Origin of the sequence: Brevundimonas sp. Root608 (assembly GCF_001427825.1) — a bacterium.
In the GTDB taxonomy this organism is placed as follows: domain Bacteria; phylum Pseudomonadota; class Alphaproteobacteria; order Caulobacterales; family Caulobacteraceae; genus Brevundimonas.
On sequence record NZ_LMGT01000004.1, the window covers coordinates 271,743 to 323,990 of the forward strand.

General features: G+C 68.4%; 65 protein-coding genes, 2 tRNA genes and 1 other RNA gene (2 of these 68 running past the window's edge). 39 read left to right on the forward strand and 29 right to left on the reverse strand.

Annotated features, from left to right (window positions below):
- Positions 1 to 523, forward strand: partial view of a GTPase Era gene (era, locus tag ASD59_RS07670; RefSeq protein WP_055830463.1) — the 3' portion only. It extends 425 nt beyond the left edge of the window; 523 of the gene's 948 nt are visible here — the last part of the coding sequence; its start codon lies beyond the left edge, outside the window; its stop codon occupies positions 521 to 523.
- 47 nt (positions 524 to 570) lie between these two features.
- Complete coding sequence (locus ASD59_RS07675; protein WP_235561753.1) at positions 571 to 1,758, forward strand: serine hydrolase domain-containing protein; 1,188 nt, start codon at positions 571 to 573, stop codon at positions 1,756 to 1,758.
- A 4-nt stretch (positions 1,759 to 1,762) separates the two neighbouring features.
- Here ASD59_RS07675 and ASD59_RS07680 read toward each other — a convergent pair whose 3' ends face one another.
- From ASD59_RS07680 to ASD59_RS07705, 6 genes are read right to left on the reverse strand one after another with little or no spacing between them, the layout of a single operon-like run.
- Positions 1,763 to 3,277, reverse strand: a complete 1,515-nt coding sequence (locus tag ASD59_RS07680; RefSeq protein WP_055830467.1) for an acetyl-CoA hydrolase/transferase family protein — start codon at positions 3,275 to 3,277, stop codon at positions 1,763 to 1,765.
- Positions 3,278 to 3,337: 60 nt separating this feature from the next.
- Positions 3,338 to 4,000: a dihydrofolate reductase family protein gene (locus ASD59_RS07685; protein ID WP_055830706.1), complete on the reverse strand. Its 663-nt coding sequence runs from the start codon at positions 3,998 to 4,000 to the stop codon at positions 3,338 to 3,340.
- Positions 4,001 to 4,005: 5 nt separating this feature from the next.
- On the reverse strand, positions 4,006 to 4,449 hold the full coding sequence (locus ASD59_RS07690; RefSeq protein WP_055830469.1) for a VOC family protein: 444 nt from the start codon (positions 4,447 to 4,449) through the stop codon (positions 4,006 to 4,008).
- A gap of 39 nt (positions 4,450 to 4,488) precedes the next feature.
- Positions 4,489 to 4,968 carry an SRPBCC family protein gene (locus ASD59_RS07695; protein WP_055830471.1) on the reverse strand — a complete coding sequence of 160 codons (480 nt, stop codon included), beginning with the start codon at positions 4,966 to 4,968 and terminating at the stop codon, positions 4,489 to 4,491.
- Between the two features lie 40 nt (positions 4,969 to 5,008).
- Complete coding sequence (locus tag ASD59_RS07700) at positions 5,009 to 5,512, reverse strand: SRPBCC family protein (protein ID WP_055830474.1); 504 nt, start codon at positions 5,510 to 5,512, stop codon at positions 5,009 to 5,011.
- Entirely contained in the window at positions 5,496 to 5,843 is a 348-nt protein-coding gene (locus tag ASD59_RS07705; protein WP_055830476.1) for an ArsR/SmtB family transcription factor, read from the reverse strand. The genes ASD59_RS07700 and ASD59_RS07705 overlap by 17 nt, the downstream gene beginning before the upstream one ends.
- 129 nt (positions 5,844 to 5,972) lie before the next feature.
- Between ASD59_RS07705 and ASD59_RS07710 the strand changes: the two genes are divergently transcribed.
- The 4 genes from ASD59_RS07710 (at position 5,973) to parC (ending at position 10,986) form a co-directional block, all read left to right on the forward strand.
- Positions 5,973 to 6,590 carry a flavodoxin family protein gene (locus ASD59_RS07710; RefSeq protein WP_055830478.1) on the forward strand — a complete coding sequence of 206 codons (618 nt, stop codon included), beginning with the start codon at positions 5,973 to 5,975 and terminating at the stop codon, positions 6,588 to 6,590.
- A 29-nt stretch (positions 6,591 to 6,619) separates the two neighbouring features.
- Positions 6,620 to 7,540 carry a nuclear transport factor 2 family protein gene (locus tag ASD59_RS13905; protein ID WP_082560111.1) on the forward strand — a complete coding sequence of 307 codons (921 nt, stop codon included), beginning with the start codon at positions 6,620 to 6,622 and terminating at the stop codon, positions 7,538 to 7,540.
- Between the two features lie 473 nt (positions 7,541 to 8,013).
- Positions 8,014 to 8,745: a DNA repair protein RecO gene (recO, locus tag ASD59_RS07720; RefSeq protein WP_055830480.1), complete on the forward strand. Its 732-nt coding sequence runs from the start codon at positions 8,014 to 8,016 to the stop codon at positions 8,743 to 8,745.
- A 39-nt stretch (positions 8,746 to 8,784) separates the two neighbouring features.
- Positions 8,785 to 10,986 carry a DNA topoisomerase IV subunit A gene (gene parC / locus ASD59_RS07725; RefSeq protein WP_055830482.1) on the forward strand — a complete coding sequence of 734 codons (2,202 nt, stop codon included), beginning with the start codon at positions 8,785 to 8,787 and terminating at the stop codon, positions 10,984 to 10,986.
- On the opposite strand, the gene ASD59_RS07730 is transcribed toward parC, so the two are convergent.
- Positions 10,983 to 11,429 (reverse strand): hypothetical protein, encoded by a 447-nt coding sequence (locus ASD59_RS07730; RefSeq protein ID WP_055830483.1) that lies wholly within the window; start codon positions 11,427 to 11,429, stop codon positions 10,983 to 10,985. The two genes, parC and ASD59_RS07730, sit on opposite strands and share 4 nt — an antisense overlap.
- 143 nt (positions 11,430 to 11,572) lie before the next feature.
- Here ASD59_RS07730 and ASD59_RS07735 point away from each other — a divergent pair, with 143 nt between their 5' ends.
- Positions 11,573 to 12,151 carry a LemA family protein gene (locus ASD59_RS07735; RefSeq protein ID WP_055830486.1) on the forward strand — a complete coding sequence of 193 codons (579 nt, stop codon included), beginning with the start codon at positions 11,573 to 11,575 and terminating at the stop codon, positions 12,149 to 12,151.
- A 12-nt stretch (positions 12,152 to 12,163) separates the two neighbouring features.
- Positions 12,164 to 13,192, forward strand: a complete 1,029-nt coding sequence (locus ASD59_RS07740; protein ID WP_235561754.1) for a M48 family metallopeptidase — start codon at positions 12,164 to 12,166, stop codon at positions 13,190 to 13,192.
- On the opposite strand, the gene ASD59_RS07745 is transcribed toward ASD59_RS07740, so the two are convergent.
- Complete coding sequence (locus tag ASD59_RS07745; RefSeq protein WP_369816548.1) at positions 13,162 to 13,923, reverse strand: arginyltransferase; 762 nt, start codon at positions 13,921 to 13,923, stop codon at positions 13,162 to 13,164. The two genes, ASD59_RS07740 and ASD59_RS07745, sit on opposite strands and share 31 nt — an antisense overlap.
- 123 nt (positions 13,924 to 14,046) lie before the next feature.
- The gene (locus ASD59_RS07750) at positions 14,047 to 14,949 is read right to left on the reverse strand and encodes a flagellar motor protein MotB (protein WP_055830490.1); all 903 of its coding nucleotides are present in this window, start codon (positions 14,947 to 14,949) and stop codon (positions 14,047 to 14,049) included.
- 116 nt (positions 14,950 to 15,065) lie between these two features.
- Here ASD59_RS07750 and ASD59_RS07755 point away from each other — a divergent pair, with 116 nt between their 5' ends.
- Positions 15,066 to 15,563, forward strand: coding sequence for a flavin reductase family protein (locus ASD59_RS07755; protein ID WP_055830492.1), 498 nt, complete (start codon positions 15,066 to 15,068; stop codon positions 15,561 to 15,563).
- Positions 15,560 to 16,429: an NAD(P)-dependent oxidoreductase gene (locus tag ASD59_RS07760; protein WP_055830494.1), complete on the forward strand. Its 870-nt coding sequence runs from the start codon at positions 15,560 to 15,562 to the stop codon at positions 16,427 to 16,429. The genes ASD59_RS07755 and ASD59_RS07760 overlap by 4 nt, the downstream gene beginning before the upstream one ends.
- Before the next feature lie 64 nt (positions 16,430 to 16,493).
- Here the strand turns inward: ASD59_RS07760 and ASD59_RS07765 are convergent, their stop codons facing one another.
- Positions 16,494 to 17,324: a trypsin-like serine peptidase gene (locus ASD59_RS07765; RefSeq protein WP_055830711.1), complete on the reverse strand. Its 831-nt coding sequence runs from the start codon at positions 17,322 to 17,324 to the stop codon at positions 16,494 to 16,496.
- A gap of 86 nt (positions 17,325 to 17,410) precedes the next feature.
- On the opposite strand from ASD59_RS07765, the gene ASD59_RS07770 reads away from it, so the two are divergent.
- Both ASD59_RS07770 and ASD59_RS07775 read left to right on the forward strand, forming a co-directional pair.
- Positions 17,411 to 19,588, forward strand: a complete 2,178-nt coding sequence (locus ASD59_RS07770; RefSeq protein WP_055830496.1) for a S9 family peptidase — start codon at positions 17,411 to 17,413, stop codon at positions 19,586 to 19,588.
- Between the two features lie 19 nt (positions 19,589 to 19,607).
- Entirely contained in the window at positions 19,608 to 20,165 is a 558-nt protein-coding gene (locus ASD59_RS07775; RefSeq protein WP_055830498.1) for a GNAT family N-acetyltransferase, read from the forward strand.
- A 6-nt stretch (positions 20,166 to 20,171) separates the two neighbouring features.
- Here the strand turns inward: ASD59_RS07775 and ASD59_RS14370 are convergent, their stop codons facing one another.
- On the reverse strand, positions 20,172 to 20,627 hold the full coding sequence (locus ASD59_RS14370) for a response regulator (RefSeq protein WP_235561755.1): 456 nt from the start codon (positions 20,625 to 20,627) through the stop codon (positions 20,172 to 20,174).
- 126 nt (positions 20,628 to 20,753) lie between these two features.
- On the opposite strand from ASD59_RS14370, the gene ASD59_RS14375 reads away from it, so the two are divergent.
- Positions 20,754 to 21,356, forward strand: a complete 603-nt coding sequence (locus ASD59_RS14375; RefSeq protein WP_055830501.1) for a sensor histidine kinase — start codon at positions 20,754 to 20,756, stop codon at positions 21,354 to 21,356.
- Positions 21,357 to 21,481: 125 nt separating this feature from the next.
- Here the strand turns inward: ASD59_RS14375 and ASD59_RS07790 are convergent.
- Positions 21,482 to 21,555 (reverse strand) — tRNA-Gln (locus tag ASD59_RS07790).
- Positions 21,556 to 21,711: 156 nt separating this feature from the next.
- Between ASD59_RS07790 and ASD59_RS07795 the strand changes: the two genes are divergently transcribed.
- Positions 21,712 to 21,788, forward strand: a tRNA-Pro gene (locus tag ASD59_RS07795).
- Positions 21,789 to 21,841: 53 nt separating this feature from the next.
- Here the strand turns inward: ASD59_RS07795 and ilvC are convergent.
- Positions 21,842 to 22,858, reverse strand: a complete 1,017-nt coding sequence (gene ilvC / locus ASD59_RS07800; protein WP_055830503.1) for a ketol-acid reductoisomerase — start codon at positions 22,856 to 22,858, stop codon at positions 21,842 to 21,844.
- Here ilvC and ASD59_RS07805 point away from each other — a divergent pair.
- Positions 22,857 to 23,408, forward strand: a complete 552-nt coding sequence (locus ASD59_RS07805; RefSeq protein WP_055830505.1) for a DUF924 family protein — start codon at positions 22,857 to 22,859, stop codon at positions 23,406 to 23,408. The genes ilvC and ASD59_RS07805 overlap by 2 nt on opposite strands.
- Here the strand turns inward: ASD59_RS07805 and ASD59_RS14225 are convergent.
- Entirely contained in the window at positions 23,305 to 23,868 is a 564-nt protein-coding gene (locus ASD59_RS14225; RefSeq protein ID WP_056615043.1) for a hypothetical protein, read from the reverse strand. The two genes, ASD59_RS07805 and ASD59_RS14225, sit on opposite strands and share 104 nt — an antisense overlap.
- A 401-nt stretch (positions 23,869 to 24,269) precedes the next feature.
- On the opposite strand from ASD59_RS14225, the gene ASD59_RS07810 reads away from it, so the two are divergent.
- The 5 genes from ASD59_RS07810 (at position 24,270) to ASD59_RS07830 (ending at position 26,670) form a co-directional block, all read left to right on the forward strand.
- Positions 24,270 to 25,127, forward strand: a complete 858-nt coding sequence (locus tag ASD59_RS07810) for a thymidylate synthase (protein ID WP_055830507.1) — start codon at positions 24,270 to 24,272, stop codon at positions 25,125 to 25,127.
- The gene (locus ASD59_RS07815) at positions 25,127 to 25,426 is read left to right on the forward strand and encodes a hypothetical protein (RefSeq protein ID WP_055830510.1); all 300 of its coding nucleotides are present in this window, start codon (positions 25,127 to 25,129) and stop codon (positions 25,424 to 25,426) included. Before ASD59_RS07810 ends, ASD59_RS07815 begins: the two co-directional genes overlap by 1 nt.
- On the forward strand, positions 25,411 to 25,689 hold the full coding sequence (locus ASD59_RS07820) for a hypothetical protein (RefSeq protein WP_055830511.1): 279 nt from the start codon (positions 25,411 to 25,413) through the stop codon (positions 25,687 to 25,689). Before ASD59_RS07815 ends, ASD59_RS07820 begins: the two co-directional genes overlap by 16 nt.
- A gap of 125 nt (positions 25,690 to 25,814) precedes the next feature.
- Positions 25,815 to 26,330, forward strand: a complete 516-nt coding sequence (locus ASD59_RS07825) for a dihydrofolate reductase (protein ID WP_055830513.1) — start codon at positions 25,815 to 25,817, stop codon at positions 26,328 to 26,330.
- A 16-nt stretch (positions 26,331 to 26,346) separates the two neighbouring features.
- Complete coding sequence (locus tag ASD59_RS07830; protein WP_055830516.1) at positions 26,347 to 26,670, forward strand: YbjQ family protein; 324 nt, start codon at positions 26,347 to 26,349, stop codon at positions 26,668 to 26,670.
- Here the strand turns inward: ASD59_RS07830 and ASD59_RS07835 are convergent.
- The 4 genes from ASD59_RS07835 to ASD59_RS07845 form a co-directional block, all read right to left on the reverse strand.
- On the reverse strand, positions 26,634 to 27,392 hold the full coding sequence (locus ASD59_RS07835) for a sterol desaturase family protein (protein WP_055830518.1): 759 nt from the start codon (positions 27,390 to 27,392) through the stop codon (positions 26,634 to 26,636). The two genes, ASD59_RS07830 and ASD59_RS07835, sit on opposite strands and share 37 nt — an antisense overlap.
- A 19-nt stretch (positions 27,393 to 27,411) precedes the next feature.
- Positions 27,412 to 28,509, reverse strand: coding sequence for an NADH:flavin oxidoreductase (locus ASD59_RS07840; protein ID WP_055830520.1), 1,098 nt, complete (start codon positions 28,507 to 28,509; stop codon positions 27,412 to 27,414).
- Between the two features lie 182 nt (positions 28,510 to 28,691).
- Entirely contained in the window at positions 28,692 to 28,862 is a 171-nt protein-coding gene (locus ASD59_RS14230) for a hypothetical protein (protein ID WP_156376972.1), read from the reverse strand.
- Between the two features lie 144 nt (positions 28,863 to 29,006).
- A complete protein-coding gene (locus tag ASD59_RS07845) occupies positions 29,007 to 30,074 on the reverse strand; it encodes an Mrp/NBP35 family ATP-binding protein (protein WP_055830522.1) in 1,068 nt (355 codons plus the stop codon).
- 73 nt (positions 30,075 to 30,147) lie between these two features.
- Between ASD59_RS07845 and miaA the strand changes: the two genes are divergently transcribed.
- The 5 genes from miaA to ASD59_RS07865 all read left to right on the forward strand — a co-directional run bounded on the left by miaA (position 30,148) and on the right by ASD59_RS07865 (position 33,544).
- A complete protein-coding gene (gene miaA, locus ASD59_RS07850) occupies positions 30,148 to 31,050 on the forward strand; it encodes a tRNA (adenosine(37)-N6)-dimethylallyltransferase MiaA (protein ID WP_055830524.1) in 903 nt (300 codons plus the stop codon).
- Between the two features lie 107 nt (positions 31,051 to 31,157).
- Positions 31,158 to 31,751, forward strand: coding sequence for a hypothetical protein (locus ASD59_RS07855; protein ID WP_055830526.1), 594 nt, complete (start codon positions 31,158 to 31,160; stop codon positions 31,749 to 31,751).
- A 23-nt stretch (positions 31,752 to 31,774) separates the two neighbouring features.
- Positions 31,775 to 32,140: a transfer-messenger RNA gene (gene ssrA, locus ASD59_RS13915) on the forward strand.
- A 70-nt stretch (positions 32,141 to 32,210) separates the two neighbouring features.
- Positions 32,211 to 32,702, forward strand: a complete 492-nt coding sequence (locus ASD59_RS07860) for an SspB family protein (RefSeq protein ID WP_055830528.1) — start codon at positions 32,211 to 32,213, stop codon at positions 32,700 to 32,702.
- A 59-nt stretch (positions 32,703 to 32,761) separates the two neighbouring features.
- Positions 32,762 to 33,544: a C13 family peptidase gene (locus tag ASD59_RS07865; RefSeq protein WP_055830530.1), complete on the forward strand. Its 783-nt coding sequence runs from the start codon at positions 32,762 to 32,764 to the stop codon at positions 33,542 to 33,544.
- Here the strand turns inward: ASD59_RS07865 and ASD59_RS07870 are convergent.
- On the reverse strand, positions 33,507 to 33,869 hold the full coding sequence (locus ASD59_RS07870) for a RusA family crossover junction endodeoxyribonuclease (protein WP_055830532.1): 363 nt from the start codon (positions 33,867 to 33,869) through the stop codon (positions 33,507 to 33,509). The two genes, ASD59_RS07865 and ASD59_RS07870, sit on opposite strands and share 38 nt — an antisense overlap.
- Positions 33,870 to 33,961: 92 nt before the next feature.
- Between ASD59_RS07870 and fumC the strand changes: the two genes are divergently transcribed.
- The 4 genes from fumC to ASD59_RS07890 are packed head-to-tail and all read left to right on the forward strand — an operon-like array spanning position 33,962 to position 36,692.
- Complete coding sequence (gene fumC, locus ASD59_RS07875) at positions 33,962 to 35,350, forward strand: class II fumarate hydratase (protein WP_055830534.1); 1,389 nt, start codon at positions 33,962 to 33,964, stop codon at positions 35,348 to 35,350.
- Between the two features lie 57 nt (positions 35,351 to 35,407).
- Positions 35,408 to 35,650, forward strand: coding sequence for a type II toxin-antitoxin system CcdA family antitoxin (locus tag ASD59_RS07880; protein WP_055830537.1), 243 nt, complete (start codon positions 35,408 to 35,410; stop codon positions 35,648 to 35,650).
- On the forward strand, positions 35,650 to 35,958 hold the full coding sequence (locus tag ASD59_RS07885) for a CcdB family protein (protein ID WP_055830539.1): 309 nt from the start codon (positions 35,650 to 35,652) through the stop codon (positions 35,956 to 35,958). Before ASD59_RS07880 ends, ASD59_RS07885 begins: the two co-directional genes overlap by 1 nt.
- A 2-nt stretch (positions 35,959 to 35,960) precedes the next feature.
- Complete coding sequence (locus tag ASD59_RS07890) at positions 35,961 to 36,692, forward strand: AAA family ATPase (RefSeq protein ID WP_055830541.1); 732 nt, start codon at positions 35,961 to 35,963, stop codon at positions 36,690 to 36,692.
- A 2-nt stretch (positions 36,693 to 36,694) separates the two neighbouring features.
- On the opposite strand, the gene ASD59_RS07895 is transcribed toward ASD59_RS07890, so the two are convergent.
- Together ASD59_RS07895 and ASD59_RS07900 are read right to left on the reverse strand one after the other, a co-directional pair.
- Positions 36,695 to 37,096, reverse strand: a complete 402-nt coding sequence (locus ASD59_RS07895; protein ID WP_055830713.1) for a YccF domain-containing protein — start codon at positions 37,094 to 37,096, stop codon at positions 36,695 to 36,697.
- Positions 37,097 to 37,200: 104 nt separating this feature from the next.
- A complete protein-coding gene (locus ASD59_RS07900; protein WP_055830544.1) occupies positions 37,201 to 37,434 on the reverse strand; it encodes a DUF2171 domain-containing protein in 234 nt (77 codons plus the stop codon).
- A 74-nt stretch (positions 37,435 to 37,508) separates the two neighbouring features.
- Here ASD59_RS07900 and ASD59_RS13920 point away from each other — a divergent pair, with 74 nt between their 5' ends.
- Both ASD59_RS13920 and ASD59_RS14235 read left to right on the forward strand, forming a co-directional pair.
- Positions 37,509 to 37,685 (forward strand): DUF4169 family protein, encoded by a 177-nt coding sequence (locus tag ASD59_RS13920; protein WP_082560113.1) that lies wholly within the window; start codon positions 37,509 to 37,511, stop codon positions 37,683 to 37,685.
- A gap of 3 nt (positions 37,686 to 37,688) precedes the next feature.
- Positions 37,689 to 37,841, forward strand: coding sequence for a hypothetical protein (locus tag ASD59_RS14235; RefSeq protein WP_156376973.1), 153 nt, complete (start codon positions 37,689 to 37,691; stop codon positions 37,839 to 37,841).
- Here ASD59_RS14235 and ASD59_RS07905 read toward each other — a convergent pair.
- Together ASD59_RS07905 and ASD59_RS07910 are read right to left on the reverse strand one after the other, a co-directional pair.
- The gene (locus ASD59_RS07905; protein ID WP_235561756.1) at positions 37,838 to 38,701 is read right to left on the reverse strand and encodes an EamA family transporter; all 864 of its coding nucleotides are present in this window, start codon (positions 38,699 to 38,701) and stop codon (positions 37,838 to 37,840) included. The genes ASD59_RS14235 and ASD59_RS07905 overlap by 4 nt on opposite strands.
- Positions 38,702 to 38,864: 163 nt before the next feature.
- Positions 38,865 to 39,623, reverse strand: coding sequence for a Coq4 family protein (locus ASD59_RS07910; protein WP_055830545.1), 759 nt, complete (start codon positions 39,621 to 39,623; stop codon positions 38,865 to 38,867).
- Positions 39,624 to 39,727: 104 nt separating this feature from the next.
- Between ASD59_RS07910 and ASD59_RS07915 the strand changes: the two genes are divergently transcribed.
- Genes ASD59_RS07915 through ASD59_RS07930 form a run of 4 tightly spaced genes read left to right on the forward strand, consistent with a single transcriptional unit; the run spans position 39,728 to position 42,285 of the window.
- Entirely contained in the window at positions 39,728 to 40,795 is a 1,068-nt protein-coding gene (locus tag ASD59_RS07915; RefSeq protein WP_055830547.1) for a type III polyketide synthase, read from the forward strand.
- Positions 40,795 to 41,295 (forward strand): isoprenylcysteine carboxyl methyltransferase family protein, encoded by a 501-nt coding sequence (locus ASD59_RS07920; protein WP_055830549.1) that lies wholly within the window; start codon positions 40,795 to 40,797, stop codon positions 41,293 to 41,295. Before ASD59_RS07915 ends, ASD59_RS07920 begins: the two co-directional genes overlap by 1 nt.
- The gene (locus ASD59_RS07925) at positions 41,289 to 41,525 is read left to right on the forward strand and encodes a ribbon-helix-helix domain-containing protein (protein WP_055830551.1); all 237 of its coding nucleotides are present in this window, start codon (positions 41,289 to 41,291) and stop codon (positions 41,523 to 41,525) included. Before ASD59_RS07920 ends, ASD59_RS07925 begins: the two co-directional genes overlap by 7 nt.
- A 43-nt stretch (positions 41,526 to 41,568) precedes the next feature.
- Positions 41,569 to 42,285 carry an SIMPL domain-containing protein gene (locus ASD59_RS07930; protein ID WP_055830553.1) on the forward strand — a complete coding sequence of 239 codons (717 nt, stop codon included), beginning with the start codon at positions 41,569 to 41,571 and terminating at the stop codon, positions 42,283 to 42,285.
- Positions 42,286 to 42,289: 4 nt separating this feature from the next.
- Here the strand turns inward: ASD59_RS07930 and ASD59_RS07935 are convergent, their stop codons facing one another.
- Positions 42,290 to 42,619 carry a hypothetical protein gene (locus ASD59_RS07935; protein ID WP_235561757.1) on the reverse strand — a complete coding sequence of 110 codons (330 nt, stop codon included), beginning with the start codon at positions 42,617 to 42,619 and terminating at the stop codon, positions 42,290 to 42,292.
- Positions 42,620 to 42,622: 3 nt separating this feature from the next.
- Positions 42,623 to 42,820, reverse strand: coding sequence for a hypothetical protein (locus ASD59_RS07940; RefSeq protein WP_055830555.1), 198 nt, complete (start codon positions 42,818 to 42,820; stop codon positions 42,623 to 42,625).
- 117 nt (positions 42,821 to 42,937) lie between these two features.
- On the opposite strand from ASD59_RS07940, the gene ASD59_RS07945 reads away from it, so the two are divergent.
- The 3 genes from ASD59_RS07945 to parE all read left to right on the forward strand — a co-directional run bounded on the left by ASD59_RS07945 (position 42,938) and on the right by parE (position 48,787).
- A complete protein-coding gene (locus tag ASD59_RS07945) occupies positions 42,938 to 45,274 on the forward strand; it encodes an ATP-dependent helicase (RefSeq protein ID WP_055830557.1) in 2,337 nt (778 codons plus the stop codon).
- An 80-nt stretch (positions 45,275 to 45,354) separates the two neighbouring features.
- The gene (locus ASD59_RS07950) at positions 45,355 to 46,710 is read left to right on the forward strand and encodes an O-antigen ligase family protein (RefSeq protein ID WP_055830558.1); all 1,356 of its coding nucleotides are present in this window, start codon (positions 45,355 to 45,357) and stop codon (positions 46,708 to 46,710) included.
- Positions 46,673 to 48,787 (forward strand): DNA topoisomerase IV subunit B, encoded by a 2,115-nt coding sequence (gene parE / locus ASD59_RS07955; protein WP_082560114.1) that lies wholly within the window; start codon positions 46,673 to 46,675, stop codon positions 48,785 to 48,787. Before ASD59_RS07950 ends, parE begins: the two co-directional genes overlap by 38 nt.
- A 1-nt stretch (position 48,788) precedes the next feature.
- Here the strand turns inward: parE and ASD59_RS07960 are convergent, their stop codons facing one another.
- The 4 genes from ASD59_RS07960 to ASD59_RS07975 form a co-directional block, all read right to left on the reverse strand.
- Positions 48,789 to 49,304 carry a histidine phosphatase family protein gene (locus ASD59_RS07960; protein ID WP_055830562.1) on the reverse strand — a complete coding sequence of 172 codons (516 nt, stop codon included), beginning with the start codon at positions 49,302 to 49,304 and terminating at the stop codon, positions 48,789 to 48,791.
- 83 nt (positions 49,305 to 49,387) lie between these two features.
- Positions 49,388 to 50,635: a glycosyltransferase gene (locus ASD59_RS07965; RefSeq protein ID WP_082560126.1), complete on the reverse strand. Its 1,248-nt coding sequence runs from the start codon at positions 50,633 to 50,635 to the stop codon at positions 49,388 to 49,390.
- Between the two features lie 133 nt (positions 50,636 to 50,768).
- On the reverse strand, positions 50,769 to 50,924 hold the full coding sequence (locus ASD59_RS07970) for a hypothetical protein (protein WP_235561758.1): 156 nt from the start codon (positions 50,922 to 50,924) through the stop codon (positions 50,769 to 50,771).
- A gap of 30 nt (positions 50,925 to 50,954) precedes the next feature.
- Positions 50,955 to 51,848, reverse strand: a complete 894-nt coding sequence (locus tag ASD59_RS07975) for an SPFH domain-containing protein (protein ID WP_055830566.1) — start codon at positions 51,846 to 51,848, stop codon at positions 50,955 to 50,957.
- Positions 51,849 to 52,047: 199 nt separating this feature from the next.
- Here ASD59_RS07975 and ASD59_RS07980 point away from each other — a divergent pair, with 199 nt between their 5' ends.
- On the forward strand, positions 52,048 to 52,248 hold the start of the coding sequence (locus ASD59_RS07980) for an autotransporter outer membrane beta-barrel domain-containing protein (protein ID WP_055830569.1). Its footprint extends 2,985 nt past the window's final position; 201 of the gene's 3,186 nt are visible here — the first part of the coding sequence; the start codon lies at positions 52,048 to 52,050; its stop codon lies beyond the right edge, outside the window.

Below are 52,248 nucleotides of genomic sequence, written 5' to 3' on the forward strand. Positions count from 1 at the left end.
CGGCATGCGCCGCGACACCCTGCTGGCCCTGTCCCAGCGACTGTTCGAAACCGGCGTCTATTCCGAGGTCTATATGATCTCTGCGCTCAGCGGCGACGGCGTCGACGACCTGAAACAGCGTCTGGCCCGCGCCATGCCCAAGGGGCCGTGGCTCTATCCGGAGGATCAGTCGGCCGACGTGCCGATGCGCGTCCTGGCGGCCGAGATCACCCGCGAGAAGGTCTATCTGCGCGTCCATGAGGAACTGCCCTATTCGGCGGCCGTCGAGACCACCGCCTTTGAGGACAAGGCCGACGGTTCGGCCCGGATCGAACAGACCATCTATGTCGAGCGCGAGAGCCAGCGGCCCATCGTCCTGGGCAAGGGCGGCCAGACGCTGAAATGGATCGGCCAGAAGTCGCGTGAGGAACTCACCGAGCTGCTGGACCGTCCCGTCCACCTGTTCCTGACGGTCAAGGTCGACCCGAAATGGCAGGATTCCCGCGCTCTTTATGCCCAGTTCGGGCTGGATTTCGACGTCTAGCGACCGTGTTCAACGTACCCAGACACGCCGGGGGCCATCCCCGGCTCATGATCGCAATTTTCGCGGTCCTGCTGATCACCATCGCGGCCCTGGCCGCCTGGGCCAGCGCCCGGCCCGCGTCCGTCGCAGCGGCGGCTGAACCGCTGCCTCCGCGACCGCCGGTCGAGGTGGTCGAAACCCTGCCGGCCCTGAAGGCCCAGCTCGACCGCTGGGGCGCATCCGGGCAGTTCACCGGCGGCGTCCTCGTCGCCCGCGGCGATCAGGTGCTGTTCCGTCAGGTTCACGGCATGGCCGACCGCCGCGCGGGCGAGCCGCTGCAGCTGAACTCGCGCTTCCGCCTGGCCTCGGTCAGCAAGCAGTTCACCGCCGCCGCCATCCTCAGGCTGCAGGACGAGGGCGTGCTGTCGACCCATGACCCGGTGTGCCGGTGGATCCAGCCCTGCCGCCCGGCCTGGGAGCCTGTCCGCCTCTACCACCTGCTTGGGCACAGTTCCGGCATTCCGGATCTGATGGCGCGGCCGGCCTGGGGCGTGCGCCGTGTGACGCCCGCCACCATGGCGGAATTGACCGCCGAATCCATGCAGTACGGCCTTCAGTTCCCGCCCGGTACGAAGATTCGCTACAACAACGCCGCCTACAATCTGCTGGGCGCCGTGGTCGAGAAGGCCAGCGGGCAGCCGCTGCACGATTATCTCCGCACCGCCTTCTTCAAGCCGCTGGGCATGACCGACACGGGGTATGACGACGGCGCCTCGGACGTGGTCATGGGTTACGCCAACCTCGGCGGCGGCGGTCCGTCCGAACAGCCCGACGCCAATGTCAGCATCATCGTCGGGGCAGGGGCCCTGTATTCGACCCTCGACGACCTGCTGGTCTGGCAGCGGGCCCTGCATGGCGGCCATCTGCTGAGCCCCCGCAGCTATGCGATGATGATCGCCGACCACGCGCCGGACTCGACGCCGGCGGAACGCGGGCGGCCGCGCCGCGACTGGGGCTTCGGCCTGTTCACCAACAGCCTCGGGCGCCGCGTCAGCCCCGACTTCCTCGACCGTCAGATCTATCACACCGGCAGCTGGTCGGGATTCCGCAACCTGGTGACGTACCAGCCCGACGCGGAGGTGACGGTGATCGTCCTGTCCAACAACTATCACCAGCGCGACGCTGTCTTCCTGCTGTCGCAGCAAGGCGTGGCCGAGGCCCTGGGGCGGCCGGTCCCGACCTCCATGGCGCGCTGACCGGTCAGAACCGCATCGTTCCCGTCTCGACGAACCGCTGGTGCCAGGCCAGCGCCTCGTCCAGCAGGGTCGGCGACTGCAGGCCGTACGAACCCTTGAGGGCGCGGTCGTAATAGTCCTGCAGCTGGTCGCGGTAGTCGGGGTGGGCGCAGTTGGGGATGATCACCCGGGCCCGCTGCTTGGGCGACAGGCCGCGCAGGTCGGCCAGGCCCTGTTCGGTGACCAGCACCTGGACGTCCTGGGTGATGTGGTCGACGTGGCTGGCGTGGGGCACGATCGCCGAAATCCGGCCGCCCTTCGCCGTCGACGGCGTCATGAACACCGAGATGAAGGCGTTGCGGGCGAAGTCGCCCGAGCCGCCGATGCCGTTCTGGATGCGCGAGCCCATGATGTGGGTCGAGTTGACGTTGCCGTAGATGTCGGCCTCGATCAGGCCGTTCATGGCGATGCACCCCAGCCGGCGGATCAGTTCGGGGTGGTTCGATATCTCCTGCGGCCGCAGGATGATCCGGTCGTGGAACTCGGTCATCCGCGCGTTCAGGTCCGCCGCCGCGTCGGGGCTCAGCGAGAAGGCGGTGGCCGAGGCGACGCGCAGTTTTCCGCTGTCCAGCAGGTCGAGCATGCCGTCCTGGATGACCTCGGTGAAGGCCGTCAGGTTTTCGAACGGGGCGTCCACCAGCCCGGTCAGGACCGCATTGGCGATATTGCCCACCCCCGACTGCAACGGCAGCAGCGAAGCGGGCAGGCGGCCGACCTTCACCTCATGGGTGAGGAATTCCAGCAGGTGGCCGGCGATCGCTCTTGCCGCGTCGTTCGGCGGATCGAACGGCGCGTTGCGGTCGGGCGAATGGGTCTCGACCACGGCCACGACCTTGGCCGGATCGCAGCGGAAGGTCGGCTGTCCGATCCGGTCGTCGGACCGTATCAGCGGGATCGGCACCCGGTCGGGCGGCAGGGCGGTGCCGTAGTAGATGTCGTGCATCCCCTCCAGCGCCTCGTTCTGCCAGGAGTTGACCTCGAGGATCACCTGATCGGCCCGGTCGAGCCAGGTCTTGTTGTTGCCGACCGAGGATGAGGGAATCAGCGAACCGTCCTCCCGGATGCCCGACACCTCGATCACCGCCGTCTCCAGCGGCCCGAGGAAGCCCTGCCAGGCCATCGGCGCCACCTGGCTCAGGTGCATGTCGAGATATTCCATCTCGCCCCTGTTGATCTTCTCCCGCGCGATCGGATCGGAATTGTAGGGCAGGCGGAATTCGATGCCGTCCGCCTTGGCCAGGGCGCCGTCGAGCTCCGGCCCGGTCGAGGCGCCGGTCCAGACCCTGAGCCGGAACGGGTTACCCCGGGCGTGCTCGGCCTCGATGCGGGCGGCCAGCGCCGGAGCGATGACCTTGGGATAGCCCGAGCCGGTGAAGCCGCTCATCCCCACCGTGCTGTTGGGCGGGATCAGGGCGGCGGCGTCCTCCGCGCTCATGATCTTCGACTGCAGGGCGGCGGAGCGGATGCGTGAGGGGGCCATGGATCCGATCTAGGCGCCCGGACCCGCCGCGGCCAGCCCGGAAGACTGCGTAGGCCGCTGTCAGCCCTCCCGGGCCCAGCGCGCGCGGCGCTCCAGCTCGGCCGCGCTGGGATCGTCGTCGCCGAACGTACCCGTCCGCGGCGGCTGGTCGGTCCTCACCCAGGTGTTGGCGACGACCCCCGACCCCGACTGTCGCGTCTTCGTCAGCGTCCAGGCGCGGGGGCGGGCGCCGTCGTCGAACAGCCGCTTTCCCGCGCCCAGGATGACCGGGAAGGTCAGCAGGGTCAGCTGGTCGATCAGGTCGTGCGCCAGCAGGGTGTGGATGACCTCGCTCGACCCCTGGATCAGCAGGTCGCGCCCCCCGGTCGCCTTCAGCGCGCGCACCGCGGCGGCGAGGTCGCCGTCCAGTCGCTGACTGTGGGCCCAGTCCAGCGGCGTCTCCGGGCCGGCCGCGACGTATTTGTTCACGGCGTTGAACGTGCGGCCGATCTCGTCGTTCTGGTGCGGCCAGTAGGCGGCGAAGATCTCATAGGTCCGGCGGCCCAGCAGCAGGTCGTAGTCCTCGCCCATGGCCTCCTGCATCAGTCCGCCGGCCGTCTCGTCGAAGAACGGCCAGACCCAGCCGCCGAAGGCGAAGCCCCCGGTCGTGTCCTCGTCGGGTCCGCCGGGGCCCTGAATGACGCCGTCGAGGCTGACGAAGGTGGCGGTTCTGATCCTTCGCATGACGGTCATGCTCCCTGGGGCTTCCAGCCTTCCGCCGGCATGGTGTTGACCATCCACGGCACGCCGAACCGGTCGATCAGCCCGCCGTAGCCGGGCGACCAGAAGGTCTCTCCGAACGGCATGGTCGTCTTGCCGCCTTCGGCCAGGGCGTCATACCAGCGCCGGGCCTCGGCCACGTCCCCGGTGTGCAGGGTGACGTCGAAGCCGTTCTTCGGCTTGTCGACGTTCGGAGCCCAGTCGACATCCATGTCGGCGCCCATGATCGCCTGATCGCCGACCTCCAGCCAGCAATGCATCAGCCAGTCCCGGTACTGCGGTCCCACGGGCATGTCGGGCGGGCCTTCGCCATAGGGGTAGGCGGCGGTGATCCTGCCGCCCAGAACCCGGGCGTAGAACTCGAAGGCTTCCCGGCACTGGCCGCGGAAGCTGAGGCTGGTCACGATCTTCATGGTCGGTCCTCCCTTGAACGGTTGAAACAAACGCCGAGGCTACGAATCCTTGTCGCGGGCGAGGAAGGCCTCCAGCCGCTCGAAGGTGCTGGTCCAGCCGTGTCTGTGGCCGGTCAGGCTGGCCTCCGACTTCAGTCCCTCGTGGGTGAAGTCCATCAGCGTGCCGCCGCCCGGGGCGTCGCTGAGCCGGACCGTCACCAGGGTGTCGACCGGTGGGCCGTCCTCGTGCGACTCGTCCCACTTGAAGGTGAAGACCAGCCGCTCGTCGGGTACGATCTCGCGATAGATCCCGCCCTGCCACAGGTCCTGGCCGGTGTCCGGCGAACGCAGGCAGGCCCGCCATTCGCCGCCGACCCGAAGGTCCTGGGTGGCGCTGACCGCCGGCCACTCGACCGGACCCAGCCACAGCACCATGACCTCGGGGTTCGTCCACGCCCGCCACACCAGCGGCCGCGGCGCATCGAAGAAGCGCTGCATCTGCAGGGTCGGACGGGTCGCGGGGGCTTCGACAAAGGTCATCGGGCGGCTCTTCGGCGTGTCCGGTCGAGGGTCGGGCAGGTCAGTGGGTCTTCAGCAACTCGGCCAACTGGTCGGCGCAGGTCCCCCAGCCTTCGTGGAAGCCCATGGCCTCGTGCTGCTTCATCGTCTCGGCGTTCCAGTGGCGCGCCGTGGCGACATAGTCGGTCCGGCCGTCGTCCCGCGGCGTCAGTTCGACCGTGGCGACCATGAACGGCTGCCCGGCGGGCCGCCAGTCCGGCGTCAGGGCGTCGGTCGTGATCCAGCGCCGGTTCGGAATCGCCTCGAGGAAGACGCCGCTGTTGGGAAAGCGCTCGCCGTCGGGGCCGTGCATGATGAAGTTGAACACCCCGCCGGGCCGCGGGTCGAGTTGTACGTCCGAGATCGTCCAGGGCTTGGGCGCGAACCACTGCTGCAGCAGCTCGGGCGTCATCCACGCCTTCCAGATCTGCTCCGGCGTCGCGTCCAGCACCCGGCGCAGCACGAGGGCGTGCTCGTGGGCGACGCCGTCAGTGTGGCAGGGGTTGTCGTCAATTTCTTGGGCCATCGGGGTCTCCCTTCTGGATCTTCTTCAGATAGGCGTCGAGACGGTCGAAGCTGGCGTCCCAGTAGCGGCGGTAGTGTTCCAGCCACTCGGCGATGCCCTTCATTCCCATGGGTTCGAGGCGGGCGGGTCGCCACTGGGCCTCGCGACCGCGGCTGATCAGCCCCGCCTTCTCCAGCACCTTCAGGTGTTTCGACACCGCGGGCAGGCTCATGTCGAACGGCGCGGCCAGGTCGTTGACGCTGGCCTCGCCCTCGCACAGCCGCGCCAGGATGGCCCGACGGGTCGGGTCGGCCAGGGCAGCGAATTTGGCTGAGAGGGGATCGGTCTGCATCAGGGAACTTCGTGTGTAACTCACAGGTTAAATGCGCGCCGGTTCGGAGCTTGTCAACCCTTCAGTTAAATAAAGCGCCGGAACGTCCGGCCCGCCCGAGCGATTGGATCAGTCAGCCGGAGCAAGACCATGAAAGCCCTGATCCTGAACTGCACGCTGAAGCCGTCGCCCCAAACCTCCAGCACCGAGGCCCTGGCGAAGGTCGTCCTCGCCGAACTCGAAAAGGGCGGCGCCCAGGTCGAGATGATCCGCCTCGTCGACCTGAACCTCAAGCCCGGCGTGAAAACCGACGAAGGGGAGGGCGACGACTGGCCCGCCGTTCACGCGAAGATCATGGCCGCCAACATCGTCGTCTTCGCCACCCCGACCTGGCTGGGCCAGATGTCCAGCGTCTGCCTGCGCGCGCTCGAGCGGCTGGACGCCCTGTTCGGCGAGACCGACGACAGCGGTCGCCCGGTCGCCTTCGGCAAGGTCGCCGGCGTCGTCATCACGGGCAACGAGGACGGGGCCCACCACATCGTCGCCACCGTCTGCCAGGGCCTGATCGATATGGGCTTCACCATTCCGGCCCAGAGCTGGACTTACTGGCACCTGGGACCGGGGCCCGGACCGGACTATGTCGACACCGATCAGGGCCACGACTGGTCGGACCGCGTCGGCCGCAACGCCGCGCGCAATCTGCTGGCCCTGGCGAAAGTGCTGAAGCCCTCGACCTATCCGGTTCCCGAAAGCGGCGAGGACGCCTAGCGTAGGCGAAAGGCCGTCGGGAGGATTCCATGTCGCTGTTGCTCGCCGCCGTTGCGGCTCTGTCGCTGCAGTCCGCGCAGCAAGCGCAGGCCGCCGCCGCCCTGAGTGAGATGCACGCCGCCGCGGCGCGCTCCGACGGCCCGGCCTGGGCCGGCCGCCTCGCCCCCGGCCTCGTCTGGGTCGGCAACGAGACCTCGGAGCGCTGGGACCGCGACGCCTTCCTCGGCTTCGCCGCGCCGACGTTCGCGCGCGGCGAGGGCTGGGTCTATTCGGCGCGCGAGCGCCACGTGACCCTGGCCCCCGACCCCTGCGCCTGCGTCGCCTGGTTCGACGAGGTGCTGGACAGCGTCACCTACGGCACGGCGCGCGGTGAGGGCCTGCTGGTGCGCGAGGGCGACGACTGGCGGGTGCTTCGATACGCCCTCAGCTATCCGATCCCCAATGACCTCGCCAATGCGATGACGACCGAGATCAAGGCCTTCGAGGCCGCGACGCCCATCGTCGACGCCCCGGGCGAGGCCGCCGACACCCCTGAGGAACGGGCTGCGGCCCTGGTGCTTGACACCCTGCATCGCGAGGCCTCCGAAGCCGACGGGGCGGCCTATTTCGACCTGTTCACAGCCGACGCGACCTACATCGGCACCGACCTGACCGAGCGCTGGTCGATCGCCGAGTTCCGCGCCTACGCCGAACCCTATTTCAACCGCGGCCAGGGCTGGACCTATACGCCCCGGTCCCGGTCGCTGACCCTGGCCCCGCTGGATTGCCGCTGCGTGGTCTGGTTCGACGAAGCGCTCGACAGCGCCTCCTACGGCACCAGCCGGGGCACGGGTGTGCTCGTACGCGGCGACGACGGCCGCTGGCGCGTCGCCCTCTACGCCCTGACCTTCCCCATCCCGAACGCCCTGGCGCGGGATATGACGGCGCGCATTCGGGCGGCGGCCGAATAGGCATTTCCCTCCAAGACCGCGCGCCTGCCGGCGCCGAACCGTCCCTCCACCGGGTTCCGTCGAAAGGCAGTGGGAGAACGGTCTGGACCGGGTCGAGAGTCTCGTATGCTTCTCGAAAAAATGTACGCGGATCTCGGGCGGCCTGTCGGCCTGGCCGGCCCCGCGCGAAACCGGGCGCGCGAGGCGCGCGAGGCGCGCGAGGCGTGGAATAAATAATGTCAAAGACCCCGCCCTGTGGGCTTTGGAGGACTAGAACACAGGCCTGCGTCAGAGGCGGTCGCAGGGCTCCGGACGGGCCTCGAACGCGGTCCTTGCAGGGGCGAAAGTCGCCAATTCAGGGGCGAGAGTAGCGGGTTGGGAGGGGCGGGAGTCTCCATCCCGGCGGAGAGCGCAACGCCGCAGTCTGGTGGTGGGCGTCGCCCCTGAAACGGAACGTATGGCCAACTCCAGCCCGGACCTCTAACACCTGCGGCATGGATTTCACCGACCACGCCTTCGTCCTGTCCGCCCGCGCCCATGGCGACACCGGGGTGGTGGTGGAACTGCTGACCGAGGAACACGGCCGCCGCGCCGCCTACGTCGCCGGCGGGGCCTCCCGGCGGATGAAGCCCTTCCTGCAGGCGGGGGCGCGGGTGACCGTCGACTACAAGGCGCGGACCTCGGACCACCTCGGCTCGGCCCGGCTGGAGCCGGTGGGGGAGGGGCCCAGCGCCCTGTTCGACGATCCGCTGGCCCTGACCGGCCTCGCCGCCGCTGCGGCGGTGGCGCAAGGGTCATTGCCGGAGCGGGAGCCGCATCCGGGCGCCTTCCTGGCCTTCGAGGCGCTGATGTCGGCCTTCGCCCTGCCGGACGTCTGGCCCGCCATCTTCGTGCGCTTCGAGGCGGGGCTGCTGGAGGACCTCGGCTTCGGCCTGGACCTGAGCCGTTGCGCCGTCACCGGGACCATGGACGACCTGGTCTGGGTCAGCCCGCGCACCGGCCGCGCCGTCAGCGCCGACGCCGGCGCGCCCTATGCCGACAAGCTGCTGAGCCTGCCGCCCTTCATGTTGGGGGCCCAGGCGGGGCTGGGGGAGGGGGATGTCGGGGCCGGCCTCGATCTGACCGGCCATTTCCTCGAACAGTTTGTCTTCCACCCCCAGAACAGGCCCATTCCGTCCGCGCGGGTGTGGATGATCGACAAGCTGCGCGAGGCGGGCCGGCTTTAGGCGCTAGACTCGAGCCTCCAGACCGCCGATTCGGACCCCATGACCGTTCACACCCCGCCGCCGGAAGGCGGACGCATCGTAGACGAGCCGATGAGCGAGGCGCTGTCGCGCCGCTACCTGGCCTATGCGCTGTCGACCATCACCAACCGCGCCCTGCCGGACGTGCGCGACGGCTTCAAGCCGGTGCACCGGCGCATCATGTACGCCATGCACCAGATGCGACTGAACCCGCAGGCGGCGGCGCGCAAATGCGCCAAGGTCGTCGGCGAGGTCATGGGCGGCTATCACCCGCACGGCGACGCCTCGATCTATGACGCCCTGGTGCGCCTCGCCCAGGACTTCTCGCAGCGCTATCCGCTGGTCGACGGCCAGGGCAACTTCGGCAACATCGACGGCGATAACGCCGCGGCCATGCGCTACACCGAGTGCAAGCTGACGGCGGCAGCCGTCCTCCTCATGGAGGGCATCGACCAGGACTCGGTGGACTTCAAGGCCACCTATGACGATCAGGACGAAGAGCCGATCGTCCTGCCCGCCGGCTTCCCCAACCTGCTGGCCAACGGCTCGTCCGGCATCGCCGTGGGCATGGCCACCTCGATTCCGCCGCACAACGTCGGCGAATTGATCGACGCCTGCCACGTCCTGCTGGACCGTCCCGACGCCACGACCGAGGAACTGGCGACCATCGTTCCCGGTCCCGACTTCCCGACCGGCGGCGTCGCCGTCGAGGGCCACGCCTCCATCCTCGACGCCTATGAGACCGGCCGGGGCGGCGTTCGCCTGCGCGCCCGGTGGGAGACCGAGGACCTCGGCCGCGGCGTCTGGCGCATCATCGTCACCGAGATGCCCTACCAGGTGCAGAAGTCGAAGCTGATCGCCGACCTCGCCGATCTGATCGAGCACAAGAAGGCCCCGCTGCTCGGCGACGTGCGCGACGAGTCGGCCGAGGACATCCGGCTGGTCATCGAGCCGAAGAGCCGTACGGTCGAACCAGAAGTCCTCATGGAGAGCCTGTTCAAGCTCTCCGATCTCGAGGTCCGTTTCCCGATCAACATGAACGTGCTGGACGCCACCGGCACCCCGCGCGTCATGGGCCTGAAGGCCTGCCTCCAGGCCTTCCTCGATCACCGCCGCGACGTGCTGGTCCGGCGCGCCCACTGGCGCATCGAGCGGGTCGAGAAGCGGCTGCATCTGCTGGAAGGCCTGCGGATCGTCTTCCTCAACCTCGACGAGGTCATCCGCATCGTCCGCGAGGAGGAACAACCCAAGGCCGTCCTGATCGCCCGCTTCGGCCTGTCGGAACTCCAGGCCGACTTCATCCTCGACACCCGCCTGCGCCAGCTGGCGCGGATCGAGGAAATGACGATCGAGAACGAATACAAGGCGCTCGCCGACGAACTTGCCGCGCTGCAGTCGCTCTCGTCCTCGCCGGCCAAACAGTGGAAGCAGGTCGGCAAGGATCTGGAGGCCGTGCGCAAGGCTCTCGTGTCGCCGCGCCGCACCACCATCGCCGAAGCCGTGGACTCGTCCGCCTACGCCTCGGTGGAGGCCTTCATCCCGCGCGAGGCCATCACCGTCATCCTCTCCGAACGCGGCTGGATTCGCGCCGCCAAGGGCAAGGTCGAGGATCCGTCCGAGCTGAAGTTCAAGGAGGGGGACAGCCTCGCCTTCCTCGTCGCCGGCCATACGACCGACAAGCTGCTGGTGGCCGCCTCGGACGGCCGCATCTTCACCGTCGGCGCCGACAAGCTGGCCTCGGGCCGCGGCCACGGCGAGCCGCTGCGCCTGATGATCGACCTCGACGAGAAGGCCGAGATCGTGAACCTGCTGATGCACCAGCCCGGCGGGAAACTGCTGATCGCGTCCAAGGCCGGCTACGGCTTCATCGCCCCCGAGGACGAGCTGCTGGCCCAGAAGCGCGGCGGCAAACAGGTGCTGAACGGCGAGATGCGCGCCGCCCTGCGCGTCACGGGCGACCACGTCGCCGCCATCGGCGACAACATCAAGGCCCTGATCTTCCCCGTCGCCGAACTGCCCGAAATGGGCCGCGGCAAGGGGGTGAAGCTGCAGTCCTACAAACAGGGCGGCCTCGCCGACGTGGCGGTGTTCGACAGCGCCCTCGGCCCTGAATGGGTCGACGGCGGCGCCCGCCGCCGCAACTGGCCCGACTGGAAGGACTGGCTGGGCAAGCGGGCCGGGGCCGGGCGGCAGGGACCGCGCGGGCTCAGGAAATTCCGTTAGTCGAGCGGGGCCGGGATTCCGAATGCCCGGCTCAGCCTCACGCGCTGTTCCTCGCAGGCCGGGACCAGGGCGTACAAGGCCTGGAGCCCGGCGTTGAACCCGTTGATATCCTGCGCGAACAGCGCCTCGCGGGCCGGCCGGAAGGCCTCGCCCCGCACATCGCTGATTGCTTCTTCGGTCACCGGATCGGGGATCCGCAGCTGGGGGCCGAAGCGCTGGCTGTAGCGAACGAACTGCATCTCATGGCCCCGGTAGGTCGCGACGTCGGGATGGTGCTCGAACAGCTCCATCGACTTGCCCGTCGCGGCGGCGCCGTACACGCCGGCGCAGCGCACCGAGACATCGTAGTCCGCCTGGATCTCTTCGAGGAACCGCTCCTGACCCGCGGCGGCGCCCGGCAGGGCCAATGCCGTCAGGACGCCGGCCAGAACCAATATGCGCATGGGAGCCTCCAATCCGCCGCGACGATGAACGAACGCCGTTCTTCGTGCAAGGAGCCAATGGTGTCGGCGATTTCACTATCCGACCCCCGGTTGTCGCGCGATACTCGCGCCCTGGCCGACGCTCGGCCGTCCTGGAGACCGCAATGCTGACCACCCTGATCGTCATCGCCGTCATCGTCGCAGTGGTGCTGTTCGTCATCGTCGGCGCCTACAACAAGCTTGTCGCCCTGGACCAGCGGGCCGACCAGTCGTTCGCCGACATCGACGTGCAGCTCAAGCAGCGCCACGACCTGATCCCGAACCTCGTCGAGACCGTGAAGGGCTACGCCACCCACGAACGCGGCACCCTGGACGCCATCACCGCCGCCCGCGCGGCCGCCGCCGGCGCGACCTCGGTCAACGACAAGGTCGAGGCCGAGAACATGCTGACCGCCACGCTGGGCCGTCTGTTCGCCGTCGCCGAGGCCTATCCCGACCTCAAGGCCAACACCAACTTCCTCGAGCTCCAGCGCGAGCTGTCGGACATCGAGAACAAGCTGGCCGCCGCGCGCCGCTTCTTCAACAACGCCGTCAGCGAGTTCAACGCGGTGCGCCGCCAGTTCCCCACCGTGCTGTTCGCCGGCATGGTCGGCTTCGGCCACGACAAGCCCTTCTTCGACGTCGGCGAGGGCGACCGAGCGACGATGAACGCCGCGCCGCCCAAGGTCAGCTTCACGGCGTAGGGGATCGCATTGATGGCCGCCGTCGGGCTCCAGACCCACATCTGGGCGAACAACACCCGTTCGGTCCTCCTGCTGGCAGGCTTCCCGGTCCTGATGGTGGGCATCATCTACGGGGTGCAGCTCATCCTCATGGGCATGGGCTTCCTGCCCGGGACGGGCCGGGGACTGGGCGAGGACATGGCGCTCGCCGCGTCCTGGCTGGGCGGCACCATTCCCCTGGCCCTCACCGTGGCGGCCATCTGGTTCGCCATCGCCTATTTCGGCAACCAGGCCATGGTCGACGCCATGACCGGGGCTCGAAAGGTTGAGAGGCGGACTGAACCGGACCTCTACAACCTGCTGGAAAACCTCGCGATCTCGCGGGGCCTGCGCACCCCGACGCTGCGGCTCATCGAGACCGGCACCCTGAACGCCTTCGCCACCGGCCTGCACGAGGGCCGGTACAGCATCACGGTCACCCGGGGTCTCGTCGACACCCTGACCCGCGACGAGCTGGAGGCGGTGCTGGCCCATGAGCTGACCCACGTCATCAACAAGGACGTGCGGACCATGGTGATCGCCTCGATCTTCGCGGGCATCATCAGCGTCATCGCCGAACTGGTGTTCCGGGGTCTGATCCATTCACGCGGCGGCGGACGCCGGGACAACAAGAACGCCATGCCGCTGGTCCTGATCGGCCTGGCCTTCGCCGCCGTCGGCTTCGTTCTGGCCATCGTCATCCGGATGATGCTGTCGCGCTCGCGGGAGTATGTGGCTGACGCGGGTGCGGTCGAACTGACCAAGAATCCCGACGCCATGATCTCGGCGCTGCGCAAGGTCGAGGGCCGGTCGACGCTCAAGGGGCCGGACGAGCTCCAGCAGCTGTTTCTCGACAACCAGCCGAATGGCGTCGGCCTGGAAGGCCTGTTCGCCAGCCATCCCCCGATCCAGAAGCGGGTCGACGCCCTGGTCCAGTTCGGGGGAGGGGTGGATCCCGGTCCCTGGAGCGGCTTCGCGCCGGAGCCGCCCGACTACGAAACCTCGGTGCCCGCGGCGGGCTGATCTTCCATCCGCTCCCAGCCCAGCCGGGTCAGCTGTTCCATGGGCCGGAAGTCGGCCTTGTAGTCCATCTTGCGCGAGCCCCGGACCCAGTAGCCCAGGTAGACGAACGGCAGATTCACCGCCGTCGCCTGACGGACGTGGTCCAGGATGGCGAACCGGCCGAGACTGCGGGCCTCCATCGCCGGCTCGAAGAAGCTGTAGACCATCGACAGCCCGTCCCCGAGCAGGTCCGTCAGGCAGACCCCCACCAGATCGCCGGGTCCGCCGTCGGGCGACGGCAGGCGGTACTCGATCAGATGCGTCCGGACAGCCGTGTCCTCGACCATGGCCACATAGTCGAGCCAGCTCATGGCGCTCATGCCGCCGCCGGGATGGCGGCCGTTCAGGTACCGGCGCAGCAGATCGAACTGCTCGGTCGTGGCCTCCGCCTCGACCAGGTCGCGCGACAGGTCGGCGTTCCGCTTCAGCACCTTGCGCTGCGAGCGCGAGAAGGCGAACTCGGGCACCGGCAGCCGCACCGAGACACAGGCGTCGCAGGCCTCGCAGGCCGGGCGGTAGGCGATGTTCTGGCTGCGGCGGAACCCGGCCTGGGTCAGCTCGTCGTTGACGTGAGCCCCTTCGCTGAACGGCAGGTTGGCGAACACCTTCCGCTCGGTCTGCCCTGGCAGATAGGGGCAGGGGGCCACCGAGGTCATGTAGAAACGAAGCTGGCGCTGGGGAACAAAGGTCACGGCGCTACATCCGCATCCGATTTCGCCGACAGTGGGGCAGCCGTCTCGTCATCGGACGATTTGCGCCCGCGTCGCCCCGCGGGGCAAGCCCGTTCACCCCACACGCGCGTGCGGGGCGGCCCGTCACAGGCTGGTGTCCGTGGGCAGCACCGGCGCCTCGCGCAGCAGGACGATGGCGATGCGGCGGTTGCCGGCCAGGGTCGGATCGTCGGGATAGAGCGGGTCCGAACCCGCCTTGCCCGACACCTGGTAGACGCGGTCCGGATCGACGCCCGCGGCCTGCAGGATCAACCGCGAGGCGTTGGCCCGTGCGGAGGAGAGGGTCCAGTCGTTCGGACCCGTCGCGCGGCTTGACCCGGGCGCGGCCGAGGTGTGGCCCGTGACGGAAATGCGGTTGGGCAGCTGGGTGATGACCTTCGAAATGGTCCGCAGCAGCAGCTGGGCCCGCGGATTGGGCCGGGCCGAGTTCTGCTCGAACATCGACCGGCCTTCCTGATCGACCAGCTGGATGCGCAGGCCCTCGGGGGTCTGGTCGATGATCAGCTGTTTGGACAGTTCGGCCAGCTCCGGCATCGACTGCATGGCCTGACGCAACGATTCGGCGGCCGAGGAGAACTCCGCGGCTTCGCGCCGGGCGATCTCCTCGCGCAGGGCCGCCTCGCTGGCGGCGGCGAGGTTCTGGCTCTGGCCCGCTTCGGGCGGTGCGTCCGGCGGCGCCTCGGGCGCGAGTTCGCTGATCACCGACTGCGAGCCCGATCCCTTGGCCCCGTCGTCGCCAAGCGCCGTCCCGCCGAGGATGCCGCCCGAACCCGAGGTCGTTTGCGAGACGCTGGCCGGAGCAAAATATTCGGCGATGCCGCGCTTCTGTTCCGGGTCGGTCGTATTGATCAGCCACATCAGCAGGAAGAAGGCCATCATCGCCGTGACGAAGTCGGCATAGGCCACCTTCCACGCGCCGCCATGGTGGCCGCCGCCAATGACCTTCTTGACCTTCTTGATGAGGATCGGGCGATCGCTCATGGACATGGGACGCTGGCCTCGGCGGTGAACTCGGCCCGACGATGGACGCCTCAAGGTTAAGGCCGCGTTTCCCATACCGTCCGGTCTTGCTCCGGCGCCGGGCCTCGCCTAGTCGTCGCGGTGTGAGCACGCCCTCAGATCCCGCGTTCGACGTCCAGGCCTACCGCCGCGCGCTGGGCGGTTTCGCGACCGGCGTCTGCGTGGTGACCGCGCATACGGAGGAGGGGCCCTTCGGCATCACGATCAACTCCTTCACCTCGGTGTCGCTCAAACCGCCCCTGGTGCTGTGGTGCCTGGATCGGGCCTCGGACCGGCACAACGCCTTCGCCGCCGCGGACCGGTTCGCCGTTCACATGTTGCCGGCCGAGGACCGCGAGATGTCGGACCGGTTCGCCTGGGGCGTCTGCCGCCTGTCGTCGGACGAGTTCGACAGCTCCAGCGCCGAGCCTCCGCGGCTGAAGAACGCCCTGACGCGGCTGGACTGCGTCGCGACCGAGCGAATCGTCATGGGCGATCACCTGACCATCGTCGGGGCGGTGCAGGCCTTTGAAACCGCGCCCGGCGCCGCCCTTGTCTATTATCGCGGCCGCTACGGCGTCGCTCCGGAGCCTGAGGAATGAAGATCGGTTTCGCGGGCCTCGGCGTCATGGGTGGGCCGATGGCGCGTCATCTGGTTCATGCAGGACATGAAGTGTCCGGCTTCAACCGCACCCCCGACAAGGCGCGATCGTGGGCGCAAGCCAGCGGCGGCCGGTTCGCCGAGACGGTCGCCGGGGCGGCGGATGGCGCTGATCTGCTGATCCTGTGCGTCGGAAACGACGACGACGTGCGCCAAGTCGTGACCGAAGCGCTGCCGCACTTGAATACGGGTGCGATCATCGTCGATCACACAACAACCTCCGCGAAGGTCGCGCGCGAAATGTCGGCGCTGGCGGCCGCTCAGGGCCGGGCGTTCATCGACGCACCGGTCTCCGGCGGTCAGGCCGGGGCCGAGAACGGCCAGCTCAGCGTGATGGCCGGCGGCGATGCGGCCGCGCTGGCGAAGGTCGAACCCGCGATCATGGCCTATTCGAAGGCCGTCAAACACATGGGTCCGTCGGGCGCGGGCCAGCTGACCAAGATGGTCAACCAGATCGCGATCGCCGGCGTCGTCCAGGGTCTGGCCGAGGCCGTCCATTTCGCCGAGGTCACAGGCCTCGACACCGGCGCGGTCTATGACGCCATCTCGAAGGGCGCGGCCCAGTCCTGGCAGATGGACAACCGCTGGAAGACGATGGCCGAAGGCCGGTTCGACTTCGGTTTCGCCGTCGACTGGATGCGCAAGGATCTGGGCCTCGTGCTGGACGAGGCCCGCACCAATGGCGCTCATCTGGCGCTGACCGCGCTGGTGGACCAATTCTATTCCGAGGTGCAGTCCATGGGGGGCGCGCGATGGGACACGTCGAGCCTGGCGGCAAGACTGCAGGCGCGCGCCGATCGGGCCTGAGTATGCGCAACATTTCGTATAATATATCTTATGCGCATAACAAGCATGGCCCGGGGCGAGGTGTTCAAGGTCCTGCCGCCGCCCTCTCTCTTGCATCCAGCAGAGCGATCGCCTCCCGCACATAGTTGGCGTGGGCGACCAGACCGATGCCCAGCGGTTCGTCCGAGGGCCGCACCTCGGATGTCAGCACTCCGGCGATGAACGGATGATCGGGCTGGACGGTCCCCGGGAGTTTGCGCGCCGCTGGAGTCCAGAAGACTGGCCCGCCCGAATTTCCCGGAAAAACAGGAAAATCAAGAAGAAACACTGGAAAACTCTCAATCGGAGTCAATGGCCAAGACCCGACTCGCCCCACGCGCAGGATCGGAAACCCCGCCGTGTTCGACGCATAGCCGCGTGGAAAGCCCAAGGTGAACAGTTCATCGCCCGGCCCGACCTGCCACGCGTCCAATGTGTCCCGGTCGGCGAGCCAGGCCAGCGGAATGGCGGCGCGGGCGAAGACAGGCGGCGCGGACACCTCCATTACCGCTATGTCCCGGTCGGGGTGTCTGATCCAGACCGGCTCGCCTGCCGCGTCGCGAATGCGCAGCGGCTCGGGGGCGAAACGCCAGCCGCCGCCCGGAATCTCGACCCGCCAGCCGATCCGCGCCTCGGGCGAACTCATGCCCGACACCACGTGGTGGGCCGTCACCAGCACCGTCCGGGGCTCGCCGTCCGGGCGGGGTGCGTCGATCAGAAAGGCCGTGCCGACCCGGCGCGTGCCGTCGCCGTTCATCTGGTCGATCTGCACCGTGGCGCTGATCAGGCCGACGGTCAGATCCCAGTCCGGAAGGGACAGGCCGGCGGCGGGCGGCGGCTCCTGAACGGGTTCCGGGGGCGTCTGAAGGTCGAACATCATCCCCCATCGGGTCAGCGGCGTTTGTTCATTTGACGGCGGGACGCCGGCGCGCACAAGGTCCGCGTTCAATCGAGGGGCCATCCATGAACCGCCGCGACCTGCTCGCCACCTCCGCCGCCGCGCTGGCCGCGAGCGCCCTTCCCGTTTCAGCCCGCACGCCCGGAGCCCCGATGCCGCAGAATCGTCCCGTCCCCCCTGTCGCCAAAAAAATCCCGGTGACGATCGAACAGCTGGGGCGCGTGCGCACAGACGACTATCAGTGGATGAAGGACGACAACTGGCAGACCGTGCTGCGCGACCCGACCGTCATCAAGGCCGATGTGAAGGAGCATCTGCTGGCCGAGAACGCCTATCGCGAGGCGATGATGGCCTCGACCCTGCCCCTGCAGGCGGCGATGTTCGAGGAGATGAAGGGGCGGATCAAGGAGGCCGACAGCTCGGTCCCCTCGCCCGACGGCGCCTGGGAATACTTCATCGAGTACCGGACGGGCGATCAGCATCCCCGGTACATGCGCAAACCGCGCGCCGGGGGCGACGCGCAGATGCTGCTGGACGCCAACGCCCTGGCCGAGGGCAAGGCCTTCTCCAAGGTCTCGGCCGCCGATCACAGCCCGGACCACGCGCTGTTCGCCTACGCCGAGGATGCGCAGGGGTCGGAGGTTCACCACATCTACGTCAAGGACCTTGCGAGCGGCGCCGTGCTGCCGGATCCGATCGGTTCGGCGACCGGCGACTTCACCTTCTCGCCCGACAGCCAGTGGATATTCTGGACCAATCGGGACGACAACGGCCGGCCGGACAAGATCTTTCGCCGCCCGGTACGGGGCGGCGAAGCCAGCCTGGTCTATGAGGAAGCCGACGACGGCATGTTCATCAGCGTCAGCCGCACCGCCGACGACGCCTTCATCCTGATCTCCATCGCCAATCAGGAAACCGCGGAAGCCCGCGTCATCCCGGCCGCGACGCCGACCGCGACGCCGGTCCTGCTGGAGCCGCGCCACGTCGGTCGGCTGTACGAACCCGACCACTGGGGCGACCGCTGGGTCATCCGGACCAACGCCGACGACGCGATCGACTTCAAGATTGTCGAGGCGCCGACCGCGACGCCGGGCAAGGCGAACTGGATCGACCTGGTCGCCCATGCGCCGGGCCGGTTCATCGAGGGCGTGGCTCTGGTCAAGGACTTCATCGGCCGCCAGGAACGCGCCGATGCCAATACCAAGATCGTCATCCGCGACCGATCGGGGGTCGAGCACGAGATCGCCGTGGACGAGCCCGCCTACTCCCTGTCGCTGGGCGGGGCGTCGGAGTTCGACACCACGATCATGCGCTACGGCTACAATTCGCCGTCCACGCCGACCTCGACCTATGACTACGATCTGGCGACGCGCGCGCGGACCCTGCGCAAGGTGCAGGAGGTTCCGTCGGGGCACGATCCGGCCGACTATGTGGTCGAGCGGCTGAACGCCCCTGCCCCCGACGGAGAACTGGTGCCGGTGACTGTGCTGCGCCGCAAGTCGACGCCGGTCGACGGTTCGGCGCCGGTGCTGCTGTACGGCTACGGCTCCTACGGCTCCCCGATTCCGGCCAGTTTCTCGACCAACCGGCTGTCGCTGGTGGATCGGGGCTGGATCTATGCCATCGCCCACGTCCGCGGCGGCTCCGACAAGGGCTGGAACTGGTTCCTCAGCGCGCGCCGGATGACCAAGAAGAACACCTTCACCGACTTCATCGCCGCGGCCGAACACCTGATCTCTCGCAGCTACGCCCGGGCTGGAAACATCGTCGCCGAGGGCCGGTCGGCGGGCGGCATGCTGATGGGGGCGGTCAACAACATGCGGCCCGACCTCTGGGCGGGGGTGATCGGGGGCGTGCCCTTCGTGGACGTGATCAACACCATGAGCGACACCAGCCTGCCGCTGACGCCGCCGGAGTGGCCCGAATGGGGCAATCCGATCGAGGATCCCGAAGCCTACGACTATATGATGAGCTACAGCCCCTATGACCAGGTCGGGCCGCGCGCCTATCCGGCCGTGCTGGCCACGGGCGGCCTGTCGGACCCGCGCGTGACCTACTGGGAACCCGAGAAATGGGTCGCCAAGCTCCGGCCCGCGACGACCTCGGGCAAGCCGATCCTGCTGAAGATCAACATGGAGGCGGGCCACGCGGGGTCCTCCGGCCGGTTCGACTATCTGAAGGAGGTCGCGCACGACTACGCCTTCGCGGTGTGGGCGATCGAAAAGGGTTGGGAGCGGGCCTGATCCGACCGCGAAATCGACCATGACGCCCCTCCTCCGCGACGCAAGCGAAGGCGACCTTGCGGCCATCACCGCCCTGTACGGCCGTGAGGTGCAGGGCGGCACGGCGACCTTCGAGACGACGCCGCCGACTCTTGAGGAGATGGCTGGCCGGTTCGCGGCGGTGAAGCGCCACGGCTTGCCATGGCTGGTCGCCGAGGTTGACGGCCGGTTCGCCGGCTACGCCTACGCCTCGCCCTTCCGACCCCGGCCGGCCTATCGCTATGGCGTCGAAGGTTCGATCTATGTGGAGGAGGATGCGCGCGGCTGCGGCGTGGGCCGGGCGCTGCTGGTCGGCCTGGTCGAGCGGGCGCGGGCGATGGGCCTGCGGCACCTCATCGGCGCAATCAGCGACAGCGACACCAGCGCCGTCTCGATCGCCCTGCACCGGTCGCTGGGCTTCCGCGAGGCGGGCGTCTATCGCCAGGTCGGCTGGAAGTTCGACCGCTGGCTGGACGTCACCCTGATGCAGCTCGACATGGCTCCCGACGGCGCCCCGCCGCGGGCGCCCGGTCTGAACCTGGGCGGGGGCCTCGCCTGAGGGCTTTCAGTGCGGCGCGATGTCGGCCGGCGGCGTGGTCAGCCAGGGCGCCAGGCGGAATCGGCGCGGCGTCTCGCCCAGGGTCCGGTGCTGGATGAACTGCCGGGCGAAGACGACCACCGCCTGGATGGTGGCTTCGTCGAACGGCTTGGACACGGCGCCAAGGGCGCCGGCGAACCCCTCGGGAATCTGTTCGGGGTTGGCAGTCAGGAAGACGACGGCGCAGCCGAATTCGCTGACCATCCGCTGGGCGATCTGCGGGCCGGTCATACCGTCCAGCAGGTTGACGTCGATCAGGGCCAGGTCGGGGCGTTCACGCTCTGCGATGGCGAAGGCGCTGGCCTTGTCCATAGCGCAGCCAACGACGTCGCAGCCGGTCTCCCCGAGCACAAGCTCCAACTCCATGGCGAGCAGGGCCTGGTCTTCGACGATCATGACCCGAAGGTCGGGTGGATTCGACAAGCAGCACCCCCAACGCGCACCGACTCGTACACGATTTGTGTCGGGTAGCGGACAGTCCAACGCGCCATTGGATATTTGGTTCGGCTCAGCTAAGAAAAACCGGAGTTTTGAGCGTCTGGGGGCGAAATGGCCGCGATTGCCGAGGATCGCCTCGTCGAGCTTCAAGGCCGCCTGCTGGGCGGTTATCAACTGCTGCAAACCCTGGTAGGCATCCGTCTGCGCAGCGTCACCGATCCCGAGAGCGTGCGGCATCTGTCCTGGCTCAGCGACGTCACCGCCGCGATGGAGCTGATCGGTCGGCGGATGACGGCGAAGGGTTCGCTGGACTTCGCCGGCTATCTCGACGACGTCGCCGCCTTCTGGAGCCGGGCCTGCGAGGGCCGGCCAGTGCGGATCGACGTCCGCGGCCAGTCGACGCTCCTGCCTGACAGCCATCTGCTGCCGCTGGCCATCATCACCCACGAACTGATCTCCAACGCCTGCCGTCACGCCTTTCCGGACGACCGGCGCGGGTTGATCGCGGTCGCCTTCTCGCGCGCCGTGAGCGGGGTCAGCCTGGTCGTGCGCGATTCGGGAATCGGCGCCGGGGCGCTGACGCCGGGCGAAGGCCTGTCGCTGGTCCAGGGACTGGTCGAACACCTCGGCGGATCGATGAACATCGAAACCGCGCCGGGCGCGGGCGTGGGCGTGCGCATCCGCCTGCCGCTCCAGACGACCGGGACGCACTAGCCGGCGGTCCGGCTGAAACCTGCAGTGCGAAGCGTCCATGAGGCCTCAACCGATCCCTCGGCGAGCCTCGCATGCGCCTGCGTCAGTTTCGGACGCAGGCCTCGAGCGATGTCAGGGAAGGCGGATGGCTGGGGAACTAGGACTCGAACCTAGAATGACGGTACCAAAAACCGGAGTGTTACCATTACACCATTCCCCAGCAGGTCCGGCGCATCCGGGGCCGAAGCGCCGGAAGGCGGTCGAGATACGCGAAGGCCGCGAGCGATGCAAGAACCGGTTTCGAGACTATTTTCACCGACCGCGAAACGATGCTTGCGGGGGTGAAAGCCCGTGGCTATAAGCCCCCTCCTCAAGTCGGAGTGTGGCTCAGCCTGGTAGAGCACTGCGTTCGGGACGCAGGGGTCGGAGGTTCGAATCCTCTCACTCCGACCATCTTTCTCCGGAAAGAAGAGAGACAGCCCTTCGGGGCCCCGAGGTTCCCCGCCTCAATCCCCCGCCCTCGCCGCCACCGCATTCAGACGCGCGCCCACGGCCTCGATGGTGCGCTCGCCCAGCGCCTTGCGGCGGGCCAGCAGGTCGGGCGAGCCGGCGTCATAGTCGGCCATCAGCCGTTTGACGAACGAGCCGTCGCGGACCTCGGCCAGGACCATGTCCATGGCGGCGCGAGACGGTTCGCCGATGATGCGCGGCCCCGTCAGATAGGCCCCGTACTCCGCCGTGTTGGAGATCTTGGCGAAGGCGCCGGCGATGCCGCGCTCGAACATCAGATCGGTGACCAGCTTGACCTCGTAGAAACATTCGAACCACGCCACCTCGGGCGGATAACCCGCAGCAACCAGCTTCATGAAGGCTGCGTCGATCAGTTCGCCGACCCCGCCGCACAGCACCACCTGCTCGCCGAACAGGTCGCTTTCGCATTCGGCGGCGAAGGTGGTTTCAAGGATGCCCTTGCGGCCGCAGCCCAGCGCCGCCGCATAGGACAGGCCGAGGGCATGGGCGCCGCCGGTGGCGTCCTGATGCACGCCGAACAGGGCGAAGACCCCCTGCCCTTCGACATAGAGGTCGCGGATGCGCGGCCCGATGCCCTTGGGCGACGCCAGGATGACGTCCAGATCGGCGCGTGGCTGGACCAGGCCGAACCGCACCGACAGGCCGTGGGCGAAGACCAGGGCTGCGCCCGGTTTCATCGCCGGGGCCAGTTCGTCAGCCCACAGGTCGCGATGGGCCTCGTCCGAGACCATGACGGCGACCACGTCGGCGGAGGCGGCGGCCTCGCCGGCGGTCAGGACCGGGAAGCCGTCCCCGGCGGCCTTTTCGCGAGTCGCCGAGCCCGCCTTGAGGCCGACGACGATGTCGCTGACGCCGGAGTCGCGCAGGTTGAGGGCATGGGTGCGGCCCTGGCTGCCATAGCCGATCACGGCCACGCGCCTGCCGCGGATGATCGACAGATCGCAGTCGCGGTCATGGAAGACGGGGAGTGGCGTGCTTAGGTGTTCAGACATGAGCACAGACATAACGCCTTCCGAGGTCGTCGCCTTCTGGAAAGAGGCCGGGCCGAAAAAGTGGTTCGCCAAGGATGACGCCTTCGACGCGGAATTCCGCCGCCGTTTCCACGACGCCCACGTCGCCGCCGCCCGGCGCGAACTGGATCACTGGGCCGGGACGGCGGAGGGCGCACTGGCGCTGCTGATCCTGCTGGACCAGTTCCCGCGCAACAGCTTTCGCAACACCGGCCACGCCTTCGCGACCGATCCGCTGGCGCGGATGTTCGCTGATCGGGCGCTGGCGGCCGGGCATGACCTTGCGATCGAGGGCGATATCCGCCGGTTCTTCTATCTGCCGCTGCAGCATTCGGAGGTTGCGGCCGATCAGGCGCGGCAACTCGAGCTGTTCCAGACCCGGATGGCGCGCGCCCCGGACGACCGCTGGGCCGAGCACCATCACGACGTCATCGCCCGCTTCGGCCGCTTTCCGCATCGCAACCGGGCGCTCGGGCGGGAGACCACGCCGGAGGAGCAGGCGTTTCTGGATCAGGACGGGTTCCGGGGCTGACGACAGACTCCGCACCGGAAAAAACACCGTCCAACCCGTCCAGCTCGTCCAACTCATCGTTCCTGCGTTCCGCGCGCAGGGCGGCGTCCTCGGCGGCGGACTGCTCATGGAGGCGGAGGTGGATGCGCAGCCAGGTGGCGGCCTCGGTCGCGCGGCCGTTGACGATGGCCTCGCGCAGATGGATGGCCGCCATCTCGGCCAGATCGAAATAGCCGGCCTCATCGAGGTCGCCGTCCACCTCGATGGGGGCCGCCGGGCTCGGCGCCGGCTGGTCGATCCGGCGCCAGCCGCCGGAGGCGGCGCGACCGCGGAAGGTGGCGAGGCCGAGGCCGTAGCGGGCGCAGACGTCCGGGCCGCTGTGGCCGGCGAGATAGTCGCGGCGGGCGAGGTCCCAGGTCTCCGGCGGGTGAATGCGGAGGCCGGCCCGCGGCGGCGGTTCGGTGTCAGTCAGGTCGGTCATGGGGTCCTCCCGGTCAAGGGACTCCATTGTGGGCGCGCGGCTTCCTGCGGCGGGTTCGTGACGCTCTTGGCGGGACGATGTCGTGGAAAAACAGCGAGTTGGCCGCGCGAATTAGGATGGCTGGCGACGGAATTGTCGCAGCGGATCCAGCGTCCTTCTTCCCCCAGGGGGAGAAGGCTGGCGGCGGAGCCACCCGGATGAGGGGGATGGCGAGTCACACCGGCCGCAACAGGTTCAGGCCCGGCTGGCGACGGACATCGCACCGACCTGCCCCCTCATCCGGCCCTCCGGGCCACCTTCTCCCCCAAGGGGAGAAGGGACGTGGGGGCGTCCACAGCCCGCACGCCAAAGTGTCCACCGATCGCATTGGGATTCACCGAATCAGCGTCCAACCTGAACGGATGAACGCCGTCGCCACCCTCGCCGATCTGCAGGCCCGCACGGGCGCCGTCGCGGCGGATCATCCGGAATGGCAGTACCTGAACCTGCTGCGCGACATCCTCGACAACGGGGCGCAGCGCGACGACCGGACCGGCACCGGCACCCTGGGCGTGTTCGGGCGGCAGATGCGGTTCGACCTGGCCAAGGGCTTTCCGGTCCTGACGACCAAGAAGCTGCATCTGCGCTCGATCATCGTCGAACTGCTGTGGTTCCTGCGCGGCGAGACCAATATCGGCTGGCTGAAGGACAACGGCGTCAGCATCTGGAACGAATGGGCCGACGCCGAGGGCGAGCTGGGCCCGGTCTACGGCAAGCAGTGGCGCTCGTGGGCGGCGCCGGACGGGCGGGTGATCGACCAGATCACGAAGCTGGTCGAGGGGCTGAAGACCAATCCCAACAGCCGCCGCCACATCGTCTCGGCGTGGAACCCGGCCGACGTCGACGACATGGCCCTGCCGCCGTGTCACTGCCTGTTCCAGTTCTTCGTCGCCGACGGCAGGCTGAGCTGCCAGCTGTACCAGAGGTCGGCGGATGTGTTCCTGGGGGTGCCGTTCAACATCGCCAGCTATGCCCTGCTGACCATGATGGTGGCCCAGGTGTGCGGGCTGAAGCCGGGCGAGTTCGTGCACACCTTCGGCGACGCCCACCTGTATCTGAACCACGTCGAACAGGCCGAGCTGCAGCTGAGCCGCGAGCCCCTGCCCGCCCCGACCATGACCATCACCCCGCGCGACGACCTGTTCGCCTACCGGCTGGAGGATTTCGTGCTGGAGGGTTACGAGCCGTGGCCGCACATCAAGGCGCCGGTCGCGGTCTGATGTCGCTCGACCTGAAGGGTCTGCAGGCCGACGTCCTGCGCATCTCCGACATCTACGCCGCCGAGCACGGCATCGAGCGCTCCGCCGACTGGGCCCTGCTGAAGGTGCAGGAGGAGCTGGGCGAACTGACCGCCGAACATCTGCGCATGAGCGGGCGGGCGCGGGGCGCCGCCGATGCGGGCAAGCTGGGCGACGAGGCGGCGGATGTGCTGGGGATGCTGCTGATCTATTGCGACCGGGCGGGGATCGATCTGGAGACCGCCGTGCAGAGGAAGTGGCTGAAATGGCTTCGCGACTGACTTCATTCCTGTCCGGACGGACCGTCGCGGTGGTTTGGTCGCTCCTCGCCCTGCTCTTCAGCAGCGGTCGCTACTGGCAATGGCAGAGCTTTGAGGCGCGGCAGGCCGAGTTCCTGGTGTTCCATGCGAGGGTCGCCCCGAATTTTCCCGCCGGAGAGCTCGACCAGTTGGCCCCTTCGAGCGACTTTCTGGTGATGTTCGCACTGTTGACGGGGTTCTGGATCGCGGCGGCGGTGCTGCAGTGGCGGCGCCCCGCGCATTGAGCCACAGCATGCGGCGCGTCGCCCGGCGCGCTGCTGTTCCGCTTCAAGGCGCTGGAACCCGTCGTCTGATCGCGTAAGAACGGGCGGCGGCAGCCCGGCCGCCGTCCGTCTCCGTCGAGGTCCGCTTGCCCCTGCCCCAACTCGTCCTCGTCGTCGCCCGCGCCCGCAACGGGGTGATCGGTCGTGACGGCGACCTGCCCTGGCGGCTGCGCAGCGACCTGCAGCGGTTCAAGGCCATCACCGTCGGCAAGCCCTGCATCATGGGCCGGCGGACGTGGGAGAGCCTGCCGCTGAAGCCCCTGCCCGGCCGGCTGAACATCGTGCTGTCGAAGGACGAGTCCTTCACGGCGCGCGGGGCGCTGGTCTGCACGACGCTGGACGAGGCGATCGAGATCGCGCGGGAGACGGCCGAGGACGACGGCGTCGACGAGATCTGCGTCATCGGCGGCACGGCCCTGTTCGAAAAGGCCCTGCCGCGGGCGAAGCGGCTTTATCTCACCGAGGTCGAGGCCGAGCCGGAGGGCGACGCGGTCTTCCCGGCGTTCGACGAGGCGGCCTTTGTCGAGGTATCGTCGGAGGCGCATCCAGCCGGAGAGAAGGACGACCACGCCTTCGTGTTCCGCGTGCTGGACCGCCGCTGAAAACAGGAGACCGCCCATGCTGATCGTGACCACCAATGACGCGCCCGGCCACCGCGTGGTGAAGACCCTGGGCGTGGTCCGCGGCATCACCGTGCGGTCGCGCAACGCCATCAGCGACATGGTCGGCGGGGTGCAGTCGGTCTTCGGCGGCCGGGTCGGGGTCTATGTGAAGCTGGCCGAGACGGCGCGTCAGGAGGCCTATGACGAACTGGTCGCCCATGCGCGAGAGATGGGCGCCAACGCGATCCTGGCCATGCGCTACGACGCCAACGAGATCATGCCGGGGATCACCGAGGTGCTGGCCTACGGCACCGCCGTGGTGGTCGAAGCCGAGGCCTGAGGCTCGGGCATCGCATCCGTCCCGCCCAGCCGGTCCCAGAACCGGAAATACAGGCCGTAGTTGGTCTTCATATGGGTGTGGTGGCGGCTGTGGTGGGTGGCCGTTATCAGCTGGGCGCCGGGGCCCGAGCGCACCCAGCGGTCGGGCCATATCTCCCAGCCGCAGTGGTTCATCACGGCGGCGGCGGTCATGACCGCCAGCAGGGCGACGACGACCCAGATATTGACCGGGATCAGGAAGACCAGCAGCGGCAGCAGCCAGGCCGTGGCGACCGCCTCGATGGGGTCGAAGGCGAAGCTGGCGAAGGGGCTGGGCTCGCGGCTGCGGTGATGGCCGGCGTGGGCGAAGGCGAACAGCCGCGGGTGATGCAGCAGCCGGTGGGTCCAGTAGTAGTGGGCGTCCTGGATCAGCAGCAGACCGACGAAACTGACCGGCAGCCACCCCCAGCCATGCAGGGCGGGATCGAGATACAGCCGCGTGCCGCCGGCCTTCCACGCCTCGAGCGCGATGGCGGCGGGAAAGGCGTAGATCGGCGTGGAGACCAGGGAATAGCGGATCTCCCGCAGCATCAGGCGGCGGGACGGCCGGTCGCGGTTGAGCCGGCGGCCGACGCCGGCCTTGCGGCCCCACTGCAGTTGCCAGACGGCGCCCGCGATCAGCAGATAGCGGGCGCCGATGATGGCGCTGAGCCACAGGGTGGTGATCAGGACGGCGAGGATCATTCCCGCCATCCTAGGGCGGTCAGGACAGGGTCGCCATCGCCGAGCGTTCGAAGTCCTTCAGCTCGTCGAGACGGCCGTCGCGGATCTTCTCGACCCAGTGGGGATCGGCCAGCAGGGCGCGGCCGACGGCGACGAGGTCGAATTCGTCGCGCTCCAGCCGTTCGATCAGGCCGTCCAGCGAGGCCGGCTTGGAGCCGGCGCCGCCGAAGGCCGCGATGAACTCTCCGTCGAGGCCGACCGAGCCGACAGTGATGGTCGGCAGGCCGGTGACCTTCTTCGTCCAGCCGGCGAAATTCAGGTCCGAACCCTCGAACTCCGGCTCCCAGAAGCGGCGCTGCGAGCAGTGGAAGACGTCGACGCCGGCCTCGACCAGCGGGGCCAGCCAGGCTTCGAGCTCGGCGGGGTCGTGGGCGTTCTTCGCCGCGAAGTCGTGCGACTTCCACTGTGACAGGCGCAGGATCACGGCCATGTCCGGGCCGACGCCCTCGCGCACCGCCCTGACCACCTCGGCCCCGAAGCGGGCGCGGTCGGCGATGGTCCCGCCGCCCCATTTGTCGGCCCGATCGTTGAGGCCGGACCAGAAGAACTGGTCGATCAGATAGCCGTGGGCGCCGTGGATCTCGACGGCGTCGAAGCCGAGCTCGCGGGTGGCGCGGGCCGAGCGGCCGAAGGCTGAGATCGTGTCGGTGATGTCCTCGTCGGTCATCGGCTCGAGGCCGCGCTTGCCGGGACTGGTCAGGCCCGAGGGGCTGTCGACCTTGCCCAGCGGAGCCCAGTCGGCGCCCTGCCCGCGGGCCGAACCGACGTGCCACAGCTGGGGCGCGATCAGGCCGCCGGCGGCGTGGACGTCCTCGACCACCTTCTTCCATTCCGGCAGGGCCTCGCCGTGGAAGACGGGGACGGCGGCGTCGTTGCGGGCGGCGGGGCGTTCGACGACCGTGCCCTCGGTGATGATCAGACCGACCCCGCCCTCGGCCCGGCGGCGATAGTAGCCGGCGACATCGCTGGTCGGGACGCCGCCCGGTGAGAAGGAGCGGGTCATGGGCGCCATGACGATGCGGTTGGGCATCTTCAGGGACTTGACCTCGAAGGGACGGAACAGGGCGTCGACGGACATGGGCGGCTCGCGAGTGACTGGAACCGACAAGGTGGCGATTACAGTTTCGTTTGGAAACCCTCAGAGGCCGAGTTTTTCCGCGAGGGCCCTGGCCATGCCGTCGAAGCGGGCGGCGTCCAGAGGCAGGCCGCCGAGGAAATCGCCGCCGGGACGTCTCCCGGCGGCCGACCTACCATCCGTGGTTACTCAACGCAGTCTTGCTGCACTTCACAAATCCAGTAGCCGCCGTCCAGAGTGTCGATGAAGACGCAGTTTACCGCGCATGCGGGAATTGGGGGCGTCTGGGCGACGGCGGGAAGCGTCACGATGGAAGACGCCGCAATCATCGCGGCCATCACAACCTTCTTGAGCATGATCTTCTCCTGATGCGGGAAATCCGCGTCAACATCGATAGGTGAATTTCGCGATGACACAACCGGAAATATGCCTCGGACAAAGGTGGACTCGTCCACGCTGTCCACGGGGTCCTGGGCGGTACAGCCAGAGATGGCGCGGGACTAGAGCAGACCCAAGGCTCTTGCCACCCGTTCCGCGAGTGCCGCGAAGCGACGGGCGATGTCGCCGTCAGGCTGGCTGACCACCACAGGCGCGCCGGCGTCGCCGCCTTCCCGGAAGGCCGCATCAAGGGGCAGGTCGCCGAGGAAGGGAGTGGACAGGCGCTCCGCCTCGGCCTTCGCCCCGCCCTGACCGAACACGGGGCCGGTCATGTTCTCGACCAGGCCCAGGGTCGGGACGCCGACCTTTTCGAACAGTCGGTGAGCGCGACGCGCGTCGGCGAGGGCCACTTCCTGCGGGGTGGAGACGATGACGGCGCCGTCGAGCGGCGTCTTCTGGATCAGGGTCAGCTGGACGTCGCCGGTGCCGGGGGGCAGGTCGACGACGAGGATGTCGAGCGGCGCCTCCTCCGTGCCCCAGGCCGTCTGGGTCAGCATCTGGGTCAGGGCCTGGGAGGCCATGGGCCCACGCCAGATCATGGCGTCGTCGGCCCTGGTCAGCAGACCGACGGACATGGCCTTCAGGCCGTGAGCCACATGGGGCTGGATCTTGCCGTCGCGGTATTCGGGCTGGCCGGAGATGCCCAGCATGGTCGGCAGGGACGGGCCGTAGACGTCGGCGTCGAGCAGACCCACCGACAGGCCGCGCGCGGCGAAGGCGGCGGCCAGATTGACGGCCACGGTGGACTTGCCGACCCCGCCCTTGCCGCTGGCGATGGCGAGGACGCGGCGGACATGGGCCGGCCGGTCGGTCGCGACGGGAGCCTTGGGCCGGGTCTGGTCGACCGCCTGGGGCGACAGGGAGGCGCGGCGGGTCGGGGCCGTGATCGCCTCGGCCGAGAGCACGACCGAGACGCGCGCCATGCCGGGCAGGGCTTTCAGCGCGGCCTCGGCGGCGTCCCGGACGGGCGCATAGAGGGCGGCGTCGGCGGTCGGCACCTCCATGACGAAGCCGGCGCGATCCTCTGCGACCGTCAGTCCCTGCACCAGACCGGCGGCGACCAGCCCCTGGCCGGTCTTCGGATCCAGGATGGCGTCGAGGGCGGCGATTACGGAAGCGCGGTCGGGCAAGGCGGGTCAGTCCGGGTTGCGGGGGCGAGGTCCGCGTTCTATCGCCGGAGACCCCTGCCCGCGAGCGCGCATTTTGTCCGACCCCCTCATCACCCTGATCGCCGGTCCGACCGCCTCGGGAAAGTCGCGGCTGGCGCTGGAGATGGCGGAGCGCACGGGAGCCCTGATCGTCAATGCGGACAGCCAGCAACTCTACGCCGATCTCAATGTCCTGAGCGCGCGGCCCTCGGCCGAGGATGAAGCGCGGGCGGAACACCGGCTGTACGGCGTGGCCGACGCGGCCGACGCCTGGTCGGTCGGACGCTGGAGCCGGGCGGTGCTGCCGAACCTGATCAAGCAGGCGGATCAGGGCCGGCCGGTCCTGCTGGTGGGCGGAACGGGTCTATATTTTACAGCACTCACAAAGGGGTTGGCGGACATTCCGGATGTTCCGGTCGAGGTCCGCGATGCCGCCGGCGCGATGTTCGACATCGACGGTGAGGCCGCCTTTCGGACGCGTCTGGCCGAGGTGGACGCGGCGGCGTCGGCGCGCATCGAGGCCGGCGACCGGCAGCGGCTGACCCGGGCCTGGGCCGTGGCCGAACACACCGGACGGTCTCTCAGCGCCTGGACGGCCGACACCTCGCCCCTGCTGGCGCCGGGCTCCTGGACCGGGCTGGTCGTCGAGCCGGAGCGGCCGGCCCTGTACGCCCGCTGCGACGCCCGCGTGGCGCAGATGGTCGAAGGCGGCGCGCTGGACGAGGTCCGGGCCCTGGTCGCCCGTGGCCTGGACCCCGACCTGCCGGCCATGAAGGCCGTCGGGGTGCGCGAGTTCGCCGCCCATCTGGCGGGCGAGACGACGCTGGCGGCGGCCGTGGAGGCGACGCGGCAGGCGACGCGCAACTACGCCAAGCGACAGCTGACCTGGTTCAGGAACCAGACGCCCGGATGGACACGGCATCCCGGGCCCGATGCGGTACCCTCGCCCGGGCCCTGAGACGCCGGTCGGCGCGGATGCTATGCAGGGCCGGGTGCGACGGTCGCATCCGCCAGCGTGATGTCGCCCGGACCGATCCGTTGCGCGCGCGCACCTCGGGAGCGCGCATGACGAACCGGGTCGATTCCCTGATCGAGCAGATCCGGGCGCTGGAGCATGATCTGGCGGCGGAGTTCTCGCGACAGCGCTCGGGTTTCCGCTTCGGGCTGGAGCACGGCCGGGCCCGGTTCGAGGAAGAGGCGCTCCGCCGGCTCGAGGAACGCCGCATCCACCTGGTGAAATACATCCTCGGAGCGCCGCTGCTTTACGTGCTGACCGCCCCGCTGATCTATTCGCTGATCCTGCCCTTCGCCGTGGTCGATCTGTGGGTGTCGCTCTATCAGGCGGTCTGCTTCCGCGTTTACGGCATCCCCCAGGTCCCGAGGGGCCGCTACATGATCTTCGACCGCCCCGGCCTGCCCTATCTGAACGCGGTCGAGAAGCTGAACTGCGCCTACTGTTCCTATGTCAACGGCGTCATCGCCTATGTCCGCGAGGTCGCGGCGCGCACCGAACAGTACTGGTGCCCGATCAAGCACACCCGGCGGCTGATGGGCGCGCACGGCCGCTATGCCGGGTTCGGCGATTTCGGCGACGGCGAGCACTATCGCGAGGCCCTGGAGGCGTCGCGCCGGGCGCTGCGGGAGGACTCCGGGGACTGACGTCCGTCGCGGCCCTCACTTCAGACCTTGGAAGCCGGCCCCGGAAGCCCTATATTGATCGTGCCGGGGCCTGCTCCGGATATGGCGATAAACGCGCTTGTAATAAGCGGACCGGACCCGGGTGCGATTCCCGGCGGCTCCACCATTTCTTCCCCGCGTTATCGGCGGAGCGAGCATGGGGCCGACTAGCATCGACGGACGTGTAAAGAAGACTGCTTTCGCCCGTCCTGGCCCACCGTATCGGGCCATTTTCTAACTGCGAACGATAACTTCGCTGGAGAAGTCGCTCTCGCCGCGTAAGCGGTTCGGGTGATTTCGAACACTTAAGTCCTGGGGGATCAGTTCCTCAGGCGGGGCCGCCGGGAGCCTGCCAACAGAATCCCGGCACTTTCACCATGTCGCCATCTTTCGCAGGCCGTCCGGCGCAGCTATCAGTCGCGCGAACCATCGAGGCGACCCATGGCCGACGAAACCCCTCCAGTCGACGAGATGCACTACGAGCAGCTGGCGCAGGACGCCCTGCGCGGCGTCATCCGCTCGGCGCTGGAACGCGCCGCCCTGCCCGAGGGCATTCCCGGGGCGCACCATTTCTACATCACGTTCAAGACGCGGGCGCCCGGCGTCAGCGTGCCGCCCGACGTCATGGCCAAATATCCGGACGAGATGACGGTCGTCCTGCAACATCAGTATTGGGACCTGAAGGTCGAGCCGACGAAATTCTCGGTCATGCTGAAGTTCGGCGGCATGCCGAAGGTCCTGGCCATGCCCTATACGGCGGTCACCCGCTTCTACGATCCGTCGGTGCAGTTCCTGCTGCAATTCGAGGCCCCGGCCACGGTCGAGGACATCGCCGCCGAGGTCGCCGCGGCCGAGCCGGTCCGCCCCGAACCTGTCGAGACCGGCGACGAGGGCCCCAAGGTCGTCTCGCTGGACCAGTTCCGGAAGAAGTAGCCTCTTCCCCTTCCGCACGCGTCGGCTAACCTCGGCCGGTCGGAACCGGGGAAGCGGTCATGGGACGGGCGTTGGTCATCGTGCTGGCGGTGTGGATCGCCCTCGTCTCCCCTGCGGCGGCCCAGACCCCGCGGAGCCAGCCCGGCCGGTTCGAAGGCTGGACCTCGGCCATCATCGCCGCCGACTGGCGCGACGGCCGCGGCCGGCCGATCCAGGCCTTCGACAATGCGCGCCGCGATCTGGTGAAGGGGTTTCTCGCCGCCGGCTTCCCGCGCGCGACCATGGTCGACTACAGTCTGAGGCCGGACGCGCCCGATCCGGCCACGGCCGAGGGCGTGCTGGACGGTCTTTACGAAGCGGCGGCGCGAGGGAACGCCGGCTGTCTGCTGTATTTCACCTCGCACGGCGTCCCCACGGCCATGGTGTTCGGCGACGCCCCGCGCATGACGCCCGACATGATGGTCAACATCGTCCGGCGAGCCTGCGGCGCGCGGCCCACGGTTGTGATCGTCTCCGCCTGCTATTCGGGAATTTTCGTCAACGGCCTGTCGGCCCCGAACCGGATGGTCCTGACCGCCGCCAGTCGCGAGCGGACGTCGTTCGGCTGCGGGGCGGACGAGACCTATCCGTGGTTCGACGGCTGTGTACTGGAGACGCTGCCGACGGCGACGGACTTCCTCGCGCTGGCGGCGGGAGCGCGGGCCTGCGTGACGCGCAAGGAACAGGAACACGGGGTCGATCTGAGTTCCGAGCCCCAGCTGTTCGTCGGCTCCGAGATGCAGCTGCGTCTGCCGACGCTGCGGTTCAGCCGATCGACAGGCGCGGGAAGACCCGGATCGTGATCCGCTCGCGCTCGCCCTCGCGCCGTTCGACCAGCAGGCGGGCGACCTGGGCGTCGTCGTGGAACAGATAGCCCTTGATGGCGTCCAGCAGGGCCTTGGCCAGGTTGTCCAGATCCATCCACGGCGGATCTCCGACATGCTCCATCAGGATCTCGACCGTGTAGTCGCCGTATGACGGGCGCGACGACCATTCCTTGCGCATGAATTCATAGACCAGCGGCTTGTAGTATTTGGCCTGGGTGGTCAGGCCGTCGATGGTGATCTCGACGGCGTCGCCGACCTCGCGGGCGCGGACCTTTCCGATGCCGATCCAGCCTGCGGTCATTCAGCCGTCCTCGCCCCAGCGCCTTGTTCGCGCGCGGCCCCGTGCTACACCGCCGCGCACTGTCCCGCCACGTCCGATGAGCCCCGCCGACCATGACGAACCGCACCGAAACCGACACCTTCGGCCCCATCGAGGTCGCCTCGGACCGCTACTGGGGCGCCCAGGCGCAGCGGTCGCTGGGGAACTTCAGGATCGGCTGGGAAAAGCAACCCCTGCCGATCGTCCGGGCCCTGGGCGTCGTCAAGCGCGCCGCGGCGGAAACCAATATGGCGCTGGGCAAGCTGGACCCGAAAATCGGCGAGACCATCGTCTCGGCGGCCAATGAGGTCATCGCCGGCAAGCTGAACGACCATTTCCCGCTGGTGGTCTGGCAGACCGGCTCGGGCACCCAGTCAAACATGAACGCCAATGAGGTGATCTCGAACCGGGCGATCGAGATGCTGGGCGGCGAGATGGGATCGAAAAAGCCGGTCCACCCCAACGACCACGTCAACATGAGCCAGTCGTCGAACGACACCTTCCCCACGGCCATGCACGTCGCCTGCGCCGAACAGGTGGTCAACGACCTGATCCCGGCGCTGAAGCATCTGCATGCGGCGCTGGAGGCCAAGGCGAAGGCCTGGGCCCACATCATCAAGATCGGCCGCACCCACACCCAGGACGCCACGCCCCTGACCCTGGGCCAGGAGTTCGGCGGCTATGCCCAGCAGGTCGCCAACGGCATCGAGCGAATCGAACTGACCCTGCCGAAGCTGATGGAGCTGGCCCAGGGCGGCACGGCCGTCGGCACCGGGCTGAACGCCCCGGTCGGTTTCGCCGAACAGGTGGCCGAGCGGATCGCCGCCATCACCGGCCTGCCCTTCGTCACCGCGCCCAACAAGTTCGAGGCCCTGGCCGCCCATGACGCCATGGTCTTCACCCATGGGGCCATCAACACGGTCGCCGCTTCGCTGTTCAAGATCGCCAACGACATCCGCTTCCTCGGCTCGGGCCCGCGTTCGGGCCTCGGCGAACTGGCCCTGCCGGAGAACGAGCCGGGTTCGTCGATCATGCCGGGCAAGGTCAATCCGACCCAGTCGGAGGCCCTGACCCAGGTCTGCGTCCAGGTGTTCGGCAACCACGCGGCGGTGACCTTCGCCGGCTCGCAGGGGCATTTCGAGCTGAACGTCTTCAATCCGGTGATGGCCTACAACTTCCTGCAGTCGGTGCGGCTGATGGCCGACGCGGCGGTGTCGTTCACCGACAACTGCGTGGTCGGGATCGAGCCGCGCGAGGACAACATCAAGCGTGGTCTCGACAACTCGCTGATGCTGGTCACGGCGCTCAACGGCAAGCTGGGCTATGACGTCTGCGCGAAGATCGCCAAGACGGCGCACAAGAATGGAACCACCCTGCGCGAGGAGGCGGTCGGCGGCGGCTATCTGACCGACGCCGAGTTCGACGAGGCGGTGCGGCCGGAGAAGATGATCTCGCCGGGGTGATCGGCGCCTACCCCGGGTTGGTGGCGATAAGCCGGGTTTCGGGTTAGGCTGTCGTCCATGGGCAAGGTCGAGCTGAATATCGGCATCGAGCCGGAACTGGTCGAACAGGCCCAGCGGCTCGGCCTCTCCATCACCGGCATGAGCGAGGTTCAGCTTCGGCTGCATCTGCAGAAAATCGATCCGGCCGGCGCCGAAGCGCGGGCGAAGCGCTGGGCGGAAGAGAACGCCGAGGCGATCAAGGATCACAACCGCCGGATTCGGGAACGAGGCCTCCTTTCGGATCATTTCCGGACTTGGTGATGCGTCAGTTCGACGTCTTCGAGAACCCCTCGCCAGCGGCCCGGCGGTTCGCACCCTACCTCGTCGTTATGTCGTCCCATCTGCTGCTGGATTTCGACGATGCAGTTGTCGCCCCGCCTGTAAACGACAGTCAGGGAACCGTTCCGGGTCTGGAGCTCGACATCGATCTGAATGGCGAGCCGCTGGTGCTGGTGATTTCCGAGATGGCCGGCGTGGAGGGACGGACCTTACGCCGCCAGGTGGGAACACTGGTCGCATGCGAGGATGCCACCCGCCGCGCGCTCGACCGGCTGTTCACCGGCTTCTGATCATGACCGCCCTCACCCGCCCCTACTGGATCGAGGCGCGCTTCGAGCGGCGCGAGGGGTGGGACGACGGCGTCTATCCGTTCAACCTGCCGGTCCTCAAGGCGCTCGAGATCCTGGTCTTCCATCCGCGGGTGACCTTTCTCGTCGGCGAGAACGGCGCGGGAAAGTCGACGCTGATCGAGGCCCTGGCCATCGCCTGGGGCTTCAACGCCGAGGGGGGATCGCGGGACCACCGGTTCTCGACCCGCGCCTCGCATTCGCCTTTGCATCGCTTCATCCGGCCGGTGCGCGCGCCGGTAAAGGCGAAGGACGGCTATTTCCTCAGGGCCGAGAGCTTCTTCACCACCGCCAGCTATGTGGAGGCGTCCGGCACGGGCCGGGCCGGCCAGACCGGCCTGCACGAGCAGTCGCACGGGGAGAGCTTCTTCAACCTGTTCGACAACCGCTTCATGGGCGACGGGCTCTACATCCTCGACGAGCCGGAGGCGGCGCTGTCGCCGACCCGGCAGCTGTCGTTTCTGGCGCGGATGCACGAGCTGGTGCTGCGAGGGTCGCAGTTCATCATCGCCACCCATTCGCCGATCATTCTCGGCTACCCCGACGCGTGGCTCTATCAGGCATCGGCCGATGGGCTGGAGCGTGTCGCGTATGAGGACACCGAGCATTTTCAGGTGACCCGCGGTTTCCTGAACCGCCGCGAGACCTATCTCGACGTCCTGCTGGCCGACGACTGAACCTAGGGCTTGTCGCGGATCGTGCGGCCGATGGGGGCGAGCGCCAGCTTGGCCAGCTCCAGATCCTTGAGGGCGAACGGGATGCCGATGATGGAGATGAACTCGGCAACGGCGATGATCAGATGCGACAGGGCGATGTACCAGCCGGCGAAGATGAACCAGACGACGTTCAGCACGAGGCCGAGTCCGCCGGTGCCGATGTCGTGCTGGCCGGTGAATTCGTCGCGCCAGACCACCTCGCGTCCGAACGGCCAGAAGGAATAGCTGGCGATCCGCCAGGCGGCGAAGGTCCAGGGCAGGCCGACCACGGTCAGGGCCAGGATCGCGCCCCCGAACAGCCACAGCAGGCCGGACAGCCAGCCTCCGAAGACGAACCAGAGCAGGTTGAGGATCAGGCGGATCAAGGCGGACGTCTCCACGCGTCCCATGCGGACGCCCGCCATAGATAGGACGAAGGCCCCGCCGATATCAGCGGGGCCTTCGTGAATTCGCGGTAAGCCGGGTGGGTCTAGTGTTTCTCGGTCCAGCGGGCCTTCGCCTCGTCGCGGGTGAGGTTCAGGTGCACGTGCTCGCCGACGTGATGGACCCAGCTGACGGGAATCATATGGTGTTTGAAGCCGCCGGCGAGATCCAGCTTGGCCAGTTCGATCTGGTCGCCGATGACGTGATCGACGCGGCCCACGTGCTCGCCGTCCGAGCCGACGACTTCGAGGTGTTCGCGGATTTGAGACGGGTCTACCATGGGGAGCTCCTGACGGGTTTCGCTGTCGGGAATAATCGCCCGATCGACGGTCGGGTTGCATCGCGGAGACCGGCATGGGCGAGGTCGTCAATCTGAACAAGGCGCGCAAGGAGCGCGCGAAGGCCGAGGCCAGGGCCGCCTCCACGGCGAACCGCGCCAGCCATGGGCGTTCGAAGGCGGACCGCGCGGCGGCCGACAAGGAGCGCGCCCGAATTCAGCGGCTGCTGGACGGATCGAGACTGGAGGATTGAGGCATGGCTGACCCGCGTCAGGACCCGCGCATCAGGCACGGCCTGATCCCGATTCTGGTCGCCATGCGGGTCAAGGCCGAGCGCGAGCGGCGGACGGCGGAAATGGCGAAGAAGGCCGAGGCCCCGAAGAAGCCGAAGCGCGGCTGGTTCCGCTAGCTCGAGACCCTGGGCGCGCGGATCAGCAGCGCCTGACCCGACAGCACCAGCATCAGGCCGGCCAGGGCCGTCCAGCCGAAATGGGCGCCCTCGAACAGCACGGACACCAGCATGGCGATCGGCGGCGTCAGGGCCGAGATGTAGCTGGCCATGGCGTAGCCGATGGTGCGGGCGATGGTGAAATAGAGGCCGAAGGCGATGACCGAGCCGAAGACGGACAGGTAGAGCAGCGAGCTGACGTAGGTGAAGGTGGGGTCGATGCGGAACTCGACCCCCGTGGCCAGGCCAAAGAGCGCCAGCAGGCCGGTTCCGTAGGCCATGGCCCAGGCGGTCGAGGGAATGGCCGCCGAACCGCGGGTCTGGCCCCGCCAGGCGAAGAAATTGCCGAAGGCCGAGGCCGTGGTGGCGATCAGGGCGAGGCCGACGCCGAGGGCCGCCCGGTCGTCGAAACCCGCGCTGAGCACCTCGCCGCCCGACAGCACGGCGACGCCGACCAGGCCGAGAACCGCCCCGCCCCATGAGGCCGCGGCCGCCTTCTGCCCGGCGGCTAGGCGGAAGAGAACGAGGTTGAGGAAGGTCAGGGAGGCGAAGGTGACGGCCACGATGGCCGAGGCCACATGGCCTTCGGCGGCGTAGGTGAAGCTGTAGCTGATCGAGAAGGCGAAGAGCCCCTGCCCCAGGGCCGCCAGATGCTGGGCGCGCGTCAGGCGGAGGTTCTGCCGTGCGATCAGGCAGCCGAGGAACAGGACGATCGACGCCAGGCCGAAGCGCCAGACGATCGAGGCCAGCGGCGGCACCGATCCCAGCTGCAGGGTGATGGCGTACCAGGTGGTGCCCCAGATCATGGCGCAGATGATCACGCCGCCGATCCCGAGAAGCGTGGTCCGGGACAGGGGTGGGCGCGCGACGGGCGCGATTTCGACCGGGGAGGACATGCGCCGCAAATGAACCGCGTCGGGACGCGACACAAGCCGGGTTATCCGCGCCTGCCACAAGGCGACCTTGTGCCAGCTGAAATCGCGGTCAGCCGCGGAGCTTGAGTCCGGCGCGGACCTCTGCGGGCACCGACTGATAGACGGTCGGCGGCCGGATGCCGAGCCGCGCGCGGACGGCGTCCAGCGGCTGTTCGAACAGGGCTTCATAGTCCAGTCCGGGCAGCCAGCGGGCGGCCTTGCCGTTGCGCCAGGCCTGCCAGACGGCGCGCCGCGCCGGCACCGACCGCGCCTCGCGCTGGATCTCCCGCGCCGCGCCCCAGCCGATGAAGGCGAAGCCGAGGTTCCGGGTCTGGCCGTAAGAGAATGACACGACGCAGGCCTCGCCGAGGGCGTCCGTCTCATAGCCGGTGAGGACGTGCCAGATGTCGTGGATGTCGCGCAGGCGGCGCGAGTACCAGACGACCGGGTGCGGGGCGTCGATGAAGGGCACCACCTCGCGCTCGACCTCGGCCAGGCCGTCGGCGGTGAAGCCGCGGGCCTCGCGGAAGGCCCGGTAGTGCGCCCCGACCGTGCCGGGCCCGAACCGCGCCAGCCAGACGGGATCGTCCAGCTTGTGGGCCAGTTCCTCGCGCAGGAAGGCCTGGCGCCCGCCTTCCATGGTGGACAGCATCCGCTGGTAGCCTCGCGAGACCGACCGGCCGCTGAGGGCCTGCATGATGCGGAACACCTGTACGGTGTCCTCCTTGTCGCGGATCAGTCGGCGAAACGCCTTCAGCGCCGCCAGCGGGCGCAGCCGCTCGGAGCGGACCTTGCGGAAATCATCGGTGGCGGCGGCGGTCATGGTCATGGCGGGATCCGGGAGGATGGCGCAGTGTAGCGAAAGCGGCGTCCCGGGGGAACGGGACGACGTAGCTTGGGTGAACGTCGATAATATTGCTTGAAGGCCCCGTAATGCCGTCTCCCCCTTCTGCGGCGCCGACCCCCCGGCTTCAGTCCCTCGCCCTGGCCTGGCCGCCCCATGAACTGCGCCAGGAGGACGTCGCCGCCAACGGGGCCGAGATGTTCGCCACCACCCACGGCGGCTTCGAACGGCTGGCCCCGATCTATCGCAACGCCCGGATCGAGACGCGGCACTCCTGCGTGCCGATCGAGTGGTATCTGAAGCCGCACAGCTTCTCCGAGCGCAACGATCTGTTCCTCGAGAACGCGGTCACGGTGCTGGCCGAGGCCGCGGACAAGGCGCTGGATCAGGCCGGGCTGGAGGCGGGCGACATCGACGCCATCGTCGTGGTCTGCACGACCGGCATCGCGACGCCGGCCCTCGACGCGCGGCTGATGCAGGTGATGCCCTTCCGGCCGGACGTGCGGCGGCTGCCGATCTTCGGACTGGGCTGCGCCGGCGGGGTCGTGGGACTGGCGCGGGCGGCGGATCTGGCGCGGGCGCGGCCTGACGAACGGTTGCTGTTGCTGGTGGTCGAACTCTGCGCCCTCACCTTCCGGGCGCAGGACCGGTCCAAGAGCAATCTGGTCGCCACGGCCCTGTTCGGCGACGGCGCGGCGGCGGCCGTGATCAGCTGCCGCGACGACGCGACGGGACCCGCCCTGGGCGCCAGCCGCGAACACACCTGGCCCGACAGTCTCGACGTCATGGGCTGGGACGTGGCCGACGACGGGCTCAAGGTCGTATTCAGCCGCGACATCCCGGCCCTCGTCCAGAATGACTTCAGGCCCGTGGCGATCGACTTCCTGACGAGCCAGGGCCTGACCACGGCCGACGTGGGCGGCTTCGTCTGCCACCCCGGCGGGGCCAAGGTCATTGACGCCCTGGAGGCGTGTTTCGACCTGCCCGAGGGCGCCCTGACCCACACGCGGGACGTCCTGCGCGACCACGGCAATATGAGCGCGGCCACGGTGCTGTTCGTGCTCAGGGCCATGCTGGACGACGGGACGAAGGGGCCGCTGCTGCTGACGACCCTGGGGCCTGGCTTCACGGCCGGACTGATGCTGGTGCATGCGTGATGTGGCTGTGGCTGGTGCTCGGCCTGGTCGCGGCGCAGCGGCTGTGGGAGCTGTGGCTGGCGGATCGCAATACGAAACGGTTGCTGGCCGAAGGCGCGATCGAGGTCGGCGCGGGCCACTATCCGCTGTTCGTGATCCTGCACGCCAGCTGGCTGGCGGCGATCGCGACCGTCACGCCGTGGTCGACGGTCCCCGATCCCCGCTGGCTGGCGCTGTATGTCGTCCTGCAGGCCGGCCGGCTGTGGGTGATCGCGACGCTCGGGCCGTTCTGGACCACGCGCATCATCACCCTGGCCGGCGCGCCCCTGGAGACCCGCGGCCCCTACCGCTTCCTCCGCCATCCCAACTATGTGGTCGCCTCGCTGGAAATCCTCGTCCTGCCGCTGGCGTTCGGCCAGGTCTGGATCGCACTGGTCTGGAGCCTGGCCAACGCGCTACTGGTCGGCTGGCGCATCCGGGTGGAGGATCGCGCCTTGCAGGACCGCCGCGGCCGATGCTGAAAAAACGCTCCGTCTCCCTGTCCGGCCATGCGACCTCGGTGGCGCTCGAGCCCGCCTTCTGGACCGTGCTGGACGCGATCGCGGCCACCGCGGGCCTGTCGCAGGCCGGCCTGATGAAGCGGATCGACGAGCGGCGGGGACGCACGCCCCTCGCCTCGGCCTGCCGGCTCCTGGCGCTGGCCTGGGCGGGCGGGGATCGGTCTTTCGCCGAACAGGAGTCTCCCGATTGACAGCCGCCGGGGTTGGCGCATCCTTCTTCCCGGAGGCGTCGTCATGGCCAATGAAAAACTGATCCCCGCCGCGGTCATCGGAGGCCTGCTGGCCCTCGGCATGCTGGGCGGCGGCGCCCTCATCGGACAGGGGATCGTCAACGCGCGGGTCGGCGACCGGGCTGTCAGCGTCCGCGGCCTGGCCGAGCGCAATGTGAAGGCGGATCTGGCCGTCCTGCCGCTGCGCTTCACGGCGTCCGGCGACGTGCTGTCCGAGGTGCAGGGCCGCATCGACGGCGATCTGTCGATCGTACGGACCTTCCTGACCGCCCAGGGCTACCCGGCCGACGCCGTGTCGCTGGGCCGGCTTGAGGTCGCGGATACGCGGTCGCGCGAATACGCCAACCAGACCGGCGGGCCGCGCTTCATCCTCGCCCAGACGGTGATCGTGCGGACGACCGACGTGGACCGGGTCCAGGCCACCACCCGCGCCCTCAACGATCTCGTGCGGCAGGGCGTGGTGTTGCAGGACTTCACCGGCCCCACCTATGTCTTCACGAAGCTGAATTCGGTTCGCCCGGCCATGATCGCCGAGGCGACAGCCGCCGCCCGCACCGGCGCCGAGCGGTTCGCCCAGGATTCAGGCGCGCCGCTGGGGCCGATCCGGCAGGCGACCCAGGGGTCGTTCGAAATCCTCGCCCGCGACGAGATCGGCGACGAAAGCCAGTCCCCGGACAAGAAGGTCCGGGTCGTGACAACCATCAGCTACCGTCTGCGCTGACGGATCAGTTTTCCGGCACGCGTTCCGGGCCCGGGACGGTCGGCGGTTCAACCGAGGGCATGTCGGGCAGGTCCGGAACCTTGGGCGCGTCCGGCAGGGTGGGCCGCGGCAGGTCGACATCGATGTCGACGTTGGTGTCCTTCGTTCCGCTGGCGCCGCCTTGCGAGAAGACGACGAAGGCGATGACGAGCACCACAACGACGAGGCCGCCGACCAGCAGGCCGATCCAGCTGCTGCCGCCGCCGCTGCGCGCGGGGGGATTGTTGATGGTGGTGTGATGAACCTCGGTCCGCGGCGTGGGTTCGACGGGCGGCGGAATGTTGGGATCTGTCATCGGTCAGTTCGCGCTCGGCACGGCCGGGGCCGAGACTTCGGGCAGGTTGACGTCGACGTTGACGTCCTTCGTCTCGGGGGCGCCGCCGCGGGCGAAGACGAAATAGGCCACGATGGCGAGGACGACGACGATGCCGCCGACGATGAAGGCCAGGCCGGCGTTGCCGCCGCCGCTTCCGGTGTTGTTGATGTTGTCGGCCATGGAAGACCCCTTCCCTGATTGCTGATGCAGCCGGAACGACGGTCACGCTTGGCGGTTCCGCGACCGGAGGCGCACGCCGACGCTGACATATGGCTCCGTGCCCCTTATGTTCCGCCGATGAGTCTGCCTGACGCCCCCGCCCCCCGCATTTCCGACCTGGCCCGTTCGCGCGGCCCCAATGGCGTGGAGCCGTCGGCGCCCGACTATCTGGCCGGGCTCAATCCCGAACAGCGCGAGGCGGTCGAGACCGTCGACGGCCCGGTGCTGGTGCTGGCCGGGGCCGGCACGGGCAAGACGCGGGTGTTGACCACCCGGCTGGCGCATATCCTGGCCACCGGTCGGGCCCGGCCGTGGGAGCTGCTGGTCGTCACCTTCACCAACAAGGCCGCGCGCGAGATGCGCGAGCGGATCACCCATCTGATCGGCCCCTCGGCCGAGGGACTGCGCTGGCTGGGCACCTTTCACAGCGTCGCGGCCCAGATCCTGCGCCGGCACGCCGAACTGGTCGGGCTCAAGTCGACCTTCACCATCCTGGACACGGACGATCAGGAACGGGTCTGCAAACAGCTGCTGGAGGCCGCCAACCTCGACACCAAGCGCTGGACGCCACGTTCGCTCAGCGGCCTGATCGACCACTGGAAGAACCGCGGCTGGACGCCCGACAAGCTGCCGCCGTCCGAGGATTTCGCCAACGGCAAGGGCCATGCGTTGTACGCGGCCTATCAGGCGCGTCTGGTCAGCCTGAACGCCTGCGACTTCGGCGATCTGTTGCTGCACAATCTGACCATCCTGTCCCAGCATGCGGATATCGCGGAGGAATATCGCCGTCGGTTCCGCTACATCCTGGTCGACGAATACCAGGACACCAACGTCGCCCAGTATCTGTGGCTGCGGCTGTTGACCTCCTCGACCGGCAACGTCTGCTGCGTCGGGGACGACGATCAGTCGATCTACGGCTGGCGCGGGGCCGAGGTGGACAACATCCTGCGCTTCGAACGCGACTTTCCCGGAGCCAAGGTCGTAAGACTGGAGCGCAACTATCGGTCTACGCAACACATTCTCGGCGCCGCGTCCGGCCTGATCGCCGCCAATCGCGACCGCTTGGGCAAGACCCTGTGGACCGAGGATCTGAGCGGCGACAAGGTCCGGGTGCGCGGCGTGTGGGACGGCGAGGCCGAGGCCCGGCTGATCGCTGACGAGATCGAGACCGCCCGCCGCGCCGGCGTCCCCTACAGGGACATGGCCGTGCTGGTCCGGGCCTCGTTCCAGATGCGCGCGTTCGAGGAGCGGTTCGTGCTTCTTGCCGTGCCCTACACGGTCATCGGCGGGCCGCGCTTCTTCGAACGGGCGGAAATTCGCGACGCCCACGCCTATCTGCGGCTGATCCTGTCCGAGGACGACGACCTGGCCTTCGAGCGGATCGTCAATGTGCCCAAGCGCGGCATCGGCGACACCAGCGTGCAGAAGGTGCTGCAGATCGCCCGGCTGTCGGGCGTGTCGGCCATGGCGGCGGTCCGCGACCTGATCACTTCGGACGAGCTTCAGGCGCGGACGCGGACGGCGCTCAGCAACTTCGTGCGCGACATCGACCGCTGGCGGGCCCTGGCCCAGACCACGACCCACTGGGAGCTGACCGAGGCCGTGCTCGAGGAGAGCGGCTACACCGACATGCAGAAGGCCGATCGCGCCACCGGCCAGACGCGTCTGGACAACCTCAAGGAGCTGACGCAATCCATGCAGCAGTTCGAGACCCTGCCCGCCTATCTGGAGCACGTCTCGCTGGTCATGGACCTCGACCGGGGCGGTTCCGACGACGCGGTGCAGATCATGACCCTGCACGGGGCCAAGGGGCTGGAGTTCCCGCTGGTCTTCCTGCCGGGGTGGGAGGAAGGGGTCTTCCCGAGCCAGCGCAGCATCGACGAGAAGGGCGAAAAGGGTCTCGAGGAGGAACGCCGCCTCGCCTACGTCGGCGTCACCCGGGCCAAGTCGGACGCGCGCATCAGCTTCGCCGCCAACCGGCTGGTCTACGGCCGCTGGACCTCGCAGCTGCCCAGCCGCTTCGTCGACGAACTGCCCATGGCCCATGTCGAGGCCGAGAGCGACACCGGCTATTATGGCGTCACCCCCGGCATGAAGGACGCGAAGAGCCGCTGGGACGACATGCCCACCTTCGGCAGCGGCTATTCCTCGCCGGGCTGGAAGCGGGCGCAGTCGTTCACGGCCGGGCGGGCTCCGGCGGCGAAACCGGCGCGGCATACGCTGATCGAGGGCGACGGGCGGCTGTTGGCCACGGCGGACCCGAAGGCCGGCGGGAATTGGTCGAAGGGCGAACGGGTGTTTCACCAGAAGTTCGGCTACGGCCTGATCACCGGCATCGAGGGCAACAAATTGCTGGTCGCGTTCGAGAAGGCCGGGGAGAAGAAGGTGATCGACAGCTTCGTGGAGAAGGTCTGACCGGTCGACCGGAGTGCGGACCGGCGGCGGGCCTAACCCGCCCCAACCCTTCGTTAAGCCTGACGCCCGACTCTGCACGCGTGCGCGAATCCCGTCCAGACACGGTCCTGATCGAGCCCGCCCCCAGCCTGTGGGAACGGGTGATCTGCATCGGCCTCATCGCCATGCTGACCGGCGCCCTGATCGGGCCCGTGTTCGCGCCGCTGCAGGAAGAGACGCCGGTGCTGCGTCTGGTGTGGCTGCCCGCCTATGCGGCCATCTTCGGCATGGCGGCGTATCGGATCGACCGGATGTGGCGGGCCTGGCCGGCGATGCTGGCCATGCTGTCCGTCGTCGGCCTGGCCTTCGCCTCGAAATACTGGTCGATCGACTATGAGACGACCAGCCGGCGGGTCCTCGCCCTGGCCATCAGCGGCGTGTTCGCCCTGTATCTGGGCGCGGTGTTCCGGGGTCCTCACCTGCCGCGGCTGCTGATGCACGCCGCCCTGGTGATGGCGGTGGGCAGTCTGGCGATGGTCTTCGCCTTCCCCTCGATCGGCGTGCATCAGGCCGATAACGCCGGCCTGTGGCGCGGCCTCTGGTACGAGAAGAACCAGATGGGGGCGGTGATGGTGATCGGGGCGACGGCCGCCGCCGCCTGCCTGGCCTCGCCCGACCCGCGCCGGCTGCTGCCCGCCCTCACCCTCGGCCTGGCCTCGATGCTGGTGCTGGCCACCCAGTCCAAGACCTCGCTCCTGTGCCTGATCGTCGGCCTCGGCCTCGTCGGCGGTTTCTGTTCGCTGAAGCGCGGCGGCGCGGCGTTCAGCGTCGTGGCGATCTGGGTCGCCGTCGTGGTGGCAGGACTGGGCATATGGACGTGGGAAACCCATTCGGTCGCGGTGCTGGAGGCGCTGGGCAAGGACCCGTCGCTGACCGGCCGGACCGAGATCTGGGACAGCCTGATGCGCAAGGTCGCCGACCGGCCATGGACCGGATACGGCTACGGCGCCTTCTGGGGACGCGTGGGGGAATCGGTCCCCGCCGACTGGGTGCGCAAGGAGACCGGCTGGACCGTGCCCAGCGCCCACAACGGCTGGATCGACCTGCTGGTGCAACTCGGCTGGCCCGGGGCGGTGCTGGTCGGCGTGCTGATGGCCGCGACGGCCCTGATCGCCGTTCTGCGCTCCATGGGATCGGGCGTGCGCGAGGGCTGGTGGGGGCTGGGCTTCCTGGCCGCCTTCTTCGTGCTGAGCCTGTCGGAAAGCATCCTGGTGCAACACCAGAGCCTGCCCTGGGTGCTGTTCCTGGCGGTCCTGACCCGCGCCGTCCTGCCCTCGCCCGCCCCGGTCGCCGTTCCGCTTGTGGAGAAGCGGCGCGGGGCCTACCAGACCGGCTCCCGAATCGCCGCACAGTATCCGCATGGGCCAGTCCGATCCCGCACCGTCGTTTCTCGATGACCTCTTTGGAGGGCCGCCTGCCGGCGCGCCCGATCCCGACCCCGCGCCCGCCAATGATCCGGCCTTGACGCCCCAGGCCGCCGCGCCGAAGCCGAACCCCGAGCCGGTCAGCGCCCCCACGCCCGCCCCGTCCGCTCCGCCGGTCGCCGGCAACTATTCGGCCTCCTCCATCGAGGTGCTGGAAGGCCTTGAGCCCGTCCGCAAACGCCCCGGCATGTATATCGGCGGCACCGACGAGCGGGCCCTGCACCACCTGTTCGCCGAGGTCCTCGACAACGCCATGGACGAGGCGGTGGCCCGCCACGCCAGGCTGATCACCGTCGATCTGGACGCCGAGGGCTGGCTGGCCGTTCGGGACGACGGCCGCGGAATTCCCGTCGATCCCCACCCCAAACATCCAGGCAAGTCGGCGCTGGAAGTGGTCATGACCGTCCTCCACTCGGGCGGCAAGTTCTCGGGAAAAGCCTATGAAACCTCAGGCGGTTTGCATGGCGTCGGTGTCAGCGTCGTCAATGCGCTGAGCGAACAGCTGGACGTCACCGTCTGGCGCGACGGCCATGAGTGGAAACAGTCGTTCAGCCGCGGCCTGCCGCTCGGCTCCATCGTTCAGGGTCTGCCCTCGAAGAAGAAGGGCACCCTGATCCGGTTCAAGCCGGACGAGGAAATCTTCGGCGTCGGCGCGGCCTTCAAGCCGGCGCGGCTGTTCCGCATGGCCCGGTCCAAGGCCTATCTGTTCCGCGGCGTCGAGATACGCTGGACCTGCGCCGCCGAACGCATCACCGACCACACCCCGACCGAGGCGGTGTTCCACTTCCCCAACGGCCTGGCCGACGCCCTGGCCGAGCGGATCGGCGATCTGGAGACGGTCACCCCGGCCTTCTCGGGCCGCGTCGAGCGCAAGGGCGAGGCCGGCGCCGTCGAATGGGCCGTGACCTGGTCCCCGATCGGCTTCGGCGAGGCCGACGGCTTCGTCTCCTCCTACTGCAACACCGTCTCGACCCCGGATGGCGGCACGCACGAGGCCGGCTTCCGCGCCGCCCTGGTCAAGGGCCTCAAGGCCTATGGCGAACTGACCAACGAGAAGCGCGCCGGCCTGATCACGGCCGAGGACGTGATCGCCAACGCCGGGGCCATGATCTCGGTCTTCATCCGCAATCCCGAGTTCCAGGGTCAGACCAAGGACCGCCTCTCCTCCCCCGACGGCCAGCGTCTGGTCGAGCAGCTGATGCGAGATCCGCTGGACCACTGGCTGACGGAAAGTCCTAAACAAGCCAACACCTTGCTGGGCTTTGTTATCGAGCGGGCCGAGGATCGGCTGAAGCGGCGCAAGGACAAGGAGGTCCAGCGGGCCCAGGCCACGCGCAAGCTGCGCCTGCCCGGCAAGCTGTCGGACTGCTCGCGCCAGTCGGCCAACGGCACCGAGCTGTTCATCGTCGAGGGCGACTCGGCCGGCGGCTCGGCCAAACAGGCCCGCGACCGCACGACCCAGGCCATCCTGCCCCTGCGCGGCAAGATCCTGAACGTCGCCTCGGCCACGGCCGACAAGCTGCGCGCCAACATCGAACTGTCGGATCTGGCGCTGGCGCTGGGCGTCCAGCCCGGCAGCCGGTTCAACATCGACGACCTGCGCTACGAGCGGATCGTCATCATGACCGACGCCGACGTGGACGGGGCGCACATCGCGGCGCTGCTGATCACCTTCTTCTACCGCTCGATGCCCGAGACGATCCGTCAGGGCCGGCTGTTCATGGCCCTGCCCCCGCTCTACCGGATCAGCGCGGGTCCTCTGAGCGAGTACGCCCGCGACGACGCCCACCGCGACGAGCTGATCGCCACGGTGTTCAAGGGCAAGAAGGTCGAGATCGGCCGGTTCAAGGGCCTGGGCGAGATGATGGCTTCCCAGCTCAAGGAAACCACCATGGACCCGAAGAAGCGCACCCTCGCGCGGGTCACGGTGCCGGAGTCCGAGGACGAGATCGAGGACCTCGTCGAACGCCTGATGGGCCGCAAGCCCGAGGCCCGCTTCCAGTTCATCCAGGAAAACGCGCGGTTCGCGGTGGCCGACCTGGACGTCTAGATCAGGGACAGGTCGTCGGGGCCCCGTAGCGGCTGACCTGACCGTGGGCGGCGTCGCCCATCAGGTGCAGCATGGTCATCCGGTCGTATTCGCATTCCGGCATGTCGGCCGCCTCGGCGAAACCCAGCGCCCGCGCGATCAGGGGCACGGTGTTGCTATGGCCGACAATTAGGACGACGGCGTCCTCCGGCAGGGCGCGGACCCGTTCGGCGATCGCGGCGACGTGAGCGGCCGCGCCGCCCTCCAGGCCGACCGGCTCTACAGTCGCGGAATGGAACGCGGCCGTCGGCGCGGCGGTCAGGCGGGTGCGCTGCAGCGGGCTGGTGAAGATATGGTCCGGATGAGCGCCGGCGAGCGCGGCCGAAAGCGCGGCGGCCCTCGCCTGCCCGGCCTCTGACAGGACGGGATCGGCGCTGGTGTCGGCCTTTTCGGCGTGCCGCACCAGATACACGGTCTGGGCCATGGCCGAGCTGGCCGTGAGCAGCGTCAGGGCGACGGCGAGCAGGATGCGTTGCATGATCTCAAATCCCGATTTCGTTGGAGACTGGCTGCCCGGCGACCGCCTGTCGAGACCGAAGTCGCCGGGCGCCCGGACGGGCTTCAGTGCACTTTCCACTCGCCCGGCTGCGCAAACGCGGGCTCGCCGCTGACTTCGGCGTAGACCGAGCTGAGATCCTCGAAGACCCGGTTCCAGGCGAAGCGTTCGACGGTCCGCACGCGGGCGGCCGCGCCCAGCGCCTCTATGTCGCGGGCGAACAGGGCCTCGATGGCCGCCGCGTAGTGAACGGGATCGGCGCTCTTCGCCAGCTGACCGACGGTGTCGTCGACCGTTTCCTTGACCCCGCCGGCGTTGACCCCGACGACCGGGCGGCCGCAGGCCATGGCCTCCAGCACGATCAGGCCGAACGGCTCCTTGTCATTGGCGTGAACGAAGGCGTCGCAGGAGGCGATGATCCGGGCCACGGCCTTCGGGTTGGCTTCATAAGGCAGGGAGATGACCCGCTCCTCCGCCGGCATGCCCGCGCCGGCGCCGACCAGGATGAGGTGGTAGGGATCGCCCAGCGCCTGGACGGCCTCGATGAGGACGTCGATGTTCTTTTCGCGCGCCGGACGGCCGGCGAAACACAGCAGCCGCGCCGACGCCGGGAGACCCAGCTTCTTCAGCAGCCAGTCGCGGTCGCCGCGGTCGGGACGGAAGGTGTCGATCTCCACGCCCAGCGGCCGGATGACGATGTTGCCGACGCCGGCCTCCTCAAGCCGGCGGGCGATAAAGCGGCTTGGCGAGATGACCTTGTCGAACTGGCCGAACAGCCGGGCCCAGCGCTTTTCCACCGGCTTCTTGGCCCATTCGCCGAAGTGGAGGGCAGCGAGGCCCGCCGGGTCGGAATGGCAGAAGCCGACGACCGGGCAACCGGCCCGCTGGCCCGCTTCGAGGGCCCCCTGTCCCGGCGTATACGGGTCGCCGGCCTCGATAATCGAGGGGTTCAGCGACGCCACCCAGGCCCCCCAGCGCCGCACCGAGGTCGGCCAGCGGTAGCCGTCGCCGAACGGCAGCTTGGTGGCGTGCAGTTGAACAATGCCGTCGTCGCCTGCCTTGTGGTGCGCGCCCGGCACGACCAGCGAATGGGCGACGCCCGGACGGTTGGCCTCGAGCCAGGCCTTCTTGGACAGGAGATAGCGTTTCACCCCGCCCGAACGCGGGGCGTACAGCATGGTCGTATCGACCAGCCGCGGCCGGCCGTCGTCGCCGGCGGCCTTGGTGGCCTTCAGGGTTTCGGAGACTTCCTCGTCCCATCCGGGGATCAGGCGCAGTTCGCCTTCCTGCACTTCCAGCCCGGCCAGGCTCATGAGTTCGCGCTCCGCCTCACTGATACTGGCTGCCCCAACGCGCGCGACCCGCTTCTGGATGCGGCGGGCCTTGCGGACCTTCGACATATGCGACTTGACCATCAGCGGCCCCTAGCGCCGCTCGCGGCCAAGCTCAAGCGTCGTCCGCTTGCGGAGAGTCTTCGGACGGGGTCACCCCCCGCCGATGAAGCGCCTCACGCAGCAGGGTTTCAACCTGGGCGTTGACCGAGCGCAGTTCGGCGGCGGCCAATCGCTCGACCGCCGCCATCACGCCGGGAGAGGCGCGCATAAGAAAGGGCTTCCTCGGGCGCGCCATGCCCTAGCCGTACAGGGTGCCGGTGTTGATCACGGGCTGGGCCTCGCGATCGGCGCACAGGACGACCAGCAGGTTGGACACCATGGCGGCCTTGCGCTCCTCGTCCAGATGGACGACGCCGCGCTCGCTGAGGTCCGTCAGGGCGTTCTCGACCATGGCGACCGCGCCCCGGACGATCAGGCGCCGGGCCGACAGTATGGCCTCGGCCTGCTGGCGACGCAGCATGACGCCGGCGATCTCCGGCGAATAGGCAAGGTGCGCGAGGCGCGCCTCGTCGATCGCGAGGCCCGCGGCGTGCAGCCGGGTGCCCAGTTCGTCACGCAACCGGCCAGCCACATCCTCCGCGTCGGCGCGAAGCGTCAGTTCTGAGTCCTGGCCTTCCTCGCCATGGTCATAGGCGTAGTGCGAGGCGATATCGCGCAGGGCCGTGTCGACCTGGATGGCGACGAAGGCCTGGTAGTCGTCGACGTCGAACAGCGCCTGGGCGGAATCCTCGACGCGCCAGACCACGTTTGCGGCGATCTCGATCGGATTGCCGCGTCTGTCGTTCACCTTGAGCTTGTCGGAGGTGAGGTTGCGGACGCGCAGGCTGATCTTCTTGCGGCTGTACCAGGGCAGGACCCAGCGCAGGCCGGTCCTGCGGTCGGTGCCGCGATAGTCGCCGAAGAGGAGGATCGCCATGCCTTCGTTCGGCTGCAGCGAATAGAGGCCGCAGATCAGCAGCAGGCCGATGACCGCGGCGACGATGCCGGCCACGACCCGCCAGGCGGTGTCGGGGTCCTGGGCGACGCTGACCGGCCCGAGAATCAACAGGACCAGGCCGATCAACAGCATGACGATGCCATTGGCCGTCGCCGCGGGGCGTTCGGTCGATCTGGAATGCGTGGTGGCGGTCATGGGTCCCTCCCTGAAGCAATATGAAAATGATATCACTTTGATGCCACAATGTGCAATAGCTGCGCTTGATCAGCGGCCCTGGCGTCCGGCAACGGCCTTGCATTCGCCTCAAATTCGAGAAACTTGAGGCAGGCTGGCTTGGTCCCTGTTAGAGGATCGCCCGCGTCTCTGGCGTATCGTCCACAGGGGTTTCTACCGAATGCGTATTCTACTCGCGACCGCGGTTGCGATCGCTCCCCTGATGGCGGCTTCCGGCGCGATGGCCGAGGTGGTGATCTCGACCGTCCGTACGACGCCGATCGCCACGTCGAACGCGACCGGTACGGGCCCCGACGATATCCGCATCGCCAGCGGCGGCGCCGTCAACGTCGCGTCGGGCGCGGCGGTGACAATCGACGTC

Bases quoted from the DNA above. Each gene is read 5' to 3' on its own strand.
- ASD59_RS07675 (WP_235561753.1), top strand. From the start codon at position 571: ATGATCGCAATTTTCGCGGTCCTGCTGATCACCATCGCGGCCCTGGCC.
- ASD59_RS07680 (WP_055830467.1), bottom strand. From the start codon at position 3,277: ATGGCCCCCTCACGCATCCGCTCCGCCGCCCTGCAGTCGAAGATCATG.
- ASD59_RS07685 (WP_055830706.1), bottom strand. From the start codon at position 4,000: ATGCGAAGGATCAGAACCGCCACCTTCGTCAGCCTCGACGGCGTCATT.
- ASD59_RS07690 (WP_055830469.1), bottom strand. From the start codon at position 4,449: ATGAAGATCGTGACCAGCCTCAGCTTCCGCGGCCAGTGCCGGGAAGCC.
- ASD59_RS07695 (WP_055830471.1), bottom strand. From the start codon at position 4,968: ATGACCTTTGTCGAAGCCCCCGCGACCCGTCCGACCCTGCAGATGCAG.
- ASD59_RS07700 (WP_055830474.1), bottom strand. From the start codon at position 5,512: ATGGCCCAAGAAATTGACGACAACCCCTGCCACACTGACGGCGTCGCC.
- ASD59_RS07705 (WP_055830476.1), bottom strand. From the start codon at position 5,843: ATGCAGACCGATCCCCTCTCAGCCAAATTCGCTGCCCTGGCCGACCCG.
- ASD59_RS07710 (WP_055830478.1), top strand. From the start codon at position 5,973: ATGAAAGCCCTGATCCTGAACTGCACGCTGAAGCCGTCGCCCCAAACC.
- ASD59_RS13905 (WP_082560111.1), top strand. From the start codon at position 6,620: ATGTCGCTGTTGCTCGCCGCCGTTGCGGCTCTGTCGCTGCAGTCCGCG.
- recO (WP_055830480.1), top strand. From the start codon at position 8,014: ATGGATTTCACCGACCACGCCTTCGTCCTGTCCGCCCGCGCCCATGGC.
- parC (WP_055830482.1), top strand. From the start codon at position 8,785: ATGACCGTTCACACCCCGCCGCCGGAAGGCGGACGCATCGTAGACGAG.
- ASD59_RS07730 (WP_055830483.1), bottom strand. From the start codon at position 11,429: ATGCGCATATTGGTTCTGGCCGGCGTCCTGACGGCATTGGCCCTGCCG.
- ASD59_RS07735 (WP_055830486.1), top strand. From the start codon at position 11,573: ATGCTGACCACCCTGATCGTCATCGCCGTCATCGTCGCAGTGGTGCTG.
- ASD59_RS07740 (WP_235561754.1), top strand. From the start codon at position 12,164: ATGGCCGCCGTCGGGCTCCAGACCCACATCTGGGCGAACAACACCCGT.
- ASD59_RS07750 (WP_055830490.1), bottom strand. From the start codon at position 14,949: ATGTCCATGAGCGATCGCCCGATCCTCATCAAGAAGGTCAAGAAGGTC.
- ASD59_RS07760 (WP_055830494.1), top strand. From the start codon at position 15,560: ATGAAGATCGGTTTCGCGGGCCTCGGCGTCATGGGTGGGCCGATGGCG.
- ASD59_RS07765 (WP_055830711.1), bottom strand. From the start codon at position 17,324: ATGTTCGACCTTCAGACGCCCCCGGAACCCGTTCAGGAGCCGCCGCCC.
- ASD59_RS07770 (WP_055830496.1), top strand. From the start codon at position 17,411: ATGAACCGCCGCGACCTGCTCGCCACCTCCGCCGCCGCGCTGGCCGCG.
- ASD59_RS07775 (WP_055830498.1), top strand. From the start codon at position 19,608: ATGACGCCCCTCCTCCGCGACGCAAGCGAAGGCGACCTTGCGGCCATC.
- ASD59_RS14375 (WP_055830501.1), top strand. From the start codon at position 20,754: ATGGCCGCGATTGCCGAGGATCGCCTCGTCGAGCTTCAAGGCCGCCTG.
- ASD59_RS07805 (WP_055830505.1), top strand. From the start codon at position 22,857: ATGAGCACAGACATAACGCCTTCCGAGGTCGTCGCCTTCTGGAAAGAG.
- ilvC (WP_055830503.1), bottom strand. From the start codon at position 22,858: ATGTCTGAACACCTAAGCACGCCACTCCCCGTCTTCCATGACCGCGAC.
- ASD59_RS14225 (WP_056615043.1), bottom strand. From the start codon at position 23,868: ATGACCGACCTGACTGACACCGAACCGCCGCCGCGGGCCGGCCTCCGC.
- ASD59_RS07810 (WP_055830507.1), top strand. From the start codon at position 24,270: ATGAACGCCGTCGCCACCCTCGCCGATCTGCAGGCCCGCACGGGCGCC.
- ASD59_RS07815 (WP_055830510.1), top strand. From the start codon at position 25,127: ATGTCGCTCGACCTGAAGGGTCTGCAGGCCGACGTCCTGCGCATCTCC.
- ASD59_RS07820 (WP_055830511.1), top strand. From the start codon at position 25,411: ATGGCTTCGCGACTGACTTCATTCCTGTCCGGACGGACCGTCGCGGTG.
- ASD59_RS07830 (WP_055830516.1), top strand. From the start codon at position 26,347: ATGCTGATCGTGACCACCAATGACGCGCCCGGCCACCGCGTGGTGAAG.
- ASD59_RS07835 (WP_055830518.1), bottom strand. From the start codon at position 27,392: ATGATCCTCGCCGTCCTGATCACCACCCTGTGGCTCAGCGCCATCATC.
- ASD59_RS07840 (WP_055830520.1), bottom strand. From the start codon at position 28,509: ATGTCCGTCGACGCCCTGTTCCGTCCCTTCGAGGTCAAGTCCCTGAAG.
- ASD59_RS14230 (WP_156376972.1), bottom strand. From the start codon at position 28,862: ATGCTCAAGAAGGTTGTGATGGCCGCGATGATTGCGGCGTCTTCCATC.
- ASD59_RS07855 (WP_055830526.1), top strand. From the start codon at position 31,158: ATGACGAACCGGGTCGATTCCCTGATCGAGCAGATCCGGGCGCTGGAG.
- ASD59_RS07860 (WP_055830528.1), top strand. From the start codon at position 32,211: ATGGCCGACGAAACCCCTCCAGTCGACGAGATGCACTACGAGCAGCTG.
- ASD59_RS07865 (WP_055830530.1), top strand. From the start codon at position 32,762: ATGGGACGGGCGTTGGTCATCGTGCTGGCGGTGTGGATCGCCCTCGTC.
- ASD59_RS07870 (WP_055830532.1), bottom strand. From the start codon at position 33,869: ATGACCGCAGGCTGGATCGGCATCGGAAAGGTCCGCGCCCGCGAGGTC.
- fumC (WP_055830534.1), top strand. From the start codon at position 33,962: ATGACGAACCGCACCGAAACCGACACCTTCGGCCCCATCGAGGTCGCC.
- ASD59_RS07880 (WP_055830537.1), top strand. From the start codon at position 35,408: ATGGGCAAGGTCGAGCTGAATATCGGCATCGAGCCGGAACTGGTCGAA.
- ASD59_RS07885 (WP_055830539.1), top strand. From the start codon at position 35,650: ATGCGTCAGTTCGACGTCTTCGAGAACCCCTCGCCAGCGGCCCGGCGG.
- ASD59_RS07890 (WP_055830541.1), top strand. From the start codon at position 35,961: ATGACCGCCCTCACCCGCCCCTACTGGATCGAGGCGCGCTTCGAGCGG.
- ASD59_RS07900 (WP_055830544.1), bottom strand. From the start codon at position 37,434: ATGGTAGACCCGTCTCAAATCCGCGAACACCTCGAAGTCGTCGGCTCG.
- ASD59_RS13920 (WP_082560113.1), top strand. From the start codon at position 37,509: ATGGGCGAGGTCGTCAATCTGAACAAGGCGCGCAAGGAGCGCGCGAAG.
- ASD59_RS14235 (WP_156376973.1), top strand. From the start codon at position 37,689: ATGGCTGACCCGCGTCAGGACCCGCGCATCAGGCACGGCCTGATCCCG.
- ASD59_RS07910 (WP_055830545.1), bottom strand. From the start codon at position 39,623: ATGACCATGACCGCCGCCGCCACCGATGATTTCCGCAAGGTCCGCTCC.
- ASD59_RS07915 (WP_055830547.1), top strand. From the start codon at position 39,728: ATGCCGTCTCCCCCTTCTGCGGCGCCGACCCCCCGGCTTCAGTCCCTC.
- ASD59_RS07920 (WP_055830549.1), top strand. From the start codon at position 40,795: ATGTGGCTGTGGCTGGTGCTCGGCCTGGTCGCGGCGCAGCGGCTGTGG.
- ASD59_RS07925 (WP_055830551.1), top strand. From the start codon at position 41,289: ATGCTGAAAAAACGCTCCGTCTCCCTGTCCGGCCATGCGACCTCGGTG.
- ASD59_RS07930 (WP_055830553.1), top strand. From the start codon at position 41,569: ATGGCCAATGAAAAACTGATCCCCGCCGCGGTCATCGGAGGCCTGCTG.
- ASD59_RS07935 (WP_235561757.1), bottom strand. From the start codon at position 42,619: ATGACAGATCCCAACATTCCGCCGCCCGTCGAACCCACGCCGCGGACC.
- ASD59_RS07940 (WP_055830555.1), bottom strand. From the start codon at position 42,820: ATGGCCGACAACATCAACAACACCGGAAGCGGCGGCGGCAACGCCGGC.
- ASD59_RS07945 (WP_055830557.1), top strand. From the start codon at position 42,938: ATGAGTCTGCCTGACGCCCCCGCCCCCCGCATTTCCGACCTGGCCCGT.
- parE (WP_082560114.1), top strand. From the start codon at position 46,673: ATGGGCCAGTCCGATCCCGCACCGTCGTTTCTCGATGACCTCTTTGGA.
- ASD59_RS07960 (WP_055830562.1), bottom strand. From the start codon at position 49,304: ATGCAACGCATCCTGCTCGCCGTCGCCCTGACGCTGCTCACGGCCAGC.
- ASD59_RS07965 (WP_082560126.1), bottom strand. From the start codon at position 50,635: ATGAGCCTGGCCGGGCTGGAAGTGCAGGAAGGCGAACTGCGCCTGATC.
- ASD59_RS07970 (WP_235561758.1), bottom strand. From the start codon at position 50,924: ATGCGCGCCTCTCCCGGCGTGATGGCGGCGGTCGAGCGATTGGCCGCC.
- ASD59_RS07975 (WP_055830566.1), bottom strand. From the start codon at position 51,848: ATGACCGCCACCACGCATTCCAGATCGACCGAACGCCCCGCGGCGACG.